The 57,671-nt window shown below is 46.5% G+C and carries 62 protein-coding genes, 1 tRNA gene and 1 riboswitch (2 of these 64 running past the window's edge); of the genes, 59 read left to right on the top strand and 4 right to left on the bottom strand.

The annotated features are described in order from the left end of the window. Positions 1 to 176 carry the final stretch of a glutamate-5-semialdehyde dehydrogenase gene (locus BR02_RS0100575; protein ID WP_031513193.1) on the top strand. 1,078 nt of this gene lie to the left of the window's left edge, so 176 of the gene's 1,254 nt are visible here — the last part of the coding sequence; the start codon falls outside the window, past its left edge; it ends in the stop codon at positions 174 to 176. 69 nt (positions 177 to 245) lie between these two features. Here BR02_RS0100575 and BR02_RS0100580 read toward each other — a convergent pair whose 3' ends face one another. Further along, on the bottom strand, positions 246 to 527 hold the full coding sequence (locus BR02_RS0100580) for a hypothetical protein (RefSeq protein ID WP_031513195.1): 282 nt from the start codon (positions 525 to 527) through the stop codon (positions 246 to 248). A gap of 203 nt (positions 528 to 730) precedes the next feature. Between BR02_RS0100580 and sfsA the strand changes: the two genes are divergently transcribed. The 15 genes from sfsA (at position 731) to BR02_RS0100655 (ending at position 16,058) form a co-directional block, all read left to right on the top strand. Continuing rightward, positions 731 to 1,435 carry a DNA/RNA nuclease SfsA gene (gene sfsA, locus BR02_RS0100585; RefSeq protein WP_031513197.1) on the top strand — a complete coding sequence of 235 codons (705 nt, stop codon included), beginning with the start codon at positions 731 to 733 and terminating at the stop codon, positions 1,433 to 1,435. 1 nt (position 1,436) lies between these two features. Then, positions 1,437 to 2,039, top strand: a complete 603-nt coding sequence (nadD, locus tag BR02_RS0100590; protein ID WP_031513200.1) for a nicotinate-nucleotide adenylyltransferase — start codon at positions 1,437 to 1,439, stop codon at positions 2,037 to 2,039. A gap of 104 nt (positions 2,040 to 2,143) precedes the next feature. After that, the gene (locus BR02_RS0100595; protein ID WP_031513202.1) at positions 2,144 to 2,392 is read left to right on the top strand and encodes an RNA recognition motif domain-containing protein; all 249 of its coding nucleotides are present in this window, start codon (positions 2,144 to 2,146) and stop codon (positions 2,390 to 2,392) included. A gap of 137 nt (positions 2,393 to 2,529) precedes the next feature. Continuing rightward, complete coding sequence (gene yqeK, locus BR02_RS0100600; RefSeq protein ID WP_031513204.1) at positions 2,530 to 3,117, top strand: bis(5'-nucleosyl)-tetraphosphatase (symmetrical) YqeK; 588 nt, start codon at positions 2,530 to 2,532, stop codon at positions 3,115 to 3,117. A gap of 56 nt (positions 3,118 to 3,173) precedes the next feature. Further along, on the top strand, positions 3,174 to 3,536 hold the full coding sequence (gene rsfS / locus BR02_RS0100605) for a ribosome silencing factor (protein WP_031513206.1): 363 nt from the start codon (positions 3,174 to 3,176) through the stop codon (positions 3,534 to 3,536). A 237-nt stretch (positions 3,537 to 3,773) separates the two neighbouring features. Continuing rightward, positions 3,774 to 3,849 (top strand) — tRNA-Ala (locus BR02_RS0100610). A 156-nt stretch (positions 3,850 to 4,005) separates the two neighbouring features. Next, positions 4,006 to 5,670 carry an AMP-binding protein gene (locus tag BR02_RS0100615; protein WP_031513208.1) on the top strand — a complete coding sequence of 555 codons (1,665 nt, stop codon included), beginning with the start codon at positions 4,006 to 4,008 and terminating at the stop codon, positions 5,668 to 5,670. Positions 5,671 to 5,778: 108 nt separating this feature from the next. Next, positions 5,779 to 8,259 (top strand): leucine--tRNA ligase, encoded by a 2,481-nt coding sequence (gene leuS, locus BR02_RS0100620; protein ID WP_031513209.1) that lies wholly within the window; start codon positions 5,779 to 5,781, stop codon positions 8,257 to 8,259. Between the two features lie 101 nt (positions 8,260 to 8,360). Next, positions 8,361 to 8,885: a DUF2179 domain-containing protein gene (locus BR02_RS0100625; RefSeq protein WP_238442365.1), complete on the top strand. Its 525-nt coding sequence runs from the start codon at positions 8,361 to 8,363 to the stop codon at positions 8,883 to 8,885. Positions 8,886 to 8,976: 91 nt separating this feature from the next. After that, positions 8,977 to 9,657: a DUF421 domain-containing protein gene (locus tag BR02_RS0100630; protein ID WP_031513213.1), complete on the top strand. Its 681-nt coding sequence runs from the start codon at positions 8,977 to 8,979 to the stop codon at positions 9,655 to 9,657. Between the two features lie 95 nt (positions 9,658 to 9,752). Next, positions 9,753 to 10,361 carry a ComEA family DNA-binding protein gene (locus BR02_RS0100635; RefSeq protein WP_238442366.1) on the top strand — a complete coding sequence of 203 codons (609 nt, stop codon included), beginning with the start codon at positions 9,753 to 9,755 and terminating at the stop codon, positions 10,359 to 10,361. A 77-nt stretch (positions 10,362 to 10,438) separates the two neighbouring features. Then, the gene (locus tag BR02_RS0100640) at positions 10,439 to 12,817 is read left to right on the top strand and encodes a DNA internalization-related competence protein ComEC/Rec2 (protein WP_031513217.1); all 2,379 of its coding nucleotides are present in this window, start codon (positions 10,439 to 10,441) and stop codon (positions 12,815 to 12,817) included. A gap of 53 nt (positions 12,818 to 12,870) precedes the next feature. Beyond that, positions 12,871 to 13,761: a diacylglycerol/lipid kinase family protein gene (locus tag BR02_RS0100645; RefSeq protein ID WP_031513219.1), complete on the top strand. Its 891-nt coding sequence runs from the start codon at positions 12,871 to 12,873 to the stop codon at positions 13,759 to 13,761. A gap of 82 nt (positions 13,762 to 13,843) precedes the next feature. Continuing rightward, on the top strand, positions 13,844 to 14,887 hold the full coding sequence (gene holA / locus BR02_RS0100650; RefSeq protein WP_031513221.1) for a DNA polymerase III subunit delta: 1,044 nt from the start codon (positions 13,844 to 13,846) through the stop codon (positions 14,885 to 14,887). Positions 14,888 to 14,972: 85 nt separating this feature from the next. Beyond that, the gene (locus BR02_RS0100655) at positions 14,973 to 16,058 is read left to right on the top strand and encodes a TolB family protein (RefSeq protein ID WP_031513223.1); all 1,086 of its coding nucleotides are present in this window, start codon (positions 14,973 to 14,975) and stop codon (positions 16,056 to 16,058) included. A gap of 11 nt (positions 16,059 to 16,069) precedes the next feature. On the opposite strand, the gene BR02_RS0100660 is transcribed toward BR02_RS0100655, so the two are convergent. Together BR02_RS0100660 and rpsT are read right to left on the bottom strand one after the other, a co-directional pair. Continuing rightward, a complete protein-coding gene (locus BR02_RS0100660) occupies positions 16,070 to 16,273 on the bottom strand; it encodes a hypothetical protein (RefSeq protein WP_031513225.1) in 204 nt (67 codons plus the stop codon). Between the two features lie 305 nt (positions 16,274 to 16,578). Continuing rightward, the gene (gene rpsT / locus BR02_RS0100665; RefSeq protein WP_031513227.1) at positions 16,579 to 16,845 is read right to left on the bottom strand and encodes a 30S ribosomal protein S20; all 267 of its coding nucleotides are present in this window, start codon (positions 16,843 to 16,845) and stop codon (positions 16,579 to 16,581) included. 127 nt (positions 16,846 to 16,972) lie between these two features. On the opposite strand from rpsT, the gene BR02_RS0100670 reads away from it, so the two are divergent. From BR02_RS0100670 to BR02_RS15575, 27 genes are all read left to right on the top strand, one after another. Then, positions 16,973 to 17,305, top strand: coding sequence for a phage holin family protein (locus BR02_RS0100670; RefSeq protein WP_031513229.1), 333 nt, complete (start codon positions 16,973 to 16,975; stop codon positions 17,303 to 17,305). Between the two features lie 110 nt (positions 17,306 to 17,415). After that, positions 17,416 to 18,510: a stage II sporulation protein P gene (gene spoIIP / locus BR02_RS0100675; RefSeq protein ID WP_051688043.1), complete on the top strand. Its 1,095-nt coding sequence runs from the start codon at positions 17,416 to 17,418 to the stop codon at positions 18,508 to 18,510. A gap of 16 nt (positions 18,511 to 18,526) precedes the next feature. Continuing rightward, positions 18,527 to 18,862, top strand: coding sequence for a hypothetical protein (locus BR02_RS0100680; RefSeq protein WP_031513233.1), 336 nt, complete (start codon positions 18,527 to 18,529; stop codon positions 18,860 to 18,862). Between the two features lie 154 nt (positions 18,863 to 19,016). Next, positions 19,017 to 20,831, top strand: coding sequence for a translation elongation factor 4 (gene lepA, locus BR02_RS0100685; RefSeq protein WP_031513235.1), 1,815 nt, complete (start codon positions 19,017 to 19,019; stop codon positions 20,829 to 20,831). A gap of 387 nt (positions 20,832 to 21,218) precedes the next feature. Then, on the top strand, positions 21,219 to 22,349 hold the full coding sequence (hemW, locus tag BR02_RS0100695; protein ID WP_031513238.1) for a radical SAM family heme chaperone HemW: 1,131 nt from the start codon (positions 21,219 to 21,221) through the stop codon (positions 22,347 to 22,349). Between the two features lie 135 nt (positions 22,350 to 22,484). Next, positions 22,485 to 23,519, top strand: coding sequence for a heat-inducible transcriptional repressor HrcA (hrcA, locus tag BR02_RS0100700; RefSeq protein WP_031513239.1), 1,035 nt, complete (start codon positions 22,485 to 22,487; stop codon positions 23,517 to 23,519). Positions 23,520 to 23,542: 23 nt separating this feature from the next. Beyond that, positions 23,543 to 25,114, top strand: a complete 1,572-nt coding sequence (locus BR02_RS0100705) for a TCP-1/cpn60 chaperonin family protein (protein WP_031513240.1) — start codon at positions 23,543 to 23,545, stop codon at positions 25,112 to 25,114. Between the two features lie 12 nt (positions 25,115 to 25,126). Next, on the top strand, positions 25,127 to 25,714 hold the full coding sequence (gene grpE / locus BR02_RS0100710) for a nucleotide exchange factor GrpE (RefSeq protein WP_420795370.1): 588 nt from the start codon (positions 25,127 to 25,129) through the stop codon (positions 25,712 to 25,714). A gap of 43 nt (positions 25,715 to 25,757) precedes the next feature. After that, positions 25,758 to 27,620 carry a molecular chaperone DnaK gene (dnaK, locus tag BR02_RS0100715; protein WP_031513243.1) on the top strand — a complete coding sequence of 621 codons (1,863 nt, stop codon included), beginning with the start codon at positions 25,758 to 25,760 and terminating at the stop codon, positions 27,618 to 27,620. Positions 27,621 to 27,740: 120 nt separating this feature from the next. Further along, positions 27,741 to 28,862: a molecular chaperone DnaJ gene (gene dnaJ / locus BR02_RS0100720; RefSeq protein ID WP_031513245.1), complete on the top strand. Its 1,122-nt coding sequence runs from the start codon at positions 27,741 to 27,743 to the stop codon at positions 28,860 to 28,862. 43 nt (positions 28,863 to 28,905) lie between these two features. After that, positions 28,906 to 29,829, top strand: a complete 924-nt coding sequence (gene prmA / locus BR02_RS0100725) for a 50S ribosomal protein L11 methyltransferase (RefSeq protein ID WP_031513247.1) — start codon at positions 28,906 to 28,908, stop codon at positions 29,827 to 29,829. An 11-nt stretch (positions 29,830 to 29,840) separates the two neighbouring features. Then, positions 29,841 to 30,587 (top strand): 16S rRNA (uracil(1498)-N(3))-methyltransferase, encoded by a 747-nt coding sequence (locus BR02_RS0100730; RefSeq protein WP_031513249.1) that lies wholly within the window; start codon positions 29,841 to 29,843, stop codon positions 30,585 to 30,587. Next, a complete protein-coding gene (gene mtaB / locus BR02_RS0100735) occupies positions 30,588 to 31,904 on the top strand; it encodes a tRNA (N(6)-L-threonylcarbamoyladenosine(37)-C(2))-methylthiotransferase MtaB (protein WP_034638598.1) in 1,317 nt (438 codons plus the stop codon). It begins immediately after the preceding gene. A gap of 145 nt (positions 31,905 to 32,049) precedes the next feature. After that, positions 32,050 to 32,394, top strand: a complete 345-nt coding sequence (locus tag BR02_RS0100740; RefSeq protein ID WP_031513253.1) for a histidine triad nucleotide-binding protein — start codon at positions 32,050 to 32,052, stop codon at positions 32,392 to 32,394. Positions 32,395 to 32,523: 129 nt separating this feature from the next. Further along, the gene (gene rpsU / locus BR02_RS0100745; RefSeq protein ID WP_031513255.1) at positions 32,524 to 32,718 is read left to right on the top strand and encodes a 30S ribosomal protein S21; all 195 of its coding nucleotides are present in this window, start codon (positions 32,524 to 32,526) and stop codon (positions 32,716 to 32,718) included. A gap of 175 nt (positions 32,719 to 32,893) precedes the next feature. Then, positions 32,894 to 33,391 carry an NfeD family protein gene (locus BR02_RS0100750; RefSeq protein WP_238442367.1) on the top strand — a complete coding sequence of 166 codons (498 nt, stop codon included), beginning with the start codon at positions 32,894 to 32,896 and terminating at the stop codon, positions 33,389 to 33,391. Positions 33,392 to 33,423: 32 nt separating this feature from the next. Further along, on the top strand, positions 33,424 to 34,452 hold the full coding sequence (gene floA / locus BR02_RS0100755) for a flotillin-like protein FloA (RefSeq protein ID WP_051688044.1): 1,029 nt from the start codon (positions 33,424 to 33,426) through the stop codon (positions 34,450 to 34,452). Positions 34,453 to 34,460: 8 nt separating this feature from the next. Continuing rightward, on the top strand, positions 34,461 to 34,790 hold the full coding sequence (locus BR02_RS0100760) for a hypothetical protein (RefSeq protein ID WP_031513260.1): 330 nt from the start codon (positions 34,461 to 34,463) through the stop codon (positions 34,788 to 34,790). A gap of 52 nt (positions 34,791 to 34,842) precedes the next feature. Further along, a complete protein-coding gene (gene yqfC / locus BR02_RS0100765; protein WP_031513262.1) occupies positions 34,843 to 35,127 on the top strand; it encodes a sporulation protein YqfC in 285 nt (94 codons plus the stop codon). A 25-nt stretch (positions 35,128 to 35,152) separates the two neighbouring features. Next, positions 35,153 to 36,394, top strand: coding sequence for a sporulation protein YqfD (gene yqfD, locus BR02_RS0100770; RefSeq protein ID WP_031513264.1), 1,242 nt, complete (start codon positions 35,153 to 35,155; stop codon positions 36,392 to 36,394). Between the two features lie 29 nt (positions 36,395 to 36,423). Beyond that, positions 36,424 to 37,401, top strand: coding sequence for a PhoH family protein (locus tag BR02_RS0100775; RefSeq protein ID WP_031513266.1), 978 nt, complete (start codon positions 36,424 to 36,426; stop codon positions 37,399 to 37,401). Positions 37,402 to 37,405: 4 nt separating this feature from the next. Further along, positions 37,406 to 39,559: an HD family phosphohydrolase gene (locus BR02_RS0100780; protein WP_031513268.1), complete on the top strand. Its 2,154-nt coding sequence runs from the start codon at positions 37,406 to 37,408 to the stop codon at positions 39,557 to 39,559. Further along, positions 39,540 to 40,013 carry an rRNA maturation RNase YbeY gene (gene ybeY, locus BR02_RS0100785; protein ID WP_031513612.1) on the top strand — a complete coding sequence of 158 codons (474 nt, stop codon included), beginning with the start codon at positions 39,540 to 39,542 and terminating at the stop codon, positions 40,011 to 40,013. The genes BR02_RS0100780 and ybeY overlap by 20 nt, the downstream gene beginning before the upstream one ends. Before the next feature lie 17 nt (positions 40,014 to 40,030). Then, entirely contained in the window at positions 40,031 to 40,384 is a 354-nt protein-coding gene (locus tag BR02_RS0100790; RefSeq protein WP_031513270.1) for a diacylglycerol kinase family protein, read from the top strand. A gap of 53 nt (positions 40,385 to 40,437) precedes the next feature. Next, complete coding sequence (cdd, locus tag BR02_RS0100795; RefSeq protein WP_238442368.1) at positions 40,438 to 40,878, top strand: cytidine deaminase; 441 nt, start codon at positions 40,438 to 40,440, stop codon at positions 40,876 to 40,878. Between the two features lie 10 nt (positions 40,879 to 40,888). Beyond that, positions 40,889 to 41,779, top strand: a complete 891-nt coding sequence (gene era / locus BR02_RS0100800) for a GTPase Era (protein ID WP_238442369.1) — start codon at positions 40,889 to 40,891, stop codon at positions 41,777 to 41,779. 197 nt (positions 41,780 to 41,976) lie between these two features. Continuing rightward, positions 41,977 to 42,159, top strand: coding sequence for a hypothetical protein (locus BR02_RS15575; protein ID WP_238442370.1), 183 nt, complete (start codon positions 41,977 to 41,979; stop codon positions 42,157 to 42,159). Between the two features lie 30 nt (positions 42,160 to 42,189). Here BR02_RS15575 and BR02_RS0100810 read toward each other — a convergent pair whose 3' ends face one another. Next, complete coding sequence (locus BR02_RS0100810) at positions 42,190 to 42,768, bottom strand: UbiX family flavin prenyltransferase (RefSeq protein WP_031513277.1); 579 nt, start codon at positions 42,766 to 42,768, stop codon at positions 42,190 to 42,192. 99 nt (positions 42,769 to 42,867) lie between these two features. Between BR02_RS0100810 and BR02_RS0100815 the strand changes: the two genes are divergently transcribed. The 16 genes from BR02_RS0100815 to BR02_RS0100900 all read left to right on the top strand — a co-directional run. Next, positions 42,868 to 43,077 carry a hypothetical protein gene (locus tag BR02_RS0100815; protein WP_084170872.1) on the top strand — a complete coding sequence of 70 codons (210 nt, stop codon included), beginning with the start codon at positions 42,868 to 42,870 and terminating at the stop codon, positions 43,075 to 43,077. 306 nt (positions 43,078 to 43,383) lie between these two features. Beyond that, positions 43,384 to 43,467: riboswitch (cyclic di-GMP riboswitch) on the top strand. 55 nt (positions 43,468 to 43,522) lie between these two features. Then, positions 43,523 to 45,190: a sensor histidine kinase gene (locus BR02_RS14620; RefSeq protein ID WP_051688045.1), complete on the top strand. Its 1,668-nt coding sequence runs from the start codon at positions 43,523 to 43,525 to the stop codon at positions 45,188 to 45,190. Positions 45,191 to 45,217: 27 nt separating this feature from the next. Beyond that, positions 45,218 to 45,868, top strand: coding sequence for a response regulator (locus BR02_RS0100830; protein WP_031513283.1), 651 nt, complete (start codon positions 45,218 to 45,220; stop codon positions 45,866 to 45,868). A 28-nt stretch (positions 45,869 to 45,896) separates the two neighbouring features. Then, complete coding sequence (locus BR02_RS0100835) at positions 45,897 to 46,394, top strand: hypothetical protein (protein ID WP_031513285.1); 498 nt, start codon at positions 45,897 to 45,899, stop codon at positions 46,392 to 46,394. A 79-nt stretch (positions 46,395 to 46,473) separates the two neighbouring features. Continuing rightward, the gene (locus BR02_RS0100840; RefSeq protein WP_031513287.1) at positions 46,474 to 47,028 is read left to right on the top strand and encodes a hypothetical protein; all 555 of its coding nucleotides are present in this window, start codon (positions 46,474 to 46,476) and stop codon (positions 47,026 to 47,028) included. Positions 47,029 to 47,063: 35 nt separating this feature from the next. Next, entirely contained in the window at positions 47,064 to 48,272 is a 1,209-nt protein-coding gene (locus BR02_RS0100845) for a signal peptidase I (RefSeq protein WP_031513289.1), read from the top strand. A 306-nt stretch (positions 48,273 to 48,578) separates the two neighbouring features. Beyond that, positions 48,579 to 49,349 (top strand): hypothetical protein, encoded by a 771-nt coding sequence (locus BR02_RS0100855; protein WP_031513290.1) that lies wholly within the window; start codon positions 48,579 to 48,581, stop codon positions 49,347 to 49,349. A 325-nt stretch (positions 49,350 to 49,674) separates the two neighbouring features. After that, positions 49,675 to 50,430, top strand: a complete 756-nt coding sequence (locus BR02_RS0100860; protein WP_031513292.1) for a hypothetical protein — start codon at positions 49,675 to 49,677, stop codon at positions 50,428 to 50,430. A 205-nt stretch (positions 50,431 to 50,635) separates the two neighbouring features. Continuing rightward, positions 50,636 to 51,796, top strand: coding sequence for a DUF5305 family protein (locus BR02_RS0100865; RefSeq protein WP_031513294.1), 1,161 nt, complete (start codon positions 50,636 to 50,638; stop codon positions 51,794 to 51,796). 51 nt (positions 51,797 to 51,847) lie between these two features. Further along, positions 51,848 to 52,633 carry a DNA repair protein RecO gene (recO, locus tag BR02_RS0100870; protein WP_034638601.1) on the top strand — a complete coding sequence of 262 codons (786 nt, stop codon included), beginning with the start codon at positions 51,848 to 51,850 and terminating at the stop codon, positions 52,631 to 52,633. 22 nt (positions 52,634 to 52,655) lie between these two features. Further along, complete coding sequence (locus BR02_RS0100875; protein ID WP_031513298.1) at positions 52,656 to 53,084, top strand: DUF4342 domain-containing protein; 429 nt, start codon at positions 52,656 to 52,658, stop codon at positions 53,082 to 53,084. Positions 53,085 to 53,416: 332 nt separating this feature from the next. Continuing rightward, positions 53,417 to 53,755 (top strand): tRNA-binding protein, encoded by a 339-nt coding sequence (locus BR02_RS0100880; protein ID WP_031513299.1) that lies wholly within the window; start codon positions 53,417 to 53,419, stop codon positions 53,753 to 53,755. Between the two features lie 15 nt (positions 53,756 to 53,770). Further along, positions 53,771 to 54,646, top strand: coding sequence for a glycine--tRNA ligase subunit alpha (gene glyQ, locus BR02_RS0100885; RefSeq protein WP_031513301.1), 876 nt, complete (start codon positions 53,771 to 53,773; stop codon positions 54,644 to 54,646). Positions 54,647 to 54,649: 3 nt separating this feature from the next. Further along, positions 54,650 to 56,728: a glycine--tRNA ligase subunit beta gene (gene glyS / locus BR02_RS0100890; RefSeq protein ID WP_031513303.1), complete on the top strand. Its 2,079-nt coding sequence runs from the start codon at positions 54,650 to 54,652 to the stop codon at positions 56,726 to 56,728. A gap of 104 nt (positions 56,729 to 56,832) precedes the next feature. Further along, the gene (gene ccpN / locus BR02_RS0100895; protein WP_031513305.1) at positions 56,833 to 57,468 is read left to right on the top strand and encodes a transcriptional regulator CcpN; all 636 of its coding nucleotides are present in this window, start codon (positions 56,833 to 56,835) and stop codon (positions 57,466 to 57,468) included. Positions 57,469 to 57,525: 57 nt separating this feature from the next. Then, positions 57,526 to 57,671 carry the start of a pyruvate, water dikinase regulatory protein gene (locus tag BR02_RS0100900; RefSeq protein WP_238442371.1) on the top strand. The gene runs 649 nt beyond the window's last position, so the window shows 146 of its 795 coding nt (coding positions 1-146); its start codon is at positions 57,526 to 57,528; its stop codon lies beyond the right edge, outside the window.

A 57,671-nucleotide genomic window follows, 5' to 3' on the forward strand; every position in this document is an offset into this window, starting at 1 on the left:
ATGCCGCCGCCGTTTATGTCAATGCCTCCACTCGGTTTACCGACGGGCACCAATTTGGCTTTGGTGCGGAAATTGGCATCTCTACCCAAAAGCTCCATGCCCGGGGGCCCATGGGCTTAAAGGAGCTGACCACCATAAAATACGTCGTTTATGGTGATGGCCACATTAGAGAATAAAAATACAGATAAAAAAGGGGTGGGCAGTTAAAGAGCCACCCCTTTTTGTTTACTCTAACTATGTAGAGATTAGGATAATTTTTTACCGTTTTGAAATTTTTCTTCTTTGGTGTAAACCAAATGAAAATCAATGTGGTTTTCTAAAACAGAAATCATTTCTTGCTCGTGTTTGTGGGTATAATAAAAACCCCGGTTAATGGCTTGATCCTTAAAAGCGATAACATAATAATCGCCGGTTTTCCAATAACGGCAAGGCATATTTAGTTTTTGGGATAAACCCAGGGCCACCGGTAAGGCCTTTTCAAAGTTTTCATGGTCCACCGCAAAGGTAGGGTATAAATGACTGCGCAAAAAAATAAACTCCTTTCCCTATATATTTTTCACAAGTCTTATTTCAACGCTATGCCTTGATGCCCTCTATGTAATTGCTGGCAGCATTGGGCAATGAGAGCAATATTGTTTAAGTTTATTTAAAAGTGGCCGCATATTTGGTAAAATAGCCCTTGGTGGGAATTAATAAGATTTTTGCTCGCAGAGCCCTTGGAAGGATATTCATGACACAAATAAAGGTTGCTGACAAATTAATTGAAGCTGTTTTTAACGAACGATTAAACCGCTTTGTGGCTATCGTGACAATAGGCGGCCGTTCTTATCGGGCCCATGTGCCCAGCTCCGGCCGTATGGGTGAACTCTTGGTGCCCGGGGTGCCGGTCTTGGTTACCCCCGGCAAGCCCGGGGGACGTACCGACTTCAAACTGCTGATGGTGAGGTATCAATCCCATTGGGTGTCCATAGACTCGCTGCTGCCTAACCGCTTGGTGAAGGAAGCCCTGCTTGAACAACAACTGCCTGCCCTACAGGGTTATAGGTCCATTAGCCCTGAACAAAAATTTGGCGGCAGCCGTTTTGACTTTTTCTTGCAGCAGGGACACCAAAGGGACTGCTACATAGAAGTAAAATCAGTAACCCTGGTGGAGGAGGGCATGGCCAAATTTCCCGATGCCCCCTCTGAACGGGGCACTAAACATCTGTTGGACCTTGTCCGGGCGGTACAGCAAGGGTACCGGGGGGTGGTATTGTTTGTGGTACAGCGGACAGACGCAAGCTCTTTTGCCCCCAATACCCCCCGGGACAGAAAGTTTTCCGATGCCCTTGCCTATGGAATAAGGTGCGGTGTAGAGGTTTATGCCTGGCGGTGTGCCCTTAAACCGCCCTACGTTGCACTGACAGATCAAATACCGTTAAAGGTGGTTAAATAAGATGAGTACGCTGGCAATAATGGGGGGCACCTTTGACCCCATTCATTACGGCCACCTGCTGGTTGCCGACCAGGTGCGCCATAATTTTAATTGTGATAAAGTTTTGTTTATTCCTGCTGCCAGGCCGCCGCACAAAGAAGGGGTGCCCATATCTTCGGCAAGACACCGGCTGGCCATTACCCGATTGGCAGTGGCATCAAATGACGCCTTTATGGTTTCTACCTTAGAAATTGACCGCCCCGGTCCTTCGTACACCGTGGACACTGTCAAGGCGGTGCACCAGCTATACCGCCCTGAAAAACTGTACTTTATCACCGGCGCCGATGGGGTGCTGGAAATAATGACCTGGAAAGATGTGAACCAACTACTGTCCCTGTGCTGCTTTGTGGCTGCCACCAGGCCGGGTTTTGATATTGGCAATTTAAAAGAAAAACTTAAAGATTTACCGGAAGAAAAATTAAAAAATATAATTCCCCTGTCTGTTCCTGCCTTGGACATTTCCAGCACCGATATTCGCCGGCGGGTAAGAAAGGGTGAACCGATAAAATACTTACTGCCGGAGCCTGTGGAAAAATATATTAAAAACCATCGCCTTTACCTGTAAGAGCTGGAAAATCTTTGCCCTGCTAAATTTGAATCACTGCTTTTCCATCTGCAAATAATAGAGACAGGCTAAACTTAGATAGCACTGGAAAGAGGTGAGGAAATTTGGCACGCACGCTGTATGTAGGCAACCTACCATGGACCACCAAGGCCGATGATTTAAAAGAAGCCTTTGAAGCTTACGGTGAAGTGATTTCAAGTCGGGTGATAACTGACCGTGAAACAGGCAGATCAAGGGGCTTTGGTTTTGTGGAAGTAAATGATGAAGATGCTGACAAAATGATTGAAGCATTAAACGGCGCAGAATTAGAGGGCCGGGTAATCACTGTAAATGAAGCCAAGGCCAGAGAGTAATTACTGGAACCTCCGCCCCTTTGGGATAGGAGGTTTTTTTCTCTATAAGACCCTTGTTACCTTTTGTAAAACTTGCCCAAATACACCACACTTGTTATACTTTAGCCTGGAGTGATTTATCAAGAGGTAACAAGCCCATGAAGAGCAAAAACATAGAAGAAAAATTAAAGCATAATATTTCTGCCCACCGCTATGAACATACTTTGGGAGTGGTTAATACAGTTCGGCAGTTGGCGGCACATTTTAATGTGGATCCGGAGAAGGCAGAGTTGGCGGCCCTGCTGCACGACTGTGCCCGGGATTATGCCGACGACAAACTGCTGCAGCTGGCCAAAGAATTTGGCATTGAGCTTGATCTTGTTTATCGCCATTTTCCGGCCATGCTTCACGGTCCTGTGGGGGCCATGATTGCCCGGCAGGAATACGGTGTGCTGCAGCCCGATGTACTGCAGGCAATTAGTATTCATACCCTGGGCTCCGGCAGGATGGATGATTTAGCAAAGGTATTGATGGTGGCCGACTCCATAGAACCGGGCCGCAGCTATAAGGGTGTAAACCGGTTGAGGAAAGAGGTTTATGCCTGCAAGGACAATTTAAACCTTGCGGTCTTGAACTGTCTTGAATTTAAAATGGCAAGTGTGATAAAATCAAGATATTTACTACACCCTACAGCGGTGGAGGCTCGTAACGCCCTGCTAATGGAATTGAACTGTAACAATTGCTAAAAGTTTGAGTATATTTACTAATAAAATAAATGTCAGCTAAACAAGGAGGTATGGAATTGACACTTAGCATCCAACAGATAGTGGATGTAGCCCGGAATGCTGCAGAAGAAAAAAAGGCCCAAGATATCACCGTGCTGAACATTAGTGGCATTTCGGTCATTTGCGACTACTTCGTAATTTGCAGCGGTCAAACCGGCATACAGGTAAAGGCCATAGCTGAAAACATTATTGATAGGCTGATTGAGCGTGGGGTGGCTCCCAAACGTCGGGAAGGATTGCGGGAAGGCAATTGGATATTACTTGATTATGGCGACGTGGTGGTGCATGTGTTCAGGGAAGAAGAGCGCGCATTTTATAACCTGGAAAGACTGTGGGGAGATGCTCAAGTGGTGAATAATTCAGTGGTTAGCCAAAATTAACATGTAAAGTGGTATTGACAACCTTGTCTTGTTGTCTTATAATAAACATCGTTACATTGATACAGCAAAACATCGAAAAATATCGATGATGAGGAGTAGTAAATGGTACCGCTCTGCAGAGAGCCGTCGTAAGGTGTGAGACGGTGAGCCTAACATTGAACTCGCCTCTGAGATTTGTGGGGGATATGTACTCCATGACGTTTAGTACTCGTTACGTACTTGAAGAGGGTGTTATATGGGGCTGTAGCTCAATTGGGAGAGCGCTTGAATGGCATTCAAGAGGCCAGGGGTTCGATTCCCCTCAGCTCCACCATATATAACCAATTAGGGTGGTACCGCGGGAAAACTTCTCGTCCCTTCAGGGATGAGAAGTTTTTTTGTATTCTTAAGGGGGAAGCTTGGAAGAACTTTCAAACATTTATTATAAGTAGATTACAGAATATTCTGATATGATTTAGGAGGGAGAAGTATGCAAAAAATTGACAAGGTGACCATTGGGCAGGTGTTGGAAGATGTGGCGAAAAAATATCCGGATAACGATGCGGTGGTTTATACCGATAGGGACTTGCGCCTTACCTACAGTGAGTTTAACAGCAAGTGCCGCCTGGTGGCACGGGCATTAATGGCCTTGGGAATAAAAAAAGGTGAGCACATTGCGGTATGGGCCACCAACGTTCCCGAATGGGTGCTGATGCAGTTTGCCACCTGTAAAATGGGGGCAGTGTTAGTTACTGTGAACACAAATTACAAGGCCTTTGAGTTAGAGTATCTGTTAAAGCAGTCTGACAGCACCAGCCTGTTTATGATTGGCGGAATTAAAAACTCTAACTACTATGATATCATCTATGAACTATGTCCGGAGCTAAAGGATGCTGAACCCGGCCAACTAAAGAGCCAGCGTTTGCCCCTTTTGAAAAACGTTATTAATCTAACTGACGAGAAAAAACCGGGAATGTTTACCTGGTCGGATTTACTTGCCATGGCTGACCAGGTGTCTGAGGAGGAATTAGATGAACGAATGGCATCCTTGGATCCCGACGATGTTATTAATATGCAGTATACATCAGGAACAACCGGTTTTCCCAAAGGAGTAATGCTTACCCATACCAACTTGGTGGGCAATGCCCGCAGTGTGGCCCAGTGTTTAAACTTTTCCCATAAAGATCGGCTCTGTATACCGGTGCCTTTTTTCCACTGCTTTGGATGCGTGTTGGGAACCTTAACCTGTGTGGTTAGCGGAGCCACCATGGTACCGCTGGAATCCTTTAACCCATACCGGGTGTTAGAAACGGTAGAAAAAGAGCGCTGTACTGCGGTACACGGGGTACCGACCATGTTTATTTTAGAACTGGAGTGTCTAGACAAGGGCAACTACGACCTGAGCTCTTTGCGTACGGGAATTATGGCCGGCTCCCCCTGCCCCATAGAAGTGATGAGAAAGGTCATAGATAAAATGAATATGACCGAGATTGTCATCACTTACGGCCAAACTGAATCGTCGCCGGGTATCACCATGACCCGTACCGATGACCCCATAGAAGTGCGGGTAAATACCGTGGGCAAGGCCCTTCCCAACGTAGAAATGAAGGTGGTGGATCCTAACACCGGGGAAGAATTGCCGCCGGGTGTGCAGGGTGAGGTTTGTGCCCGTGGGTATAATGTAATGAAGGGATACTACAAAAACCCTGAGGCCACTGCCTTGGCCATAGACCAAGACGGTTGGCTGCACACCGGTGACTTGGGTGTTGTTGATGAAAAAGGTTATTTAAAAATAACCGGCAGATTAAAGGATATGATAATAAGGGGCGGTGAAAATATTTACCCCCGGGAAATAGAAGAGTTCTTGTACACCCACCCCAAGGTTAAAGAGGTACAGGTGGTTGGGGTGCCCAGCCAAAAATATGGCGAAGAGGTGCTTGCCTTTATCAAGGTGAAAGAGGGAACGGTATTGACCAAGGAAGAAATCCAAGAGTACTGCGTGGACAAAATTGCTCGCTATAAAATACCGCAATATGTGCTATTTGTTGATAGCTACCCTGTTACAGCCAGCGGTAAGGTGCAAAAGTATAAACTTAGAGAGCAGGCCATTGATATACTGGGATTAAAAGAAATCGCGGACATTGAAACTGCATAAGGTGTTTGGTAGGCTGTATAATATTGTGCACATTGACAAATTATGATAAAATGACCGAGGTAATTAATAATTTTTCTATCCCCAGTGCTTTTTTAGGAGGAACATATAGTGGAAGAACGTTACGATTTTAAAAGTATTGAGCAAAAGTGGCAGCAGACCTGGGAACAAAACCAAACCTACCAAGTGCCGGACTTTTCTGATCGTCCTAAATACTACTGTTTAGAAATGTTTCCTTATCCCTCGGGCAAGCTGCATATGGGTCATGTGCGCAATTACTCCATTGGTGACGTGGTGGCACGTTTTAAAACCATGCAAGGTTATAATGTGCTGCACCCCATGGGTTGGGATGCCTTTGGCCTGCCGGCGGAAAACGCTGCCATTAAACACGGCGTGCACCCGGCCAAGTGGACCTGGGAAAACATTGAAGCCATGAAGTCCCAGCTAAAACAGCTGGGACTTGGTTACGACTGGCAGCGGGAAGTGGCCACCTGCCACCCGGACTACTACCGCTGGACCCAATGGATATTTTTAAAACTATACGAACAGGGCAAGTGTTACAAAAAAACCTCCACCGTAAACTGGTGTTTGTCCTGTCAAACCGTACTGGCCAACGAACAGGTGGTGGAAGGCTCCTGCGAGCGCTGTGGTACCAATGTGGAACAGCGGGAGCTGGAGCAATGGTTTTTCAGAATTACAGATTACGCCCAGCCCTTGCTGGATGACATAAAATCCCTTTCCGGCTGGCCGGAAAAGGTGCGTATTATGCAGGAGAACTGGATTGGCCGCAGTGAAGGTGCTGAAATCATCTTTAAGGTAACCGGTTCTGAGGAGGAAATTCCGGTATTTACAACCAGGCCGGACACCGTTTTTGGTGTGACATATATGGTGCTGGCTCCGGAACATCCCCTGGTAGAAAAACTTACTGCCGGAACAGACTATGAAGAAGAGGTCAGTGCCTTTGTGCGTAAGGTGCGGGCCATGACAGTGCGGGAGCGCACCACCACAGTTGAAAAAGAAGGTGTTTTTACCGGTGCCTACTGCAAAAACCCCCTGAGCGGTGAAAGGGTTCCTATTCTTGTCGGTAACTATGTGCTGCTGGAGTACGGTACCGGAGCTGTAATGGGTGTGCCGGCCCACGACCAGCGGGACTTTGAGTTTGCCACTAAATATAAGTTGCCTATTATTCCGGTAATTAAGCCGGAGGGACAGGACAGCCTTGAGGAACTCACTGAGGCATATACAGGTCAAGGGGTGCTAATTAACTCCGGCCAATTTAACGGTATGCCCAACGAAAAGGCCAAAACTGAAATAACTAAGAAATTAGAAGAAATTAATCAGGGCAAGGCGGCGGTAAATTTCCGCTTGCGGGACTGGTTAATATCCCGCCAGCGCTACTGGGGTACGCCCATACCCATTATCTATTGCAAAAAGTGCGGCGTCTTGCCGGTGCCGGAGGATCAACTGCCGGTATTACTGCCTACCGATTTAGAATTTAAACCTTCGGGAAAATCACCCTTGGTGGATAGCCCGGAATTTGTTAATACCACCTGCCATAAATGTGGCGGTGAGGCCAAGCGGGAAACAGACACCATGGATACCTTTATTGACTCCAGCTGGTATTATTTGCGCTATACCAGCCCGAAGGACAATGATAAACCCTGGGACACTGCCAAAGCCAACAATTGGATGTCTGTGGACCAATATATTGGGGGCGTAGAGCACGCCATTTTGCATTTGCTGTACTCAAGATTTTTAACCAAGTTCTTTAACGATTTGGGCTTGGTAGAGGAGAAAGAGCCCTTTAAAAATTTGCTTACCCAGGGCATGGTGTTAAAGGATGGGGCTAAGATGTCCAAGTCTAAGGGCAACGTGGTCAGCCCCGAAGAAATTGTGGGTAAATACGGTGCCGATACCGCCCGCTTGTTTATCCTCTTTGCAGCCCCGCCCGAGCGGGATTTGGAGTGGAGCGACCGTACAGTGGAAGGTTGCAACCGGTTTTTAAACCGGGTGTGGCGATTATTCCACTCGCTCTTGGAAGAGATTAAGGATGCTCAACCGGTAAGGGGCGGAACTAAACTGGTTGGTGTCCACCAAGAAATGCGCCGCCTTACACACCAAAGTATTAAAAAAGTCACTGAGGATGTGGATACCAGGTTTAACTTTAACACCGCCATCAGTGCCGTAATGGAGCTGGTTAATGCCCTCTATACCTATCGTGATAAGGTGCCCGGTGCCGAAAGAAACAGCGCTGTGCTGAGGGAATCAATTGAAAGTATGGTCTTGCTGTTAGCACCCTTTGCACCCCATATTACAGAGGAGATGTGGCATAGACTGGGGTATAAGGAAAGTGTGCATTTGCAAAGCTGGCCCAAGTATGATGAGTCGGCCATAGTGGAAGAAGAAATAACCATTGTGGTGCAGCTAAACGGCAAAGTAAGGGACAGAATGACAGTACCTGCTAATACAGGCGCAGACCAAATGAAAGAATATGTACTGCAACAAGAACGGATACAACAGCTCATTGCCGATAAACAAATTGTAAAAGTTATTTCGGTACCCGGCAAATTGGTAAATATAGTTGTAAAATAACATATTTACGGCAGATTCTCTGTTTTCTCCTATAGAATTTTGTGTGCTGAATGATATGGGGTGAAGCAGGGAATCTTTTTCTGTTAGGGAGGGTTAGAATTGTGGACAGTGTTATTTTTGGTTACGTATTTATTTTCATAGCCCGGGTAATGGATATGTCGCTGGATGTTATCCGTATTTTGATGCTTACCAGGGATAAAAAATTACTGGCCGCTGCCATTGGCTTTGTAGAAATAATAATTTTTGTTGTGGCACTAAATATGGTGATGGCCAACGGCTTAGATGATCCGTGGAAGATTATTGCTTATGCCGGCGGTTTTGCCACCGGGAACTATGTGGGAGCCATGGTGGAGAACTACCTGGCAGTGGGTTTTGTGTCCCTTCAAATATTTCCCCGTAGGGCCAAAACAGGTGAAGCCATCAACAGGCTTCGGGCCGAAGGTTTTGGTGTCACCAGTGTGGTAGGAACGGGACGAAGCGGTCCCCGCACCATCCTGTACGTTATTGTTAAGCGAAAGGATTTAATAAAGGTACAAAATGTGCTGGACCAAATAGATCCCAAGATTTTCTACAACATTTCAGACGCCCGAAGCATTCGGGGCGGAGTATTTCCCGGTAAGGCCTAGGCAAAATAATTTGAATTTTATTGGCTTTAACTACACAAGCTAATATGGCAACTACACTAAGGCCGGTGAAATTTTATTGTTGTTTGAAATTATGCTCCGCACCTTTGTAATGTATTTTTATGTGCTGTTAATACTGAGACTGACCGGAAAACGTGAAATCGGTCAGCTTTCTCCCTTTGATTTTGTGGTGGCCATCATTGTGGCAGAGTTGGCGGCCCGGCCGCTGGAGGATCCAAACATGCCCTTGTGGTATGGCTTGGTGCCTATTGGCTTGCTGGGCTTACTTGAGGTGGTGCTTTCTTGGTTAACGCTCAAAAGCAGAGGCCTTCGCCTGTTCCTGTATGGGCACCCCCAAACTATTATTAAAAACGGTAAACTGCTGCGCTCAGAAATGAAAAAAAGCCGCTATAATCTGGATGACATTATGTGCCAGTTGCGCGAACACGGAGTGGCCAACATTCAAGATGTAGAAATGGGTGTGCTGGAGTGTTCCGGTAAGATGAGTATAATATTGAAATCTCAAAAACGGCCGATAACTCCGGAAGACTTAGGCTTACGCACCAAATATGAGGGTCTGCCTACCATATTAATAATGGATGGGGAAATAGCCAGGGAGAACTTAAGGCTAATTGATTTAGATGAAGAGTGGTTACTTCAAAGGTTAAGGGAAAAGGGTTTAACTGTGGATGAGGTGCTAATTGCCACCATATCCACCGACGGCCGCCTCTTTATTAATGAAAAGGATGATGGCAAAAACAATCGGGACAAGTAAATTTTGGTAATAAGCTGTATTATTAAAGGAGGAATTCTCGCTTTTACCTAGAATTTTACATTTACATTAGTTAATATGCCATTAAAGTTGGGTAGGTGCTTAGATTGCTTCAAGTTGGTCGCCGGGAGCAACTGGTTATTTTAGTACTGCTGGCGGCACTGCTCTTTGGCGGTGGTTACCAATACGCCCAGCATAAAGCATCTTTAGAAAACCAACCGGTGCTGGTGCCGGTGGAAGAACAAAATGAAAGGGAACCCAGTCAACTGGTGGTACATGTCAGTGGAGCGGTAATAACCCCGGGTGTATATTATTTGGAAGAGGGCGCCCGGGTTATTGATGCGGTTCAGTTGGCGCAGCCGGCCCCGGAGGCTGATTTAGACGGCCTTAATTTGGCGGCACCGTTAACTGACGGACAGCCTGTGCCGGTGCCCTTTAAGTTGGATGCCGGTCCCTTGGCAGAGGATATGGCTGCCAATACGGTGCAAGGTCACCAAAGCAGTGCAGCGGGAACAAAGGTAAATATCAATACCGCCGATGCCGCCCAGTTGGAGACCCTGCCCGGCATTGGCCCGACCCTGGCCCAGCGTATCATTGATTATCGCCAAGCCAACGGTAATTTTAAAGCGATTGATGAAATTCAAAATGTATCCGGCATTGGCGCTAAAAAGTACGAAAGTATTAAGGATTTAATATCCGTTTATTAATTATCAACGGTGAAAATTATAAATTCAGAACTACTAAAAGGCGCAATTTTCATTTGCGCCTTTTTAGGTGATCTGTTATGAACCGTCCCTTGTTTAAATTTTGTACAATATTTATACTGGGCCTGTGGCTGGGAACTTTTTTGTCACTGCCCCTGGGGGTGTTATTCACTGTCTGCGCAGTGCTGCTCATTTGTGCCGGCTTAGTTTATTGGTTAGCGGACCACTACCTCCCTTGGCTTTTGGTGCTGCTTTGTCTGAGCACAGGGCTGCTTATGGTCGGAATATATGATGAGACACACCGGTCTTCGCTGGTGCACTATGCCGGGCAAAGGGTAACTGTCACCGGCGTGATCACCGACTACCCCGACCAAAGGCCGGACAAGGTATTTTACCTTGTGGATGTCCGGGAGCTACAAGTGCAGGGTGAAACTGCCCGGGCCCATGGATTAATGCGGGTGGCTGTCTATAATCCTTCCCAAATATATACCTATGGTGATTTAATTGCCCTAACCGGTTTAATTCAGGTGGTAGAGCCGCCGGGCAATCCCGGTACCTTTGATTATCGAGCATATTTAGAGCGCCGGGGCATTCATGTGGTAATGTCAGTTTGGGATGAGCAGCAGGTAAATAAGTTGGGCACTGCAGCCTATGACGGCCTTAAAGGCCTGTCCCTATCTGCCCGAGAGAGATTGCAGGGGGTTATTGATGACACCCTGGCGCCGGAACACAGTGCACTGGTACAGGGGATGCTCTTTGGCAGTAGGGGAATGATCCCTGACGAAATTAATGCCGATTTTCAAAGGGTTAGTTTAGTACATATTTTATGTGTTTCCGGTTTACATGTGGGCTTGGTTTTAGCCGGCTTTTTGATATTATACCACCTGCTACGCCTTCCGGCAGGGTGGGCAACACCGCTGGCCTCCCTTGTGCTGGTGTTTTATGCTGTTATGACCGGACTGGGGCCACCGGTGATCCGGGCCACCGTAATGGGCCTGTTGGTGCTGTGGGCAAGGCAGCTTGGGCGCCATCGGGACTGGCCCACAACCATGGTGCTGGCGGCGGCAATTATTTTGGCCAGGTGGCCCTACGCACTGTGGGAACCGGGGTTTCAACTCTCCTTTGCGGTGGCCTGGGGTATCCTTTACCTCACCCCCTGGGTAGAGCAGCGCCTAAAAGATTGGCCCCGCCCGGTAAGGTTGGCAGTGGCGGTGCCCCTGACAGCGGAATTAACGGCAGTGCCTCTGATGGCCTATTATTTTAGCATTGTATCGCTGGTGGGTGTGGTTACCAACATTTTAGTGGCCCCGCTGGTGGCGGCGGTGATGCTTTTAAGCGGCCTTTCTATGCTGCTGGGCTTAATACTGTTTCCCCTGGCAAATATCTTGGGCGCAAGCACAGGGGCGCTCTTGGATTTAATGCTATGGGTGGTGAAAACCATGGCGTCACTGCCCATGGCGGCAGTGTATTTGCCTTCCCCGCCCTGGTGGGCGGTTGTGGCGGCATATGGTCTCTTGGCATACCTGCCCAAGGCATCATTAAAGGGGCAGTCATGGGAACGGCACCGCCGGCTGATGGGTATTGTTGCGGTGATTATTGCCCTACTCCTTTTATTGGTGCCCAACGGTACCCAAAACAAGCTGACCGTACATTTCATTGATGTGGGCCAGGGGGATGCGGCATTGATCCAGACCCCGGGGGGAAAGAATATCTTAATAGATACGGGCGGCTTGCCCGGTGAATTTGAAAGCGGAAGCGGTGCCGGCAACAAGGTGGTGCTGCCCTATCTACAATCGCTGGGGGTTAATGGCTTGGACCTGCTGATCTTGAGTCACCCCCACGAAGACCACGCCGGGGGCGCCCTGGGCTTAACCCGCAGAATGCCGGTGAAACTGGTACTTGTGGCGCCGCTGGAGAGTATTAATGATTACCCCGCCGGCTGGGAAAGGCCCGATACCGGCTACTTACAACTGCTGGCACGGCTGCAGCAGCGAGGGATGCCCATACGGGAGGGTATTGCCGGACATAGTTTACAAGTGGATAAGGATGTTGACATAGTGATACTTTCACCCCATCAGCCGCTGCCCGATTTAAACGACAGCTCGCTGGTGGTGAAAATAGACTACCGTGAAAGAAGTTTTTTGTTTACCGGGGATATCGGCGAAAACAAACAAAGGCAGCTGGCCCGGGATGTAAAAGACCTGCAAGCCGACGTGCTAAAGGTTCCCCACCACGGCAGCCGTTTTTTTAATCCTGATTTTTTTGCAGCCGTGGCCCCCCACATGGCCGTCATCAGTGCAGCAAAAAACAACAGGTTTGGGCACCCGGCCCCTGAACTACTGGAGCATTTGGAGGGGCAGGGGGTTAAAATATACCGCACCGACCGGCATGGAGCAGTAATTGTCAGCACCGACGGTTCATCGGTTTGGGTTGATACAGGAAAATCTTATCAAGACTGATCAGGCAGTCCAATAAAAATCATAGGTGAACTTTATGTTAGGAGTTGTCTTACTTGAAAAAAGCACTGATAATTTATAATCCAACCAGTGGTAATCATAAATTTCCCCAGCAAATTGACAGTGTTGTGGAGAGCTGCCACCGGCACGGTTACTTACCCACCCTTTATCGCATTTGTCCCCATTTAGATTACGACCGGGTTTTTGATGCCATTGGCAAATATCAAGTTTTGTTGGTATCCGGCGGCGACGGTTCTGTCAGCCGGGCTGTAAACAGACTGATGCAGTCAGATGCAGACCTGCCGATGGGCATTATACCGGCGGGCACAGCCAATGATTTTGCCACCGCCTTGGGGTTGGAAAAACACCCCGGCATGGCGGTGGATAAGTTGCTGGGCGGAGGGGTGGCCAAGGTGGATATTGGCCGGATCAATGACCGGTATTTTATCAATGTGGCCAGTGCAGGGGTCTTGACTACCATTTCCCAAGAGGTGAACAACGCCATAAAGAGCCGCCTGGGGGTGACCGGCTACTATTTAAAAGGTTTAGAACACCTGTGGCAGGCTAAACCAATGCCTGTAAAAATGGAAGGGGATGGCTTTAGCATTGACCAAGAAGTAATGCTGTTTTTGGTGCTAAACTCATCCACCGCCGGCAGCATCCGAAATGTGTCACCCAAGGCAGCCATTACAGACGGTCTGCTGGATGTGATCATATTAAAAAAATGTACACCGGCCCAGCTTGTTCCCCTGCTGCTGCAGGCCTACGAAGGCAGGGGCGCACATTTAAACAGCCCGCTGGTGGAGTATTATCAAACCAGCCGGCTTAGGGTAAGTTCAGAAGAAGATATAAAGACAGATATTGACGGTGAGCCGGGGCCAAAAATGCCCCTGGATATAGAAGTGCTGCCGGGACGGTTAAAGCTGCTTATACCCACGGTGGGCTAAAGGAGACGGCACACAATTATTTGTACAGGTCAATTCAGGGACAAGCATTTAACAAGAAAGGGAAAGGTGAGGGCTGTTAAAAGTGCTCTATTACGAAAGAATTGTCAATAGTTTAAAACGCGGGGTGGTGGCACCGGTATACTTATTTTACGGCGAGGAAGTTTATCTGCGGGAACAAGCGGTGGAGCGATTTAAAGAAAGCTTGCTCACCCAGACGGCGGATTTTAATTTTGATGTGCTGGATGGGGAAAGGGTGGAGCCGGCGGAGGTTGCAACTGCTGCCAGTACCCCTCCCGTGATGGCTGAGCACAGGTTGGTACTGGTGAAAAACCCGCCCTGGTTTTCCGGCGGTAAAAAAACCGGCGGCAAGCAGGCGGAAGGAAAAGAATCCAGGGAGCCGGCAACACTAAAGCCATTGCTGGATTATTTAGCCAACCCCTTAACCACCACCTGCCTTATCTTCAACGCCGGTATCACCGTTGACCGGCGCAGGAAAATTTACAAGGCTGTTGAAAAGGCCGGTCAGGCAGTGGAATTTACCCGGCTTAGGTCCAAGGAACTGGCCGGGTGGTTGGACAGCCAATGCCGTTTAGAAGGCATAAGGCTGGAACCTGCCGCCCGGGAGCTGCTTATTAGCGGAACCGGCAACGGGCTGACCGGCTTGGAAAAGGAATGGCAAAAACTGATCACCTATCTGGGGGATGGCAAGCAAGTAAGGGTAGAAGACCTCAAGCAAGTAATTCACTATTCGGTGGAGTATAAAATCTTTGATGTAATGAATGCCATTGGGCAATGCCGTTACGGCTTAGCTCTGGAGGGAATTAAAGAACTGCTGATAAACAAAGAGCCGCCGCAAATTATACTGACAATGGTGGCCAGGCAGTTTCGCTTAATGCTTCAAGTAAAAGAATTATCGGCCCAGGGTTTGTCTGCCCCGGATATAGCCAGGCGAATTAACGAAAAACCCTACCCGGTACAAAATGCATTAAAATTACATCGGAACTTTACCCGGCGTCAGCTGATAAGGTCGTTGATTCAGCTGGCCGAACTGGATGCAGACACAAAAACGGGGCGGCAAGAGTTTTACCCGGGTATCGAACGGCTCTTGCTAAATATTGCCCGGTAACAAGGTGCTTTTTAATGAAACGTTTTTGTTAATAATCCGTCTTAATTATAAGTGTATATTAAAACTTAATATGGGGGCGTCTGGATTGAAAAAAGTTCTAGTGGTTTTAATGTTGCTTATGCTGGCGGTGGGGTGTCAAAGCAGCGATGATCTTGATGATCCAACTAAAGCGGAAAAAATCCCCGGTGACTTTAATGTTGACATCACAGGGATTAGCGATCCACCCCGGTGGTTTACACCGGTTAGTTGGTTGAGCGATAACAAAATATTTGGGCAAGCAGGCTATAATTCGATAATTTGGCATACAGATACAAAGGAGCAAAAACTACTGAAGGAACCTACCTGGTCAAGCACCATATCACCGGACGGAAAATACTTGGCCTATACAAACGAGCAGGGTCTGGCAGTTATTAACTTGGAAAGCGGTGAAGAAATATGGCCGCAATCACTGGAGGGGGAAAAAGAACAATTATTAAACCCGGTGCCTAAACTGTGGTCGCCGGATGGCAGCAAGTTAATGTACTCATATGATTTTGAATGGACCAGTGACTTGTATATTTATGATATCGCCGCCGGTACCGTAAAAGAATACAGACTAAAAAAAGAAGACAGTTCTCTTGTTTCGCCGGTGCGTTGGTTAAGTGATGAGGAAATATTGTTCGTTGTTGGTTCAGTAACCTCAAAAACAGGGGAACAAGAGTATACCGAGGCCGGCTATCGCAACAATTTAAAAGTTGCCGATCTTGACGGGAACAGCAAGGCTTACACAGACACCGAAGACTTTACTTATGTATGGCCGGTGGGGGTTTCTGCCGACAATGAAAAGGTGGCATACATTCTCTATCACGTCCACAACGGCATGAAAGAGCTGCATCTTCTAAGTTTAAAAGACGGAAATGACGAGACACTGTTAAAAGATGGGGACTTAATGTTTGCTACCCTAACTGCCGATGGGCAATACCTTGTCTATGTAAGCCAGGAACAACCCGAAGGCACCGGTCAGCTATATGCTATGCAGTCGCACAGTAAAAAAGTTAAACCGGTATTGGATATAAAATATCATTTTGATGTAGTTGAAATGTTAAGTAACAACAGAGGCGATCAGGTGTATGTGACCATTAAAGAAGCGGGAAGGGATTATAACCATAAACTGTTGACCATTACTCATTAATTAATCGCCAATTAACCGCCGGCCTGTTTACACTCCGCAAAGACGCCACCGGGAAAAATGTAAGAGCTCCTTGCCTGCGGGCGCCTGCGTAACTCGCTGAGCTCAAACATACTCGGCGCCATTCCTCCGGCTGCGTCGCTCTTTTTATTAATGGTGGCTAGCCTTTGCTGCGGTAAACAGGCCGGCTGGGTCAGTGCTGTTAGGCGTTTATACAAAATGAAGCATACTTAGCCGCCGGCTATTTACACTCCGCAAAGAGCCAGCAGGTAAAAATGTAAGAGCTCCTTGCCTGCGGGCGCCTGCGTAACTGGATGTGCTCGAACATACTCGGCGCCACACCTCCGGCTGCGTCGCTCTTTTATTAATGGTGGCTAGCCTTTGCTGCGGTAAACAGGCCGGCTGGGTCAGTGCTGTTAGGCGTTTATACAAAATGAAGCATACTTAGCCGCCGGGTATTTACACTCCGCAAGAGGCCAGCAGGGCACAAAAAAACACCCGTTAAATCAGGGTGTTTTTCTTATTAGCTGGCGCTACGATTAAAACGCTTGGTTAAGCGCGACTTTTTGCGTGCCGCAGTGTTTTTATGTATAACGCCTTTGGTTACCGCTTTATCCAGAGCCCTTAAAGCTTTTTGCAGAGCCAATTTTGCTTCTTCGGTATTGGCTTTGGTTAGAGACTCGTCAAACCGGCGAATAATTGTACGCAATGCAGATTTAATGCGAGTGTTGCGCATTGTGCGCTTGCGGGTTACACGCACCCGTTTTTCTGCAGATTTAATGTTAGGCAACCTACCTTCACCTCCCCAACATGCACAATTTTACCACGGGTCAAAAAAAATTGCAAGCATCATCATGGTATATCATTCCCCTAAATGGAGAAATATAAAGTTAAATTTTAATAAGGGGGGTGAAAACTTGATTGGCTTAATTGTCAGGTTTGTGGTATCGGCTTTGGTCTTGTTGGCAGTAAGCTGGCTTGCTCCCGGTTTTGTGGTGTCAGGTGGCTTTACCGGTGCATTGATAGCTGCTGTAGTTATTGCGGTATTGGGTTACATAGCGGAAAGTTTACTGGGTGATAAAATAGATCCCCAGCGTCGAGGAGTGGTGGGCTTTGTAACCGCAGCGGTAGTGATTTACCTGGCCCAATTTATTATACCCAACCTACTCAGCGTAAGCCTGGTAGGTGCATTAATTGCTGCATTCATTATCGGACTTATAGATGCTGTTGTTCCCACGGTAATACGTTAGTATAGGCCCCCTGCTATGATGGGCAGGGGGCTGTTTGTTTATACAAAAGAACATATTGCCTTTTCCTCTGGCATATCAATATAAAACAGACTGTGCTGGGAGGAAAAAGGATGAATTACAGCCGCGCGGTGAGGCATTACCGCATTCAATTAATACTGAAAAGGGTACGCACCTATTTATATTGGTTGTTGGTGTTAGCATTGCTGCTGTTATTATTGATTAACCCACACCGCTCAACCGTGGCCGGTTTACTGGCTAATTTGGCAGGGAAGTGCACCGGGGCGGTGGTTGCTATATTTGCAGACAACCCTCAAAATTTAATGGCCGCTGTGATGCCTGCCATGGCTTGGGCCGATGAATCTGCCGTCCGGTCCGGTCCGGAGATGATAATGTTGGCCTTAGGCACCATTACCCGGGTGGACATGCACAATCCGCAAAATTTAATCCAGTCTCAAATACCTTTTTTTACGGATACCAATACCCAACAGCCGGAAGAGGGGCTGCGACTGATAGTGCCCCCGGATGATGAAAGGGACAAAAATGCAAGGGATCACTTAGAAGGTCCGGCATTGGTGGCAATATACAACACCCATACCGGGGAAACCTATGCCTTAACAGATGGGGTGGAAAGGCTGAACGGCAAACGGGGTGCCGTCGTTCAGGTGGCTGAAGTTTTAGAAGAGCAGCTTAATAAACATGGCATTGGGGTGGTGCGATCTGACACTGTTCATGATGCCGAATATAATCGGTCCTACATAGAATCAGAAAAAACGGTGCAAAAATTTTTAGAAGAACATGAAAATCTTCAACTGCTCTTGGATATCCACCGGGATGCCGCCCGTCCCCGCTCTGACAGTTATATAGAAATAAAGGGGGAAAAGGTGGCCAGAATAATGTTTGTGGTGGGCTCCGATGCCCGCATGCCCTTTCCCAATTGGCAGCAAAACCTGGCCGCCGCCCGTCAGGTGGAAAGCAAAATGGAAGAAATGTATCCCGGTCTTTCCTTGGGAATTAGGGTTAAGGAAGGCCGTTATAATCAGCATTACCACCCCGGGGCCATGCTTATAGAGGTGGGGACGGTGGAAAACACCACCGAGGAAGCCCTGCGGGCGGCAAAACTGCTGGGCGATATCCTGGCCCGGGTGTTGAAGGAAGATAACTTCCAAAATATGCATACTGAAAGCTTCAAAAGCACATCCTATTAATGGGAGGTGCTTTTTTGTGCGCCATAAACTAATGGTCCTTTGTTTGGTGCTGGCGCTGGCGGTCATTTTTACTGCCGTGCAAAAAACAACATGCAGCTTTAACAGTCACCTGGCTGAACACCAGCAGATTGAATTTTTTGCATTTAATTATCAAGATGATGCTCCCTCATGGCAGGTAACCTTTCTTGGCCGATCTTACAAGCTAGGCAAAGAGCAATTAGACCGGGTGAAAAACACCCTGGCCGGATACTGTGAAGAAATACCTATTGGGCAAATTATAAATTTCCAATGGATGGAGTCTGCCAAATGCTGGGCCGACAATTTACTGTTAGATTGGCAGTCAAAGGATTAAAGCCAAGTTGATAGTAGGTAAATATGGTGCTATAATTTAAAAGTATGCCTTGTATAACTAGGCACCATTACCAAGTTTATTGTTAATTTAGAAGGTAATGGACCTAGGCTGACGTAAAATGTTAAGGTAAGTTTTTTCGGAAAGGAGAGTCTTGATGTCAATTAGTCAAGACCGCATTCGCAACTTTTGTATTATTGCCCATATTGACCATGGCAAATCAACCCTGGCAGATCGTCTCTTGGAGTATACCGGTGCTTTAACCAAACGGGAAATGGAAGAACAGGTACTGGACTCCATGGATTTGGAGAGAGAGCGTGGCATTACCATTAAGTTACAGGCTGTCCGCTTGGTTTACAAGGCCAAGGACGGTCAAGAGTACCTAATAAACCTGATAGATACTCCCGGGCACGTGGACTTTACCTATGAAGTATCACGCAGTTTAGCTGCCTGTGAGGGTGCGCTCTTGGTGGTGGATGCCTCCCAAGGAATTGAAGCCCAAACCTTGGCCAACGTTTACCTTGCGCTGGAGCACGACTTGGAGATTATTCCGGTAATTAACAAAATAGACTTGCCCAGTGCCCAACCGGACGAGGTAAAGAGTGAAATTGAAGAGGTAATTGGTCTGGATACATCCGATGCAGTGTTGGCCTCGGCTAAAACCGGTCTGGGTGTGGCAGAAATAATGGAGCAAATTGTACAAAAGATACCGCCTCCCAAGGGGGATGAAACTAAGCCCTTAAAGGCCCTTGTTTTTGACTCCCACTATGATTCATACCGGGGAGTTATAGCTTACATGCGGGTGGTAGAGGGTACCCTTAAAAAAGGTATGAATATTCGCATGATGGCCACCGGGGCCGAGTTTGAAGTGAGCGAGGTGGGCTACTTTCTTCCTACCCCCACCACCTGCGATTATTTAAAACCCGGTGAAGTGGGTTATGTGGCTGCCAGTATTAAAAATGTTAAGGACTGTCAGGTGGGGGATACAATTACCGATGCCGACAGGCCTGCGGAACAACCCCTGCCCGGTTATCGCAAAGCCACCCCCATGGTATTTTGCGGCCTGTACCCGGTGGATACCGTAGATTACACCGACCTGCGGGATGCCCTGGACAAGCTGAGCCTAAACGATGCCTCTCTCATTTATGAGCCGGAAACCTCCGAAGCCCTGGGCTTTGGTTTTCGCTGCGGTTTTTTAGGACTGCTGCACATGGAAATAATTCAAGAGCGGCTGGAACGGGAGTACAAACTGCAGATTATTACCACCGCACCCAGCGTGGTATATCATGTTTACACCACCGACGGCCAAATGTTGGAAATTGAAAACCCGTCAAAAATGCCCGAACAGGGAAAGATAGGTCGGGTAGAGGAGCCCTTTGTCAAGGCAACCATTATGGTGCCAAAGGATTTTGTCGGTGCAGTGATGGAATTGTGCCAGGAGCGCCGGGGTGTATTTAGCAACATGGAGTACATGGGCATCACCCGGGTAATGCTTACCTATTATTTGCCCCTGTCTGAAATTATTTATGACTTCTTTGACCAGTTAAAATCCAGCACCAGGGGCTACGCCTCTTTGGATTACGAAATGAGCGGCTATCGGGAAACAAATCTGGTGAAAATGGATATCATGCTGAACAATGAGCCCTTAGACGCCCTTTCATTTATTGTTCACCGGGACAAGGCCTATCACCGGGGCAGGGCAATGGTGCAAAAATTACGGAAGTTAATACCCAGGCATCAGTTTGAGATACCTGTACAGGCAGCCATTGGCAATAAAGTTATTGCCCGAGAAACGGTAAGGGCCCTGCGTAAAGACGTGCTGGCCAAGTGTTACGGCGGTGACATTACCAGAAAGCGCAAGCTGCTTGAAAAGCAAAAAGAAGGTAAAAAGCGCATGAAACAAGTGGGCAGCGTGGAAGTACCCCAAGAGGCCTTCATGGCGGTGTTGAATATCGGGGAAGAGGATAGGTAATGAATTATAATAGGTTTTTACATAATTAAGGATTCGAGAAATCGAATCCTTAATTATTAAATTTATTAGGGGGGTGCCGTTTAAACTTGCACTTTCTCAATAACAGATTTGTATATGTTAATGTAATAGCTTTTTCCGTTATTATAATTATGAATTTGCCCCGGCCCTTTTCTTTTGAGGACTTTTGCTACGCTCTTTTTGCCGGTGTTTTGCTGGGCACCGTCACCGGAATAATTTTCCACACCATTTTTATTTATTTAAAAAAGTTTATGGACGGGCGTAATTGACTCTTTCTTTGGTTAGCCATGCCCCATGGGCACAGGCGGCTGTCCTGGTCTATTTTCTTACTAACTGGGGAAAACTAGTGCTGTAGAGGGGAAATGTTTTGTGATCCTTGGTTTATATGTACACGTGCCCTTTTGTTTGCAAAAGTGCCACTATTGTGACTTTGTTTCCTATCCATATAGTTATCCTTTGGCAGAGGATTATCTTAAAGCTTTGGAACTGGAGGCGGCATATTATGCCCGGCTTTTTCCTGAATTAAAAATAAACACCCTTTTTATCGGCGGGGGCACCCCCACTGTGCTGGAAGAAAGGCTCTTGTCCATCTTGTTGGACTGTTTACAAAGGCACCTGGGCTGGCAGCAGGATGCTGAAGTGACAGTGGAGGCTAACCCCGATACCTTGGATTTGTCAAAACTTACTGTGCTGCGCCGGGGAGGGGTAAACCGCCTCAGTTTAGGTGTGCAGGCCTGCCAGCGGCATCTGCTGCAGTTATTGGGTCGGACCCATGGGTATCAAGAGGTGGTGCAGGCTGTGGAAGATGCCAGGCAGGTGGGGTTTGATAACATTAATCTGGATTTAATTTTTGGTATTCCCGGTCAAACCCTTGACCATTGGCGGCAATCCCTGCGGCTATTGACAAGGCTTGATCCAAACCACCTGGCCTGCTATGGTTTGCAATGGGAAGAGGGTACACCGCTCACAACTGCCCTTGATAAGGGCCGCTTAAAGGCAGTTTCCCAAGAAGAAGAATTGGACATGTATAATGAAGCAATTATTTTTTTAACGGCCCAGGGGTACCGGCATTACGAAATTTCTAGCTTTGCTAAACCGGGCTATTATTCCCGGCACAACCTCTGTTATTGGCATAACGGCCCTTATTTAGGTTTAGGGCCCGCTGCCCATTCACACCTTAATGCCCGGCGTTGGGCCAATACTGCAGATGTTGAACTCTATGTCAGTCAGTTGGCAAAAGGGGTGGCGCCGGTGGCGGAGAGTCACCCACTGAGCCGGCAGGACTCCATGATAGAAACCGCCTTTATGGGTTTGAGGCTGCTGGAAGGTATAAACTTAAAACAATTTTACAAGCGTTTTGGTTTACATTTAACAGATGTCTGGCAGCAGGAAGTTGCAGAACTTAGGGCCGACGGGCTGGTGGAGCTGAAAGACAGTCACCTTAGGCTGACACCTAAGGGTTTGCCCCTTGCGAACCTGGTTTTTAGTAAGTTTGTATAAAGCCCTGGCTTAAGTTTTATATGGGTGCTTATGGTAAACTACCCGCTTGACAAAAAACGGGTGTGGTGCTATGTTTATTTTGGGAGCACTTTAGCACTCAACAAACTAGAGTGCTAACAGAAGGAGGTGGTTCCTGTGGTAATGGATGACCGGAAGAAAAAAATATTGCTGGCTATCATTCACGATTACATTTCCACTGCTGAACCGGTGGGATCGAGGACCATTTCCAAAAAATACAAACTTGGAGTTAGTCCGGCCACTGTTAGAAACGACATGGCAGATTTAGAAGAACTAGGGTTTATTGAACAGCCCCACACTTCAGCTGGGCGGATACCTTCAGATTTAGGTTACCGTTATTATGTGGATTATTTGATGGAAAAGGAGCAGCTTACTGAAAGACAACAGCAGCTTATTAATGAAAGTTACAGCAGTAAATCCCAGGAAATTGGCAGAATAATTTATCGAACAGGCCAACTTTTAACCAGGCTGACAAACTATCCTTCCATGGTAATGGCACCTCAAGTTGCTGACTATACAATAAAATACGTTCAGCTGGTTTCTATGTCGCCCACCCAGGCCATGGTGATTGTTGTGCTTGATACCGGGGCGGTGCAGCACCAGATGATTGAGGTGGCAGAAAACATTACCCAGGCAGACTTAGAACAAATTTCATCGGTGTTGAATGCAAAGTTGTCAGGGGTTAACCCCGAACACATTAAAATGACCATCATGAAGGAAATATATTTCGAGTTATCTAAGTACAGGTACTTTCTGGATGTTGCTTTAGGTCCCTTGGAAAACCTTAGGGGTGAAACCAAGGATAAGATTTATTTGGGCGGGGTATATAATATACTTAACCAACCGGAATTCCATAATATTGAAAAACTAAAGACCCTTTTATCTCTGTTGGAAAAAGAACAACTGCTGCAGGAAATCCTTACCGACAGCAGCAGTGACAGCGATGTTTCTGTACGTATTGGGGTGGAGAACAGCTATGATCAAATAAAGGACTGTACTATGGTTACCGCCACCTATCATATGGGTGACCGCTTGGTAGGTACCCTGGGGGTGCTGGGGCCAACCAGAATGGAATATGCCAAAGTAATTTCTGTGGTTGAGCATTTGGCAAATATTTTAAATCAGACTATGAGTAAAATTAACCGCGTGTAAGTTGACGGTGAGGAGGAAGATAATTGAGTTTGAAGCAACATGCCAGCCAGGGCTCTGAGGTGGATGAAAGGCTGGCGGCATTAATAACCAACTCCAATGCAGTGCGTGCCATTTCTGCAGCGGTGGAGGGCACCCTTGGTCCCAAAGGGCTTGATACAATGCTGGTGGATCGGTTTGGCGAGGTGGTAATCACAAACGACGGTGTTACCATTCTCAGCATGATGGAGGCCAGCCACCCCGCTGCAAAAATGGTAATTAATATAGCTAAGTCTCAGCAGGAGGAGATTGGGGACGGCACCACCACCGCCACTGTAATGGCCGGCGCCCTGGTTAGCGCCGGTGTTGACCAGGTGGCCAGGGGGGTGCCGGTGGCCCGGGTTATTGAAGGTCTGAGGGCGGGCCTAAGGAGAGCCCAAGGGGAAATTGAGAAACAGGCCAGGGCCGTTACCGGTCTCGATGATCCGGCAATACGGCAGGTGGCCCTGGTGGCCGGCCGGGAACATGAGGATATTGCTGACCTGGTGGTAAGTGCTGCCAAGTTAATTGGCCAAGAAAAGCTAGAGGACACTGCCTTTAAACTGGCTGACGCTGTGCTGGCGGAGGAAGGGGCAGAAAACGGTGTCTTTATGGGCGTTATAATTGGCAAGGAGCGCATGAACAAGCAAATGCCCAAAGACTTACAGCAAGTAAAGGTCTTGGTCATTGATGATGCCCTGGAGCCGGAAGAAATTGAAGAAGAATCCCTCGGTACTGAAAGTGGATTTGCACGCTACCTGGAACTGCAAAATGAATTTCGTACCAATCTACAAAAAATAATTGATCTAGGGGTCGGCCTGGTGCTGGTGGACCGGGGGGTCAATGATCTTGCCGAAGAAATGCTTACCGATGCCGGAATAATGGTGTTACAGCGGGTGCCCAATAAAGAGCTGAGCAAGGCGGCAGAGCACTGCGGTGCCCGCATGGTTAAACGCACCGGCTTAAAAAAGAAGGAGCCCGATTTGGCTAAATATCTGGGTTATGCCCAGAGGGTAAAAAGTGATGAAAAGTTGGAACAGGTTTGGATTTTAGAGGGCAGCGGCAAGCCCATGGCCACTGTGCTGGTGGGGGCTGCCACCTCTGAGGTGGTGGGGGAACGTCAGCGTATTGCCAAGGATGCTGCGGCAGCGGTACAGGCTGCAGTTAAAGGCGGCGTGGTGCCCGGAGGGGGCTCGCTGGAACTGGCAGTGGCCCGGGAAGTGGAAAAACTCCGGGAAGAAACCCGCGGCATGGCCGGTTTTGGGGTGGACTGCGTAGTTGAAGCCTTAAAACGCCCCATGGCCCAAATAGTGTCCAATGCCGGCTTTAATCCCCTGGAAAAGATGGGCGATGTTTATGTTGCACAGATTGAGCAGGGCAAGGCTTCAATTGCCCTTGATTGTGATAGCGGTGAAGTGGCTGATATGCTGGAATTGGGCGTGGTTGACCCTGCCCTGGTAAAAATATACGCACTTAAGGCTGCCGGTGAAATTGCAGAGGCAATTTTAAGAATAGATACCATTATTAAAATGCGTGACGGTAAATCCGGTGATGACGGTGATGTGAACTCAGATGTTTAATAGGTTTGTGGGGTGATAATTTTGACGGAAGAAAACAAGCAAAAGCTGCAGCAGGAGACGGAAAAGGAAGAAGTGCAGGAGACAGAAAAGGAAGGGCTAAATGAAGCTTCTGAAGACCAAAAGGAAGCCGCTGTGGAATTAACATTGGAGCAAATGCAGCAATTGCTAGACAGCAAAACAGCCGAGGCAGAGGAAAATTATAACCGCCTGCTAAGAACCCAAGCGGATTTTGATAACTATCGGCGGCGCACCAAAGAAGAGCGGGAACAACTGATTAAGTATGCAAGTGAGAGTTTAATAATAGAACTGCTCCCGGTGCTGGACAACTTTGACCGGGCCCTGGGTGCTGCAGACACACCCGGAGATGATTTTGCAGCCGGTGTAAAAATGATTCATCGCCAGCTGATGGAAGTGTTAAACAAGGAAGGCTTAGAAGAAATTGCTGCCGAGGGGAAGGAGTTTGACCCCATGGTGCATGAGGCTATGATGCAGGTGGAAAGCGATGAACATAGTGAAAACACAGTGGTAGAAGAATTGCGCAAAGGATACACTCTAAAGGGCAAGGTAATTCGTCCCAGTTTAGTTAAAGTTGCTAAATAAGCTTAAGACAAGATACATAGGAATAATTGGAGGTTGATTGCAAATGGGCAAAGTAATAGGTATTGATCTTGGCACTACTAACTCCTGCGTAGCCGTAATGGAAGGCGGCGAAGCGGTGGTTATTCCTAATGCTGAAGGGGCACGGACCACTCCTTCGGTGGTAGGTTTTTCTAAAACCGGTGAGCGGTTGGTGGGTCAGATTGCCAAAAGGCAGGCTGTGAGTAATCCCGACCGCACCATTAGTTCAATTAAGCGTTATATGGGTACCACCCATAAGGTTAATATTGAGGGTAAAGACTATTCACCCCCTGAAGTTTCAGCAATGATATTGCAAAAAATGAAGGCTGATGCGGAGGCTTATTTGGGCACCAAGGTTACTAAAGCGGTAATTACTGTGCCGGCATATTTTTCCGATGCCCAGCGTCAGGCCACCAAAGATGCCGGTAAAATTGCAGGCTTAGAGGTGCTGCGTATTATTAACGAGCCCACCGCAGCGGCATTGGCTTACGGTTTAGATAAAGGTGAAGACCAAACGATACTGGTTTATGACTTAGGCGGTGGCACCTTTGACGTATCCATTTTAGAGCTGGGCGACGGCGTATTTGAAGTAAAGGCCACCAGCGGTAACAACCGTTTAGGTGGCGACGACTTTGACCAGCGCATTGTGGATTGGATGGTAGCGGAATTTAAAAAAGAATCAGGCATTGATTTGAAAAACGACCGCATGGCAATGCAGCGTTTAAGGGAAGCCGCTGAAAAGGCCAAAATTGAATTATCCGGCGTAATGACTTCAAACATTAACCTGCCCTTTATTACAGCCGGTGAAGACGGACCCAAACACTTAGACTTAAACTTATCCAGGGCTAAGTTTGATGAACTGACCGCAGACCTGGTGGAAAAAACCATGGGGCCAACCAGACAGGCAATGGCGGATTCCGGCCTGGAACCTAAGGATATAGATAAAATATTGTTGGTGGGTGGTTCTACCCGTATTCCGGCGGTACAGGAAGCAATTAAGAAGTATTTAGGTAAAGAGCCTCACAAGGGCATTAACCCCGATGAGTGTGTGGCATTGGGGGCTGCCATTCAGGCAGGGGTGTTGGCCGGTGAAGTGAAGGATGTTTTACTGCTGGATGTGACACCGCTTTCCTTGGGAATTGAAACCTTGGGTGGGGTATTTACCCGTTTAATTGAGCGCAACACCACCATTCCCACATCAAAGAGCCAGGTCTTCTCCACTGCCGCTGACAACCAAACCACAGTGGAAATTCATGTGCTGCAGGGTGAGCGTCCCATGGCGGCAGACAACAAGACACTGGGTCGGTTTTCCTTAACCGGTATTCCGCCGGCACCCCGGGGTGTACCGCAAATTGAAGTTAAGTTTGATATCGATGCTAACGGTATAGTAAATGTATCTGCTAAGGATATGTCTACCAATAAAGAACAAAGTATCACCATTACCAGCAGCGGCGGTTTAAGTGATGAAGAAATTGAAAAAATGGTAAAAGACGCTGAACGCTATGCCGAAGAGGACAAAAAGCGCCAAGAGGCAGTTGAGGTACGCAACAATGCCGATAGCTTGATTTATCAGGCTGAAAAAGCGGTGAAAGATTTTGCTGAAAAGGCCGATAAGGCTATGATTGACAAGGTAAACAAGGCCATTGAAGAATTGCGCACCGCAATGGCCTCGGATAACATTGAAGATATTAAACAAAAGACTGAAGACTTAACTAAACCGCTGTATGAATTGACCACTGCCATGTATCAGCAGCAGGCAGAACAAGAGGGCGGTGAACAAGGCGGCTGCCAGGGCGGCACCTGCGGTGCTCAATCTCAAGCTGAGGATGAAAATGTGGTGGACGCTGAATATAAAGTAAAAGAAGAAGAGGACAAAAAAGACAAATAGCACATAATATAGTATAATGTTGAGTGTTCAAAATATTTATTTTGAACCGAACAGTAAAGTCCCGCAGGGGAGGTTACCTCCCCTGCGCTTTGCGTATTTTTATTTTAAGGTGGTGACCCCATGTCCAAGAGAGATTACTATGAGGTCTTGGGGCTTTCAAGGGATGCCTCGGCCGACGACATAAAGAAGGCATATCGAAAGCTGGCCCGGCAATATCACCCCGATGTAAATCCCGGAGATAAGGAAGCGGAGGCAAAATTTAAAGAGGCTGCTGAAGCCTATGCAGTGCTCAGTGATCCTGAAAAGCGCTCGAAATATGACCGCTTTGGACACGCAGGGGCCAACGGTCAGGGTTTCGATTTTGATGGTTTTGGCGCCGGCGGATTTGGCGGCTTGGACGATATCTTTGACATTTTCTTTGGGGGCGGTCGGCGTCAACGTACCGGTCCCCAAAAGGGCAACGATTTAAGAATTAATATGGAGATATCCTTTAAAGAAGCTGCCTTTGGCGTGGAAAGGGATATCCAGGTGCCCCGCACCGAGCACTGCGAAACCTGCAACGGCAGTGGGGCGGCACCGGGCACTTCGCCCAAAAAATGCGGTGTTTGTCACGGCAGTGGGCAAATTCAGCAGGCGGCTAACACCCCCTTTGGCCGTGTGATACAATCGCGCACCTGTGGCAACTGCAACGGTACCGGCCAGGTAATAGACAGACCATGCCCCACCTGCAGGGGAACAGGTACTGTGCGCCGCACCCGCAGTATTCATGTCAAAATACCTGCGGGGGTAGATAACGGGGTCAGACTGCGGTTAAACGGTGAAGGGGAGCCCGGTTTAAGGGGTGGCCCTCCGGGGGACTTATATGTATTTATTTCAGTCCGTCCGCACAAAATATTTAAACGTGATGGCAATGAGGTCTTCTGTGAAGTACCGATTACTTTTGCCCAGGCTGCGCTGGGGGATGAAATAACTGTACCCACCCTGGACGGGGATGTGGAAATGAAGGTGCCTGAAGGCACCCAAACCGGCGCTGTTTTCCGCCTTAAGGGCAAGGGCATACCCTATGTTAACGGTGCCGGCCGCGGCGATCAGCACGTGCGGGTTAAAGTAACAACCCCAACCAAACTAAGCGACCGCCAGCGTGAACTGCTGAAGGAATTTGCCGCCCTATCCGGTGAAAAGATACCTAAAGGTGCCGAAAAGGGTTTTTTCAGGAAAGTTAAAGATGCATTCATGGGGTAGCTGAGATGGTATTGCCGCAAATAAATTTTTGGAGGTATTTCCCTTGAAATGGCTTGAGGTTTCAGTGCACACCCCTTCAGATGCGGTGGAACTGGTTTCATTAATATTTGAAGAATTGGGTGTAGGCGGGGTAGCCATTGAAGACCCCGCCATTATTTATAGATATATTGAATCGGGAGTTTGGGACCACTGGGATTTTTCTGAGGATGAGCTCAAAAATGCCAAAGCGGTGGTAAAGGCCTATCTACCGCCGCAGAAGGATACCAAAATGATGCTGGAACAATTGCAGCAACGGCTAAAAAACTTAGACATTGTACCCTTCCCCAAAATATATACCAGGGAGATAGATGAAGAAGATTGGGCCAACGCCTGGAAGGCCTTTTACAAACCCTTATACATCGGCCGTCGGTTTTTGGTAAAGCCCAGCTGGGAAGAGGTGGAGGATGGGCACAAGCGCATTGTACTGGATCTGGACCCGGGTATGGCCTTTGGTTGCGGCAGTCATGCCACCACCGCCATGTGCCTGGAATACCTGGAAGATCTTATTGTCGGTGGCGAAGAGGTGTGCGACGTGGGTACCGGCAGCGGTATTTTAGCCATTGCTGCTGCCAAGGCCGGTGCTTCGTCGGTGCTGGCTGTGGATCTGGATGAGGTGGCGGTGGAGGTTGCCAAGAAAAATGTGCAGTTAAATGGCGTGGCTGCCCAGGTGCAGGTTAAAAGGGGCAATTTGTTAGAGGTGTACCGCCAAAGGGCTGATTTAATTATCGCCAATATTGTGGCCGACGTAATTATCCAACTGGCCCCCGATGCCTACCAAGCTTTAAAAGGCGGCGGGCACTTTATCGCTTCGGGAATAATTAAAGACCGGGCAGGGGAAGTACAATCTGTGCTGCAACAAACCGGCTTTAAGGTACAGGCCATTAGCAATAAAGGTGAGTGGGTGGCTTACCTGCTGGGCAAGGAATAGGGGGAAGGGCATTGGCGCGGTTTTTTGTAGAACCGGATAACATTAAAGGCAGACAGGGTGTTATTGTGGGGCCGGATGTCAAACACATTAACAAGGTGTTGAGATTAAAAGAGGGCGACGAAGTTACCCTCCTTGACGGTGTTGGCAACTGTTACCTTTCGCGCATTTCGGTCAATACTAAAGACAAGGTAATTTGTGAAATATTAGAAAAAACCGATGCCGGCGGCGAACCGCCGGTGGCCATAACACTGGTGCAATGTCTACCCAAGGGGGATAAAACCGAACTCATTATTCAAAAGGGTACCGAGCTGGGCATTAAACGCTTTATACCCTTAAAATGTACCCGGTCTGTGGTTAAGCTTGACGATAAAAAGGGGGCAGAGCGCCGGAAAAGATGGCAACGGGTGGCCTTGGAGGCAGCTAAGCAATGCCGGCGTGCACAGGTGCCCCAGGTAGATTTGCCCACCACATGGCAGCAAATGCTTGCCGGTTTACCTAAGGATGCACTGCTATTAATGCCCTATGAAGGTGAACGGACCACATCTTTAAAGGAAGTACTAAGCCGCCGGCAAGGACATGAAAATGTTTACATAATCATTGGCCCTGAAGGGGGCTTTGCACCGGAAGAGGTGGAATTGGCCTGCCGGCATGGTGTCAAAACAGTGTCCCTGGGACCCCGCATACTGCGCACTGAAACGGTGGGCTTAACAATGGCCGGCGTGATTATGTATCTGTACGGTGATCTGGGGGGAATTTAGGTGTCTCAAAAGACAGTGGCAATACATACATTGGGATGCAAGGTAAATCAAACTGAATCAGCGGCCATTGCTCAAATGTTTAAGGACAGCGGCTACACAGTGACGGAAATTGATCAGCCGGCCCATGTGTATATTATCAACACCTGTACCGTTACCCATTTAAGCGACCGCAAAAGCCGCCAAGTAATCCGCCGGGCGGTAAAAGCAAACCCTGACGGACTGGTGGTGGTAACCGGTTGTTATGCCCAAACATCACCGGGGGAAGTGATAGAAATACCCGGTGTAGATTTAGTGGTGGGAACGGCGGATAAAAATAAAATAGTGCAATTGGTGGAAGAGGCGGCAAAAAAATTACCCCAACCGCTCAAGGTGGTAGGTGACATATTTCAACTGAAGAAGTTTCAGGAAATGCCCACAGCCACCGACAGCGGTAAAACCAGGGCCTTTATTAAGGTGCAGGAAGGCTGCGACAACCACTGTGCCTATTGCATTATTCCCTATGCCAGGGGCCCCTTGAGAAGTCGTAAGATTGAAAGCATAGTACAAGAATCAAAAGAACTGGTACAAAGGGGCTTTAAAGAAATAGTGCTCACCGGTATTCACACCGGTGCATATGGTTTGGATTTTAAGGACGGCACTGAGCTATCAACGCTGGTAAAGGAGCTGGTGCAGTTGCCCGGCTTGGCTCGCCTGCGTCTTAGTTCGGTGGAGCCTAACGATATAACTCCGGAATTGATAAGGGTGATGGTCCAGTCAAAGGTTTTTTGTAACCACCTGCATATTCCCCTGCAAAGCGGGGATGATCAGGTGTTAAAATCAATGAGGCGCCGGTATAACACCGGGCAATTTGCACAATTAATAGGGAAAATTAGGGAGAAAATACCTCATATAGCCATTACCACCGATGTAATTGTGGGTTTTCCCGGCGAAACCGATGAAATGTTTGAAAATACCTATCAATACTGCCGGCAGATGGCTTTTTCCGGCATGCACGTCTTTAAGTATTCGCCCCGCAGGGGTACCCCGGCGGCGGATTTTCCCAACCAGGTAGACGCCAAGGATAAGGAAAGGCGCAGTTACAGATTAATTGAATTGGGCTGCCGGCTGGCCGAAAATTATGCGGCCAAAGCCCTGGGCAAAACTGTAGAGGTGTTGGCAGAACAAAGGGTCAAAGACAAACCGGATCAATGGGAAGGGTTGACTGATACCTACTTGCGGGTGGAATTTTCTGCGCCCGGAAATATCAAAGGTCGGCTGGTAAAGGTGCTGGTAACCGGTACAAATGAACAAAGATTGTTTGGCAAAATAAATCAATAGCAGCAGGATTTATCAACATTTCGTTGAATACCTGAATATATCTGTATAATGAAAAACATTTAATAAAAAAATAGTATTAAATAAAATCAAGCTAATTACCCAAACCATCATATAACAATTTTACGGTCGTGGGAGGAGGTGCAATATGTCAGACTGCCTTTTTTGTAAAATAATAAACAAGGAAATCCCTGCTGATGTTGTATACGAGGATGAACTTGTACTGGCATTTAAGGACATCAATCCGGTGGCACCTACCCATATATTAATTATCCCTAAAAAACATATTCCTACCTTGGCCGATTTACAACCCGAAGATGCCGAGGTGATGGGACATATAGTGCTCACTGCTAAGGAATTGGCAGCTAAGCAGGGTTTAGATGAAAATGGCTATCGGCTGGTATCGAACTGCAAAGATGATGGCGGACAAACGGTTTTTCACATCCATTTTCACCTAGTGGGTGGCAGATACTTTGCTTGGCCGCCCGGTTAAGGGCTTATTTGACGTTGACTTGGCCTAGCTAATTATGTATAATGTACGAGTGTTCTTTAATAAAGGATGATTTTATGTTTTATAAATGGTACTCTCTGTTTGATGGATTGTCGGAGGGAGGGAAGAGAAGTGGCTGAAGTTAGAGTGGGTAAAAACGAAACACTGGACAGCGCCCTCCGGCGCTTTAAGCGCACCTGCCAAAAGGCTGGGGTTTTAGCTGAAGCTCGCAAACATGAAGCCTATGAAAAACCCAGTGTCAGGCGCAAGAAAAAATCAGAAGCTGCCCGTAAAAATGCAGCTCGTAGGCGGCGTCGTTCATTTTAATATTTAATATAAAAGCCTAAATGTCTGGCACAATAATAAAAAGGTGCCAGGCATTTTTGTTTATACAGGCTCACCGGTGCACACATCTGCGCTTTTGCGCAGCATAAATACCTTAGATCAGGTATAAAAATATGGAAACCAATTAAAATAATGCTAGTGCAAGGGGGAGATAACTTTGCCCGAGTTATTTGTTTGGTTGGCGGTGTTAGCTTTAATATTGGGTGTGCTTTCGCTGCTGGTAGAGATATTGGTATTTCCCGGTTTCGGTGTGGCGGGCATGACCGGTGTACTGCTGTTAGTTTGGGGTGTGGTACTTCTCTCCACTGATATAGTACAGTCGGTACAGAGCCTGGTCATTGGCTTACTTATCACCATAGCCCTAATAATGTGGATTATCAGGTTCGGCCACAAACGAAAGTTTTGGCATAAACTGGCCCTGGGGGATCGGCAAGACCAGTCATACTCCTCTGCCAGGCAGGGGCTTAAAGATTTGCTGGGCAAGGAAGGTAAAGCCCTTACAAAATTGCGCCCGGCCGGGGCGGCAGAAATTGATGGCCAGCGAATAGACGTGGTTACCGAAGGCAGTTTCGTAGAACAGGGCACCCCATTGGTGGTAACCAAGGTGGAGGGCATGCGGGTGATTGTGAGGCCGGTTAGACCGCCGGCAGAATAATAAGACAAGAGATCCCTAGGAGGTGGAGTTTTTTGGTGGAAATTTTAGCTATCTTGATAGTATTTGGCTTGATATTTACTGTCATCACAATTATATTTAGTTTTATTCCGGTGGGCCTGTGGATATCGGCACTGGCTGCAGGGGTTAGGGTGGGCCTTATTACCTTGGTGGGTATGCGCCTAAGAAGAGTGCCGCCGGCTAAAATAATGAATCCCTTGGTAAAAGCCTATAAGGCCGGCCTTGATGTTACGGTAAACCAGTTAGAGGCCCACTACTTGGCCGGCGGTAATGTTGACCGGGTGGTAAATGCACTAATTGCCGCAGAGCGGGCCAACATAGACCTGCCCTTTGAACGGGCCGCTGCCATTGATTTGGCAGGCCGTGACGTGTTTGAAGCGGTGCAAATGAGTGTTAACCCCAAGGTAATAGAGACCCCCAATGTGTCGGCGGTGGCCAAGGACGGTATTGAAGTAAAGGTGGTGGCCCGGGTTACCGTGCGGGCCAATATTGATCGTTTGGTGGGCGGTGCCGGGGAAGATACCGTGCTGGCCCGTGTGGGTGAAGGTGTGGTATCCACAGTGGGCGGAATGGCAAATCACAAGGAAGTGCTGGAAAACCCCGATGCCATTTCCCATACGGTACTTAATAAAGGGCTGGATGCAGGTACTGCCTTTGAAATATTATCCATTGATATAGCTGATGTGGATGTGGGCCGTAATATCGGTGCCACCTTGCAAACTGACCAGGCTGAAGCCGACAAAAAGATTGCCCAGGCAAAGGCTGAAGAACGCCGGGCCATGGCGGTGGCAAAAGAGCAAGAGATGGTGGCCCTGGTGGAAGAGATGCGTGCTAAGGTTGTGGAAGCTGAGGCCCAGGTACCGCTGGCGCTGTCTGAGGCACTGCGCGAAGGAAAGCTTGGGGTAATGGATTATTATCATATGAAGAACATCATTGCTGACACAGAGATGCGTGACAGTTTTGGCCGCATGACAGAAAGCAGCTCAGAAAAGAGTAACCCCCATGACCCGGCCAAGGGATTAGGACCGGACGTAAGTGAGTAGGTGATAAATTGAGCGTAAGATTTGATTGGGATATTTTATTGGAGAAGGTTGAGCCAAAACCAGGGCAGCCAGAGACTGCCAATGTGCCGCCGCCAACCCAAAGGGAGGCGGTAATAGAGCGACAATCGGCACCGGAGCAAAATGAGACAGAGGAAAAGCCGGAGCATAAACCTATACCAAGGGTATCTGTGGCAGCTCCCAAAAGGCAAATTGATATACTGCGGGGCAAAATTACCCCGGAGTTAATTGTAAACGGCTTTATCATGTCCGAGGTGTTGGGCCCTCCCGGCGGCCTTGGTAAAGGCAGGTATGGGCGCTATTATAAAAGCAAATATTAGTAATTTTTTCCCTTCCTAAAGCATAGTGTTATGCCGAGGAGGGGATTTTTTTATGGCCTGGCAAGACTTTAGGAAGCGCATCAAAAGGCAGGTGTCAGACTTTTTGGAAATTCCCAGCGATGTAATGCTGGACTTGCCCAAGATTGTACTGGTGGGAGACTTGCAAGTTTTTATTGAAAACCACCGCGGTATTGTAGAATACACTTCCGAAGTGGTGAGGGTAATTGTGGGTGAAGGTGAAATTTGTATAAACGGAAAGAATTTGACCATTAGAAACATAATGGCTGACGAAATTATTGTAGAAGGCAAAATAATGAATATAAATTTAAACAACTAGCTATTTGATGGGGGGTGGGTGTAAAATGTTTCTTTTTAGATTGATGTCCTATTTGTTCGGACATGTTTCTTTGGTGGTCAACGGTAAGATGCTGGAAAAATTCATTAATATGGCATCCAGCCGGGGCATTTACCTTTGGGATATAACCAGGATAAGTGCCGACAAGGTGTTGGTTAAAGTAAGGCTTTCTGGGGTTAAGCCCCTGAGGCACATTGCCCGGGAAACCCAGTCTAGGTTTAAAATTACATCCCGGGAAGGCATACCTTTCTTAATAGACCGCATGAAAAAACGTAAAATGCTGGTGCTAGGTGCATTTGTTTTTCTGCTGGTGTTGTACATGCTGTCTTCCTTTGTGTGGTTTATAGAGGTTGACGGCAATGATAAGATAGCTAAAAAGGAAGTGTTGCTGGCTGCCAAGCAGGGGGGCTTGACCCCGGGGGTAATTAAGTGGAATGTGGATACGGCCATGGTAGAGCGGGCCATAAAAGACCAACTGCCCACCGTTGCCTGGACAGGGGTGTATATTAAAGGCACCAAGGCAACAATAGAGGTGGTGGAGAAAAAAATGCCGGAAGGTGCTGATGCCGGCCCTGCCCACCTTGTGGCTAAGAAACCGGGGCTGGTGAAAGATATATTGGTGTTGGAAGGCCAAGCTGCCGTGGAGGAAGGAGATACTGTGGCGGAAGGCCAAATACTTATATCAGGGGAAATTTTACCTGAAGTTAACCCTGATTTGCCATCCCCCCTCGGTTTAGATGAAGCCCCCCTGCCAATGGAAATGCCCCGCTATGTACAGGCTAAAGGTATGGTAAAGGCCAGGGTGTGGTATGAAGGATATGGTGAAGGACAAATGTTAGAGGTTGGGGTAAAGCCCTCCGGCCGTCGAGTGGAACGGGTTTGTATGAAAATTGCAGGGAAGGAAATAATTTTAAAAGGCCCCAAGACTATTCCCTTTACTGAATATGACATGCAAGAAGAAGTTTTAAGTATGCCTTCTTGGAGGAATATTTCGGTGCCCGTCGAAATTAACAAAGTACAATACTTGGAAATGCTGGAGTACCGCCAAGAGCGCACCCGGGCAGAGGCCCACCGGCTGGCTGAGCAAAATGCTTTGGCAGCAATAAAAGAACAGTTGCCGGACCATGCCAGAGTAATGGAACAGCGGGTGGAACGCATTGAAACAGGGCAGCAAGAGAATTTAGTGCGGGTAAGAGTGTTTGTAGAGGCACTGGAGGATATTGGGATAAGTAGGCCCTTTCAGCCTTAACACCCAACACAGGGAGGTAAATATCCATATTGGAACAGAATTCGGAAGCTAGAATTACACTTAATGACCTTAGATCCACTGCTGAGATATTTGGCCGACATGATGAGAATTTGGTACATATAGAAAATTTGTTGGACGTCAAGGTAGTGGCCAGGGGCGGGCAGTTGGTTATTATTGGTTCTCACCATTCAGTTCGTGAAGCCGAGCAGGTAATTAAGCAATTGGAGGCTTACTCTGCCGCCGGCAACCATATTACCTTACATGAAATTAATTATGCTGTGCGGGCGGTGCGTTCGGGCAGCAAAGAGACTTTAAATGACTTGGCCCGGGATGTGGTGGTGGTCACCTCCAGGGGCAAGCAGGTTAAACCTAAAACCCAGGGTCAAAAACGATATATTGATGCCATAAGAAAACATGACATTGTATTTGGCATTGGCCCTGCCGGCACAGGTAAAACTTATCTGGCGGTGGCCCTTGCCATTGCCGCCCTAAGAAATAAAAGTGTTTCACGGTTGATTTTAACCCGGCCCGCTGTGGAAGCCGGCGAAAAACTCGGATTTCTGCCGGGGGATTTGCAAGAAAAGGTAGATCCCTACTTACGCCCTTTATACGACGGGTTATATGATGTGTTGGGCATGGAAGTAACGCAAAAGTACCTGGAAAGGAATATTATTGAAATAGCACCCCTGGCTTACATGCGGGGGCGTACCTTGGACGATTCGTTTATTATTTTAGACGAGGCTCAAAACACCACTCCGGAACAGATGAAAATGTTTCTTACTCGTCTGGGTTTTGGTTCTAAGGCGGTAATTACCGGTGACATTACCCAGGTAGACCTGCCCAGAGGTCAGCGTTCGGGGTTAATTGATGCTGAGAGAAAACTGAGCGATGTAAAAGGTTTGGTATTTCATCATATGGCGGGTGCGGATATTGTAAGGCACCCTATAGTGCAAGAGATTATTAAAGCTTATGACCTGGCCGAGCAGGCGAAAGCTGATAGGGAGTGAAACGATGATTCCCTTGGGCAAGTTTGGTAAGACTGTGATGCAGGGGCTGACTTTAATAGTTAAGCACCACAGGATACGCCGGGGAAGCGCCATTATATTTTTTCTAACCATCTTTACCTTATTGCTTTATGTTGACTTTTTTCCTAACAAAGTCAATCTGCATCCGGGAGATGTGGCCCCATACGAAATTAGGGCTCCCCGCAGTGCTGAATATGTGGATCCTGTTAAAACAGATGAGTTAAAACAACAGGCCATGGAAGCGGTGGATGACGTTTACACCGTTGACCCTCAAGTGGTTATGGCAGTAGAGAGTGACATTGACGACTTGGCAGGTCAAGTAACTCAAATTCAGCTTAATGATGAGTTAACTATAGATGATAAAGTAAACAAATTACAGGCAGCAATACCCTTTGAACTGCACAGTCAGGTCCTGGGTGATTTGGCCACCGGTTCACCCAGTGATGTAAGATTGGTGCATGAAAGCATTACCACACTGATTATTGATAGAATGCGGTCGGGTGTCACTCCGCAGCAGTTGGATGATGTGAAGGCTGAACTTACCGCCCGGGTGCCGGGCTATGGTTTTAGCCGCAGTTATCAACAATATGCGGTGGGTCTGGTGCAGCACTTCACAGAGGCCAATAGGTTTTATAACGCTTTACAAACGGAGGCTATTCGAGCCCAGGCCGCTGAGGCAGTGGAACCTGTTAAGGTGGAGATTAAGGCCCAGCAAAGAATTGTTGCTCCGGGAGATATTGTAACCCAGCAGCAAATCTTGGCACTACAGGCCTTGGGATTATTGCAACCCAGGCACCCGTGGATAACCCTATTGGGTATGGCCTTGTTAGTTGCTGCCATGATGGCCTCAGTCTTATTTTACCTGCGCCAGCAAAACCGCGACATTTACAACAATATAAACCACTTATATCTGCTGGGTTTAGTGGCCGTGATTGTGCTGGCGGTATCTAAAATGCTGGTGGCAATAGAGGTGGCCCGTTGGCCGCAATTTGGCGAGCTTTTCGGCTACCTGGCCCCTGTTGCCGCTGCCGGAATGCTGATAGCGATACTGTTGGAATCCAGGCTGGCGGTACTGATGGTGGCAGTGATGAGTTTGTTTATCGGGATTATGACCGGAGGGCAATTGAACTTTACCCTGGTGGCCTTTTTGGGGGGTATTACCGGAGTTTACAGTGTTTCTAAACTAAGCCAACGGGGAGAACTGGCCACTGCAGGTTTAATTACCGGTGTGGCTGTGATGCTGTCAATATTTATTGTCGGCCTGGTGGATGAGACCCATTGGCAGTTGTTGCTGCTGTCCGGTGTAGTATTGGGCTTGCTGAACGGCTTGCTGTCTTCGGTGTTGACCAACGGGGCACTGCCATATTTAGAGTCCACCTTTGGCATCACCTCTTCGGTTAAACTACTGGAGTTAGCCAACCCCAGCAACCCGCTGCTGCGGCAGCTGCTTACGGAAGCGCCGGGCACCTACCACCACAGTATAATGGTGGGCAACTTGGCAGAGGCGGCCACTGAGGCGGTGGGGGGCGACCATCTGCTGGTGCGGGTGGGGGCCTTGTATCACGATATTGGTAAGATTAAAAGGCCCTACTTTTTTATAGAAAACCAAATGGCAGCAGATAACCCCCACGATAAAATTGCACCGACACTGTCCACCCTGATTTTAACCTCCCATGTGAAGGACGGTGCTGATTTAGCCAGGGAGCATAAGCTTCCCCAGAGGGTAATAGATATCATAGAACAGCACCACGGCAATGGTTTGGTGAAATTCTTTTACCACAAGGCCATGGAAGGGGAACGTCCCGACACGGTCAATGAAGAGGATTTCCGCTACGATGCCCCCAGACCCCGGTCCAGGGAGGCTGCCATTGTAATGTTGGCTGACTCGGTGGAGGCGGCAGTGCGGGCCATGAAGGACCCGTCTTCCGGGCAAGTGGAAGGTTTAGTGAGGAAATTAATTAAAGATAAACTGATGGACGGTCAGCTGGATAAGTGCGATTTGACCTTAAAGGACTTGGATACCATAGCCAATGCTTTCCTGCGGGTCTTGTCCGGCATTTTCCACAGCCGGATAGAATACCCCGATATGCAGAAGGAAATGGAAAGGAGAAAATCAAGCCGTGGCGGTTCTCGTAAGTAAGTATCCTGAAAATGTTCAGGTACAGCAAGATTGGGGAGAGTTAGTGGAAAAGGTTGTAAATAAGGCGCTGGCATTACACCAAAGCAGCGGCAGTGAAGTGAGTGTGGTGTTTGTAAATGACCAATACATTCAACAGTTAAACAGCCGTTACCGGGAGGTGGACAAGCCCACCGATGTATTATCCTTTGCCATGGATGAAGGGGAAGAGATGCCGATGATAGAAGGGGTGGCCCATGTGCTGGGTGACATATTCATTTCGGTGGATACCGCCCTGCGCCAGGCCAAAGAGTACAACCACAGCCCCGAACGGGAAATTGCCTTTTTAGCCATACACGGCACATTGCATTTGCTGGGCTATAGCCACCAAGGCGAAGAAGACACAAAAAAAATGCGTGAGCAAGAAGAAGCGGTACTGGCAGAGCTAGGTCTTTTTCACACCCGCCCGAATTTATAAAGAAGGTAGATTTGTATATGTTGAAGCGGTTTGCCGGCAGCCTGGGCTGGGCTCTGCAGGGTATTGCTTATGCTTTGAAAACTCAGCCGCACATGCGATTTCACCTGCTTGCCACACTGGGGGTGGCTGCGGCGGGAATTTGGTTTAATATTTCCTTAAATCATTGGCTGTACGTCAGCTTTGCGGTGGCCCTGGTGTGGGTGACAGAATTAATTAACACTGCCATTGAATCGGTGGTGGATTTACAGACCACAGAATACCACCCCCTGGCCAAAGCGGCAAAGGATGTGGCCGCAGGCGCGGTGCTGGTGGCAGCAATAAATTCGTTAATAGTGGCGGCGGTGGTGTTTTTACCTTATTTAAGGCAGTAGACAACTGCGGGCTGGGTGTTGTTTTATATATTCCAAAGGTGGGAGTGAGACCGATGGCCGGAACAGGTGAAAAAATGATTGATGTACAGGGATCGGTGTATCCTCTGGAAAAGTTGATTAACGTGGCCAGGGCAGCAATGAACAGGGCCTATGCACCCTATTCAAACTTTCCGGTTGGGGCGGCACTTATTACCAAGGAAGGCAATGTTTACAACGGATGCAATGTGGAGAACGTTTCCTATGGGTTAACCTGCTGTGCCGAACGGGTGGCCATTTTTAAAGCGGTGGCAGACGGTTTTAAAGATTTTAAGGCCTTGGCAGTGATAGCCAACACCGAACAGCCCTGCAGTCCCTGCGGGGCTTGCCGGCAGGTAATGATCGAATTTGCACCGCATATGGAAGTATACATGGTCAATAAGGATGGCCATTATATAAAGACAACAGCCGGTGAATTACTGCCGGCACAGTTTGACAAAGACCTGTTGCAGGGTTAGGGGGGATATTTTGACATTTAAGTCAGGTTTTGTTGCCCTGGTGGGCCGCACCAACGTGGGCAAATCGACCTTGATGAACCAGGTAATTGGGCAAAAAATAGCAATTATGTCCGATAAAGCCCAAACCACCAGACACAAAATTCATTCGGTATTGCACCGGGAAAATGCCCAGGTGGTTTTTCTAGACACGCCTGGCATCCACAAACCTAAACACCGGCTAGGTGAGCACCTGGTAGACCTGGCCTTGGGCACTCTTAAAGAGGTAGACGTGGTGCTGTTTATGACCGAAGCCTCATCTGTACCGGGAAGCGGTGATAAATATATCCTAAAACAAATGGAGGGGTTAAAAACACCGGTATTTTTGGTGTTAAACAAAATAGATTTAATTAGTAAGGCCGAACTGCTGCCGGCAATAGATCAGTATAGGGGACTCTACCCCTTTACTGAAGTCATTCCGGTATCGGCACTAAAGGGAGAAAACACTGACCTGCTGGTTGAGGTCTTGCTGAAGTACCTGCCCGAAGGCCCCCGCTACTATCCCGAAGGAGTAATTACCGACCGGCCGGAGAGTTTTATCATGGCTGAATTAATTAGAGAAAAGGTGCTACACTTAACCAGTGAAGAGATTCCCCACTCGGTGACGGTGGCCATTGACCATCTGGAGGAACGGCCTAATAACCTGGTGGCGGTGCAAGCAACCATATACACCGAACGTGAATCGCAAAAGGGTATTTTAATAGGTAAAGGGGGTAGTATGTTGAAAAAGGTGGGCCAGCAGGCCCGGCAAGAAATAGAAAAACTGCTTGGCTCCCGGGTTTATTTACAACTGTGGGTAAAGGTAAAAAAGGATTGGCGCAATCGCCCCCAACACCTTAAGAACTTTGGTTATTATAACGAGTAAAAGATAAACCCTGCCACATTTAGGCAGGGCTGTTCTGTTTATCGGTTGTTTTGTGGTTATAATACCCTTTACATACATAGCAACAAATTGCAACTTATGCTAGTATAAAGCATATACATAATAAACAGAAATAACCTACAAACACCAATATTAAAAGTGTGGTGATTGGCTTGGATGAATATAACCTCGTTATTGTAATGGAAACCAGACTGTACATTCATTTTAACCTGATAGTCAATAACGTACTCACCAACACCCAGTATCCCATCTGTATGAAAAAAGATGAGTTTGATCAGTTTTATAAAGTTCTATTTAAAGGTTCCAGGGGCAAATGTATTAGAACCTATTCCCAGTTTCCCCCTGCACAATTCTATAAATAGTTGCGGATATGGCCATAGCCAAGCCGCATTCTACCGGTCCTGTCCCCAACGATTTACCAAATCGTTGGGGATATTTAACAGGTCCATTACCCTTCCGGTAAAATGCAGCACCGACTGCTGCAGACTATTGGGCTGCTGGTAAAAGGCCACCAGGGGGGGCATGATGGTTACACCCAGACGAGCCAGTTTGAGCATGTTTTCCAGGTGAATGGCAGACAGGGGCGTTTCCCTGGTTACCAGTATCAAGCGGCGCTGTTCTTTAAGAGTGACGTCAGCGGCCCTGGTTATTAAATTGTCTGCATTACCGTTGGCGATGGATGCAAGGGTTTTCATGCTGCAGGGGCAAATAACCATGCCCCGGTGCAGAAATGAACCGCTGGATATGGCTGCGGCCAGGTCATTTTCCTGATAGTATTTATCGGCCATGGCAGCAACCTGATGGGGACTGATACCCACTTCCAGCTCAATGGTACGTGCGGCCCATTGGCTGATGATCAAGTGAGTTTCTACCTCAAGGCGCTGTAATTGTTCCAGCAATGTAACCCCATATATCACCCCGCTTGCTCCGGTAATGGCTACCACTATGCGGTTAGGTTTAGATACAGTCATTATAATCACCTGCGATAAATAAACATTGCTGTATATTTTACCCTAATTTTATATTTTAGCATAGTATTTATGGTAAAATATACCGGAGGGGGTGTTTGATTGTTGGATGTAAATATTGGCGGTATTTTTATTACTCTAGTAGTTGCCGTTGTGGTCTTACTCATTTTATCCGGTTTGCTCGTGTATTTGTGGAATATTACCATGCCGGATGTGTTTGGCATTAAAGAAATCAACTATTGGCAGGCTTTTAGGCTCATGCTTATTTCGTCCATACTATTGGGCGGTATCGGCGGTAGCATTAATTTTTAAACTAAGTTAATTTGGTTTGTGTTTGACAGACAAGGCCCTGGCAAAATGTCAGGGTCTTTTTGTATTGAAGGCCTAATAAAATATTTTGACATGATTTTTTATTTTTTACCCCAGGTCAATGTTGAAATGCTTAAGTTTATTGAGCCGGATCCCTATGCCCTCAAAAAATCATTGTGTATTTTGTAGCAAAAAATAATTATATTGATAATAAAGTAACAAGATTCCTATGAATTGGTTACAAATTTTTACATATCAATTGGTACTTTTGATGTATAATTTAGCACGTAGTCAGCCATTTAAAATTTTAAAATAATAGGGGACAATGAGACACACCTTATATTTGGGCACCTGAGGTGTGTTGAGTCAGTGGTGCAACCGACCTGATTCTCTTATGGAGTCAGGTTATCTTTTTTTAGAATTGGATTGTATGTAGGTGTATTAGCCAATGAGTACTTTAACCGATATTCAAGAAAGATCTGATGGGCTAAGGTGTACCCCGGAGATTATGGGTGGCTGGAGGGCCATGGTTATTTTTAGGTTTATTTCATGGTTTTTAACCTCTGTTTTTTACCTGTTCAATCCGGGCAATTCATTATTTAGTATTAAACTGCTGGTAATAATCTCTTTACTGGCCTTTGGGTTAATCATTTCTTACCTATATGAATATAACAAAGATACAGACATTGATAAAATGCAGCTGGTTGTTATTGAAACACTGGGTATCGCTTTGTTTTTGATACCAACGGGCGGATTGAGCAGTCCATTTATATGGTATGCTTTAAATCCAATTTTCATGACAGCCTTATTACTGCCCAATGCATACTACTGGATTACCGTGGTGATTTTTTTAGCTTCATCATCGCTGACGAGTATCTACTTTAGTGGCATCGGTATATTTGAGCTGTGGAAAGAAAATCAGTGGTTGCTACTGGTGTTTTTATTACTAATTACAGTTTCATATCTCTTTGCACAATTAATCAAACATTTGGCCGATGCCTATAACCAATTATCCACTGCATACAACCAATCTGAACAGTTACTAAAACACAACTCCAATTTATACCAAGCCTTAGAGTCAGTATCTGCCGGTTCAGAACCCAGTCATTTGGCAGAAGTGTTGGCAGCATATGCACGAAAGCTCAGTGGTGCCCAAGCCACCATGTGCTGTTTGATGAATAACGGTAATCGACCCCAATGGCTAATATCAGACCCTGATAATATTTTAGAGGAACATATTAACAGTAGGCAAATTGACATCATCTGGGATAGGTTGAATTATGGCCAAGAAAAAACATATACCTTTCCTTTAGATGACGGAGATACAAAGGGGCAATTGGTATGTGTTCCTTTACAATCATTGGATGAAAGATTTGGCTTTTTAGCTTATGTGGTTCCAAGGGGTATCAACAAGGGTGACTTAAATAGAGCCATTATCTTTCTTGCGGAGTTAGGGGCCATTGTTATGGAAAGGCAGAAGGCAGATGAATTATCTGCCCGTCTGATGGTGATAGAGGAACAAAACAGAATTGCCAACGAAATACATGATGGGGTATCCCAATACCTATTTAGTATTGTCTATGCATTGCACAGTCTTGCCAAAAAGGAGGGTTCACTGCAAGAAGATGAAATTAAAGAACAGCTTGAGCTAATTGGCAGTACCGCCAGTAAAGCCGCAAGGGAACTGAGGAGTTCAATTTATCGCATCAGTCCCCGCCGCCGGGGTGAGCAGGTATTTGTAGCAAACTTATCTTCTTATTTGGAGGGACTGGCTCAATTAAATAAGGTAAAGGTAGATTTTCAAACAGAGGGATTAGAAGATACAATCAGTCCTGCCTTGCGCAAAGCCCTTTATCGTGTGGTGCGTGAAGCAACATCTAACGCCATCAGACATGGCAAGTGCCGTACAATTAAGGTTAATCTGCAAATGGAACCATCCAAAGTAAAATTAGAGATAGCCGATGACGGCGGTGGTTTTGATGTAGACAAGCTGACAAAGCCGGGACTGGGATTAGCAAATATGAACAGTCTAATTAAATCTTTTAATGGACGTTTTAGTATCAAAAGCAACCTTGGTGAAGGAACCCGGATAAGCTGTGTTATCCCGGATAATTAGAAATTATACCCACGGGAGGTTCAGATAATGAAAGTGCTTGTGGTGGATGATCATCCACTGGTTTGGGAAGGTATTAAGTCTGTACTAAAGGATGAGGATGACATGGAGGCGGTGGGTTGGGCTAACAGTGGGCGGCAGGCTGAGCAAATGCTTAGTAAAATACAACCCGACGTGGCCTTGGTGGATCTTCGCCTGCCCGGGGAATACGGGATTAATATCATTAAAAAACTGCGCCCCTTAGCTCCTAAATGCCGTTTTATCATTTTAACCACCTTTGCGGATCACCAGGATATTAAGCAAGCCATGGAATGCCGTGTGAATGGCTATATTTTAAAAGAAGCCTTACCCCAGGAGATGATTACCGCTCTGCGCCTGGTTCATGGTGGCAGACCTTATTACGACCCCCTAGTTATGGAGCTAATGGTGCAAAAACAAAATAAGCAGGAAAGGCTCTTGTCGGACCTTACAGAAAGGGAAACAGAGGTGCTTAAAGCCATAACTGACGGGCTAAGTAACAAAGAAATTGCTGATAAGCTGTTTGTTTCCGAAAACACAGTTAAAAAGCATGTGAGCAACATTCTTTCCAAGTTAGGCCTAAAGGACCGCACTAAAGCGGCGGTTTTTGCAGCATCTTGCGGGATGGCTAATCATGACCCCCATGCTGTCTTATTAAGTTAATATAAATTGATTTAAGGGTGGGTTGCTAATGAAAACAAGGAAGCGTAAAAAGTCTTCTTTGGGATTGCGGGTAATATTAATTGGTTCCTTAGCTCTTGTAAACTTTACCGGAATAACTTATGCCAGCTGGAATAACGGCTTAAACCATAATTACACAGTTGCCACCGGCTACATTGATCCAAAGTTTAGTCAGCATTATGAACTTAATCATTGCGGAGATTATGAATATTTAAATGTCAATATTAAGGACGAAAAAATTATTATAAGCGGTAAGGTATATCCTAATTATAGTGCAACTATAAATTATGGTATTAAGAATGAAGGCACCCTTCCGGTAATACTTGATGGAGAATCACTGGTTCTTAAAAATGGTGACGCAATTAATTTAGAGATAGACAATAGCCATTCTAAAGTAATTACATCTGAGGAACCGTTAACTATTAATAACCAAATATCCATTGAGGCCAAAGAAGAGGGCGGTTTTCAGTCTGAAATTAAGCTGCCATATACACAGTGGAACAAATAACCCTTTATAAGCTTTTGCCATGGTCTATACTTCGGTGCATTAGTGTTATTGTGTAAATAAGGTTAGGGGAGATTTAATTATGAAGGCAAAAATATCAGTGATTTTAATAAGTATATTAGCTGCTTTTATATTTGCATCGGGGGGCTATGCCTTTTGGGAGAAAAAACTAACCATAGAAACTGATATAAGCGTAATTAGCCCGGAAGTTGAGGAAGAAAACATGGGCGCGGCCTCCGACCTTGATGGAATCATTAGAGCCGTTGAAGGCTCGGCCGGTGCCGGTGGAAGTGGTTCAGAGATAAAGGCTGAAGATGAAAATTCCAATGACAAAGATATGGGCAACAGTGGGGATGCTGCAGGTACAGTACCAAGCAGTGGGCCCAACTCTTCAGGTGAAAACAATTCTTCCGGCTTAGAAAGTACCGGCGGCGCCCAGGGGGATTCTACTGACGGTGGTCCAGCTTCCGGTGGAACAGAATCCGCAAAGGATTCTTCAGGAAGGGATTCCACTGCTAGTAATAGCTCTCCCCCTTCAAGTGAAGGCAGTACTTCCGGCTCAGATAGTTCAGCAGGTGGGCAATCGGGGCCAGATGGCGCTGGCTCCGGTTCTTCCGATTCAAGTGGTGAAAATTGAACCTAAACGGTTAAGGACAAAGTGGGGTCTAAGTGATGCAGTTAAAATATCAACCAACCACACCTTCAAAAAGAAGATGTTTTTTGCTCATTGGCTTGGTGCTCGGTGTGTGCTTTTTAGAAACTCCCCCTGTGGCCCACCTGCTAAGTGGGCCTGTCTTTACTTATGTTATTAAGCCCCTCTTATGGCTGGGTATTGCCTTAACAGTTTGGTGCTTTCCCCGGGTTCGGCCCAAGGCAAAACTTAGACATGGTGAGTTCTTAAACTGGTGGGCATTAAATTTTGCTGTTATATTCATAGCAATTACCTTTTTAGCAGGCTTACTGGACGGGTTCGGTAAAAGTCCTTATAGCCATTCTTTAAGCGGTATTGCCATTAATATCTTGGTTGTGGGCTCCCCCTTAATAGCAATGGAACTGGTAAGAAATTATCTTGTTAACAGTTTTGCACGGTATGAAAGGTACCGTATCTTTATTTTGGTGGCCCTTGTGATGACCTTTGCCGGTATCCCTCTGCCGCATCTCTTTCAATTAAGGGGTTATGAAGATGCTGTTATCTATATTGCCCGTTATTTTGCGCCGGAATTCTGTCATGGGCTGTTTGCAACCTATTTAGCCTTTCTTGGGGGGGCACTGCCGGCAATAATTTATATGGGCACAATCAAGGCCGTTCACTGGCTTTCTCCCATTTTGCCTGATTTACAATGGATTACAAAGGCATTTATCGGGGTTTTAGTCCCCGTTTTTTCATTAAGCATAATGCACAGTATTTATTCCAGTGAAGCAAAACTATTTAATAAAGAGGCTCAAGACGAGGATAGCCCCTTTGGTTGGATAGTTACCATAGTAACTTCAATACTCATTGTATGGTTTGCAGTGGGTGTATTCTCAATCTACCCCTCTGTAATAGCCACCGGCAGCATGGAACCGATGATAAAGCCCGGGGATGTAATTCTAGTGCAAAAGATAAGGGATGAGAGTGATATACATAATTTGAGTGTCGGTGATGTTATACAATTTGAAAGGGGCTCAATACTAATTTCCCATCGTATTATAGATATAGTCGAGGAAGATGGAAACAAAAGTTTTCGCACAATGGGAGACAATAACTCTATTCCGGATTCAGATTTAGTTGAACCGCCACAAATTAAAGGTGAGATTATTAAGGTGGTTCCTAAGGTTGGCTGGCCAACATTGCTTATAAAAAGTGATAAAAGCATAGATTTAACGGATATTCAGTTTTGATAGAAAAGATGCTTGTAAGGATAGAGCGGCATCAAGGGGCATTTAACCCCTTGATGCCGCTTGTTATTTCATAAACAACAATACCCTGCTCTTTATGGTACTTAAGTAGTAGTTAGATAATGCTTGGGAACCATCTAATAATAACCCTATTAATGAACTGATAACTATTCCTTGGAGTGGTTACTGATATTTAAGCAAAAGTTATACTTTGAGTATAAGTATTGATAAGGATTGCAAAGCCGGCTTGCCAATCTTTATCTAAAGAAAGATTAGCAAAAGAAAAATCCGCAAAGGAGAGAAGGGTAAATGAAAAAATTTAAATTCCTAGCACTGGCCATCGCCCTGGCAGTTATGCTAATGGGCGCCGGTTATGCCGCGTGGACTGATAGTTTCAAAACTACCACCACCCTTGAAACCGGCAATTTAAAAATTGAATTAAGTAATGCACAGGAATCCTATGAAGTAACAACAATGAAAAATGATGAGTATGCAGCTCTTGTAGCTGAAGACAATGTTTACAGAACCGCTGACAGAAATGTTAAGGTTGAAAATGGTGTTCTGCATGATGTTGCAATTGATCATGAAACCAATACAGTAAGCTTTGGCTTTGGTAACTTATATCCCGGCACTACTGTTTGGACTACTTTAGAAGCTACAAATACCGGAACAGTGCCGGCTGTTTTGGAAAATGTAGAATTTAATATTACCGATTCAACTGCCAATGATATTGATTTAGCAGAAGTAATAGAGGTAATAGTTGAGCCGCAAATTATCAGAGATGGCGCTATTCAACCCATGAGATTTTGGTGTTTCTGGTGTTGGTTATTCCCCGGACATTGCAATCCCGGCGGTGGAGATAATCCCGGCAACCCCGAGGAACCCGTTGAGCCCGTTCGTACTAAGTTAGCAAACTTGGATAATGAGCTTGATAAGTTTAACGGTCATTTATGTCAAAACGATAAATTACGTTACAACATAGGATTTGTTTTCCCCGAAGGTAACGGAAATATTACTCAAGATGAATCTGTTGCATTTGATCTTCAATTTAACTTTAAACAATACAACTTAGTTGACTAGCAATAATTTAAAGACCTATGTAAGTGGCTGTTGTGTAAATTAACAGCCACTTTTAATTTCCAAATCAAGATTTAATGTCACAAATGCTCTTGGTTTGTGAGGGGGGTTTAATATAAAGGCATCCTTCTTTGACCCTTCCGCCGTAATGGTACGAAGGTAGTAGTTAAATAATGCTTGGGGACTAGCTAATATACTCCATTTATTAAATGATAACTACACCATAGAGTGGTTACTGCTCTAAGGCCAATAACTATAATGACAGATAAGGTAAACATCCTGGCTTGGAGGTTTTACCTTTAATTATGAATAAGAGGAGGCGACTGGGATGAAGAAATTTAAGTATTTAGCTCTTGTAACTGCCTTGGCGGTTATGTTGATGGGTGCCGGTTATGCTGCTTGGACTGACGGTTTCAAGGTAAGTAACACCATTAATACCGGTGAGTTAAGTGTTGCTATACTGGCGGGCGATTGCAACAAACCAGATGAAGCGTATACTGTACAGTTTAGTGAAGGATATAATGGGTATAATCACCCATATAGGGATCTGCGGGCAAATGATAATGTATATAGGGTAAATGATGAGGGTAATAAGGCTGAACATAACAAACGGTACTACCCTACGGTTGAAAACAACACAGTGAGTTTTGGATTTGGCAATTTATATCCGGGCACCACTGTAGAAACCAATTTATCAGCCAGAAATACAGGCAGTGTCCCTGTTGTACTACAATCTATAAAGCTAGACAATAAGGTAGGATTTGATACCGAGTTAGCCGAAATTATACAAGTAGAGTATGGCTTTGGCAAATATGATTCCGGGGAAAAGGCTCCACGTGTAGACCTAATGACTGTTAGCTTAGCACAGTTAGAAGAAAGTCTACAAGAGTATATGACTGGTATAGTCTTACTGCCCAATAATCAGTTTGGCAGTGCCACAGGGGAAAATCTATACACCGAAATGAAATTTATTATTCCCGGTGATTGGGATGTAGAGGGTTTAGATAACAATGCAGGTCAAAATCAAGAAATTAAATTTGATATTGAGTTTGAGTTTATTCAATACAACTTGTTTGAGCGCTAAAAGGCAAGAGAGTTTAACTTAATGAACAGGAGTCAGCACATGCTGGCTCCTGTTTTTTTTCTTCTCTTCTGCCTAAGTGCAAAGGACTTGGCATTAATCGATTTTTTCCGGCAAAAAAGCACATAAACATCCATATGTAAAAAGAAGGGAAAGGAATATTATTACAGAATACTTCTTAAAAAAGAAATGTTTGGATGGGTGATCTATGAAGAAGAAGCTCAATAAAAGTATTAGAATGTCATTGATGTGTCTTTTGTTTGTGTTAACCGTTATTTTCTCTATTTTAATTTTTTATGAAGTTACAAAGCAGGAAACTAAGGAAGAAATAGTAACGCTCTACAGTTATCAAAACAGTGCCACCGCTAACTATAAAGTTAATATGACCCCCTCCTTTGTTTTTCCAGATACAGTATTGGGGGAAGGGAAAGAGTATATTTCTGCCCTTGTAGATAATATCCAAGCTACTTTTAATTATCAGTTTACAGGTGACGGCCCGGCCAAAGTTCAAGGCACTTATGAAGTTGTGGGCATCATTGAGGGCTATGTGGAACGACTGGGGCCGGATGGCACAACGGTAACCAATACTATCTGGACTAAGGATGTAGTATTTATTCCCAAGACAAACTTTGAAGCCACTGATGATAATTTCTCTTTAAGTAAAGATATTACTTTTAAACCCGTAGACTACGATAATTATGCCAATGCTGTTAAGGAGACTACCCGGGTAAGCACTAACAGCAGATTTACAGCAAGTATGAAGGTGGAATTAAATGCGGACACAGACAAAGGTTCCATAGAGGAAAGCATATCTTCTTCTATTACCTTTCCGCTGAACAACAATCTTTTTAGTATCACTAAGGGTGAAATGAAAAAACCCGGCACAATTCAAGATACTAAAGAAATAAGGCTGCCCGTTAACAAAACACTGGTAACTGTTTATGGTATTTTGCTGGCTGCTGCCCTGATTGCATTAATATATCTGTTCTTTGCCACAAGAGGCACTGTTAAGGAACCCTTCCGCAAACAGCTGGACAGGATATTTAAAAGACATGGCAGCCGCTTGGTTGCACTGAGCAGTGAAATTACCCTTTCTGACGAACAACACCGGGTTAGAACCATTGATGATTTGGTTAGAATAGCTGACGATCTCGGTAAACCTATTGTCTACAAGCACAGCATAAACCCGGATGATATTAACCGTTTTTATGTCATGGGAGAGGGATCTACATATTTCTTTAACCTAAGTGATTATATAGCTGCCCTGGAGGAGGAAAAGGCCGGCCGGGGGAATAAAATAAAGGCAGCTACTGAGGTTGGGCAGCATGCAGGATATAGGGAATCAGACAAAGAAGATATTAGCCAATAAAAGAAGTGTACTTAGTACATGAATAATTATAGTACTGTATGAGGTGTTAACTTGAAACTATACCCTGTAGAAGCGGTGGTTTTACATCAAAAACCCATGCGCGGAGCAGATAAGATTATTATTATGTTTACCCGGGAGTATGGTAAATTGCGGGCAGTGGCCCATGGGGCCGGCAAATCTTCCAGCCGCAAGCGGGGAGCGGTGCAGCCCCTTTGTCATTCCCGCCTTTTATTGTACCGGGGGAAAGAAATAGACACCGTTAACCAGTGTGAGGCCATCACCTTTTTTACGCGCTTGCGTGATCATTTAGAAATACTGGCCCTGGCAGTGTATATTTGTGAGCTAGTAGATGCTTTGACCGGTGAAGGGGATCAAAACGAGCCCCTTTTTATATTGCTGTTAACCACACTGGGTTGGCTAAATCAACCACAGGTGGATTTGCCCGGGGCAGAAAGGCTGGTGGCCGGTTTTGAAATTAAGGCTCTGGGGTTAACGGGATATTTGCCGGAGTTAAACGTCTGTGTTAATTGCGGGGGTGACATCACCGGTCACACTCTTTTCAGTGCCCATGAGGGCGGAGTGATTTGCCCAAAGTGTATTGGTGAAGGATACCGGCCCATGGGGACTGTGGTTAAACCACAAACGGTTGAACTGCTAAGGCAGTTGATCGCCACTAACCCCGGCGGGCTGACCAAATTAACCCCCCAAGAGGCGGTGTTTAACCAAGTAAAAAAGCTTAATAAAGCCTTACTCCGGCATAACTTGGAGAAAAAGGCCAAGTCACTGGACTTCCTGGAAAGTTTGCATAAAAATCCCCGGAATTGGGGTAAATATTAGTAGCTTACAGGAGGTGTTTGCTATGACCAGCGAGTTGGAAAAGATAGATTTAATACGGGCCCGCCTGGGGGTAAGCTATAAACAGGCCAAAGATGCCCTTGAGAATGCCGGTGGCGATGTGGTGGAGGCTTTGGTTAAGTTAGAAGAAAAGGATATGCACCTTGGTCAAAAAATACAAGGCCAGGGCATGGAAGTGATGGGTCAACTGCGCAGTATTATTAATAAGGGGCACAAAACCAAAGTCAAGATAAAGAAGGAAGGACGTACGGTGTGCGAGTTTCCTGCCACCATCGGGGCGCTGGGGCTATTGGGTGCCCTGTATAACAATGAATTGGCCTTAATTGGTGTGATGGGAACCGTTACCGCCTTGGCCAATAACTATAGTATTGAAATTGAACGCCCTGCTGAATCGGTAAAGGACTGTGATTATCCTGGTTATGGAATGTATTAACATATTGACAATATGACACCTTATTTGCTAGAATCTTGCTGTATAAAAATAAATATATGGCGATGAGGAAGAGAGTAGCCAAGGAACCGTTTTTTCAGCGAGCCGGGGCCGGTGTAAGCCCGGTAAAACACCTGGGGTGAAGGGAGCTTCTAAGCCGCAAGAGGAAAGCCTGTTTGACATAACCGGTGAGTAAAGCTTGCACTTAATAAAGTGGGCGGTGCATGTGCGCCGTCAACTAGGGTGGAACCGCGGGAGAAACCTCTCGTCCCTGGACCTGTGTCTGGGGCGAGGGGTTTTTTTGGTACAAATTTTGAATTAGGAGGCTATGTATTATGGAAAAAATCAACTTTGATGATTTTTTAAAGGTTGATATGCGGGTGGGCACCGTTATTAAGGTGGAGGATTTTCCTGAAGCTCGTAAACCCGCCTACAAATTATGGATTGATTTTGGCCAAGAGGTGGGCGTAAAAAAGTCCAGCGCTCAAATTACCGATTTGTATAGCAAGGAAGACCTGCTGAACAGGCAGGTGGTGGCGGTGGTAAACTTTCCTCCCCGGCAGGTGGCCCGCTTTATGTCAGATGTGCTGGTCTTAGGTACGGTGGCCGACGATGGCAAAGTGGTGTTGTTGCAGCCCGAGCGCCCGGTTGATAACGGGCTGCGCATAAGTTAAAAGGAGGAATGAAAGATGAACTTTCAGCAGTTAATATTAAAACTAAATGAGTTTTGGTCGGAACAAAAATGCATTATCCAGCAACCCTATGATACAGAAAAGGGTGCCGGCACCATGAACCCGGCTACCTTTTTAAGGGCCTTGGGACCGGAACCTTGGCGGGTGGCCTATGTGGAACCCTCCAGACGGCCCACCGACGGCCGCTATGGTGAAAACCCCAACCGCCTACAACACTATTATCAGTATCAGGTGATCTTAAAACCTTCGCCGGATGATGTAATTGAAATATATTTAGACAGTTTGCGGGCTATTGGTATAGATCCCAATGAGCACGACATTCGTTTTGTGGAAGACAACTGGGAATCCCCCACACTGGGTGCCTGGGGTTTGGGTTGGGAAGTATGGCTGGACGGCATGGAAATAACCCAGTTTACATATTTCCAGCAGTGTGGCGGTATTGACTGCAAGCCTGTTTCTGCAGAGCTTACCTATGGTTTAGAGCGCCTGGCCATGTTTATCCAGGGGGTAGACAGTGTATTTGACATTGAGTGGGTAGATGGCATTACTTACGGTGACGTTCATCACCGGGGGGAGGTAGAACACTCGGTCTACAACTTTGAGGCGGCCGATACAGAAATGCTTTTTGACCTCTTTGACATGTATGAGTCAGAGGCCCGGCGGATAATGGAAAAGGGCCTGGTTCTTCCGGCCTACGACTATGTGTTGAAGTGTTCCCATACCTTTAATTTACTGGATGCCCGGGGTGCCATCAGCGTAACGGAACGGACCGGCTACATTGCCAGGGTGCGCAATTTGGCCCGGCTATGTGCGCAGGGTTACGTGGAACAGAGGGAAAAAATGGGCTACCCGTTGATTAAGAAGGAGGCGTAAATGATGGCAAAGGACTTTCTATTGGAAATTGGCATAGAGGAAATGCCGGCTCGTTTCATGGCCCCGGCACTGAAACAATTAAAAGAGCTAACAGAAAAAACATTTAAAGAACAACGTTTAGAGTATCAAGAGGTAAAAACCTTTGGTACACCCCGCCGTTTGGTGCTGCATGTAAAACAGTTGAACGAACGGCAGCAGTCCCTGACAAAAGAGGTAAAGGGCCCGGCCCAAAAGGCAGCCTTTGACATTGACGGCAACCCCACCAAGGCAGTGTTGGGCTTTGCCCGGAGCCAGGGGGTAAAGGTGGAGGATTTAGTGGTTCGTCCCCTGGGCAAGGTGGACTACATGTATGCTATTAAAAAAGAGGATGGCCTGGCCACAGATGAAGTGCTGGCCCAAATTGCACCTCAATTGATATCGGGGCTACATTTTCCCAAGCCCATGCGCTGGGGCAGCCTGGACTACCGCTTTGCCAGACCCATTCGCTGGCTGTTGGCACTGTACGGCAGTGAACTTGTGCCCTTCACGGTGGCAGAGATAAAATCCGGCCGTCATACCTACGGTCACCGGTTTTTAAGCAGGGGAACCATTGAAGTGGCCGATCCTGACCAATACTTTAAGGCAATGATTGACGGTTACGTAATGGTGGATGGCCATGAGCGCCGCCGGGTTATTTGGCAGCAGGTACAGGAGCTGGCAGCGTCGGTGGGTGGCACAGTTCAACAAGATGATGAGCTGTTGGAGGAAATTGCCAACATTGTGGAATATCCCACTGCACTAATGGGCAGTTTTGCAGAACACTATTTAAACTTGCCCGATGAGGTAATAATTACCCCTATGCGGGAGCATCAACGGTACTTTCCCATTGTTGATCAGCGGGGTAAGTTAATGCCCAAGTTTATAACTGTGAGGAACGGTACTTCAGAACACCTGGATATTGTGACGGCCGGCAACGAAAAGGTGCTGTCTGCCCGGCTGGCAGATGCAGAATTTTTCTTTAAAGAAGACTTGAAAACGCCCTTAGCTGATAAGGTAGACAAGTTAAAGAAAGTGGTATGGCTGGAGGGTTTGGGCTCAGTTTATGAAAAGGTAGAGCGCATTGGTAAGCTGGCACTGTCATTTGCAGAAGAATTAGATGCCGATAAAATACAAATTGAGCATACTGCCAGGGCGGCATTGTTGGCCAAGGCTGACTTGGTAACTAATATGGTGTACGAATTTCCTGAACTGCAGGGTATTATCGGACGCGAGTATGCGCTGCGCAGCGGTGAAGAAGCCGAGGTGGGCCGGGCAATTTTTGAGCATTACCTGCCCTGTTTTGCCGGAGACCAACTGCCATCTGCACTGCCCGGTCAAGTGATTAGCCTGGCGGATAAAATGGACAGCATAGTTGGTTGTTTTGCAGTGGGCATTCAACCCACCGGCTCCCAAGACCCCTATGCCCTTAGAAGACAGGCACTGGGTGTTACCAATATTATATTGGAATATGCACTGCCCTTGTCTCTAAAACAAATGATTGTCCAGGCGTATAATGGCTATCAAGGCGACGTAGAAATAAAATTAAGTATAGACCAAGTAACAAAGGAAGTAACAGAGTTCTTTAAGGTGCGTATTAAGGGGGCCCTTACAGAAGGCGGACTTACTTACGATATCATTGATGCAGTATTAGAGCCGGGCTTTGACAACTTTGCTGATACCTGGCAGCGGGGCCAAGCCTTGGCGGAATTCCGCAAGCAACCGGCCTTTAACGACCTACTCACTGCTTTCAACCGGGCCAACAACCTGGCAAAGAAATCGGCAGGGGGTGCCGTAAAAGAAAACCTGCTGCAAGAAGAGGCAGAAAAGGACCTTTACCAGGCATATATTTCCTTCAGCGATGCCTTGGGTCGTCAAATGAGCAAGAAAAACTATCAAGGGGCTTTACAAGAAATTGCCCTGCTGTTGGACCCCATTAACAAGTTTTTTGATCAAGTGATGGTGATGGTGGAAGATGAACAGGTGAAAAATAACCGTTTAGCTTTATTGTTTAACATTGCTAATAAAATGAAAAAGGTGGCGGATTTTTCTAAAATTGTAGCCTAAATAACAATATGATGTATACACAAAAAATATTTTTGAAAAAGGAGGGATTTTTTTAGCTTTATCAAATATAATTAGTATGTCACATTTATTTTAGGGGTGATGGGATGGAACTGAGCCAACGACAGGAAAAGATATTGGAGATTGTGAAAAAACAAGGCCCCATCACTGGTGAGCAGATCGCTGAACAACTAAACTTAACACGGGCCACCCTCAGACCGGACCTGGCAATTTTAACAATGTCCGGTGTGTTAGAAGCTCGCCCGCGGGTGGGGTATTATTACAGTGGAAAATCACCTGAGCGAATGGTGGCTGAAAAGTTAAAGAAAATAAAAGTAGGCGAAGTAAAATCGGTACCCCACGTGGTAAACGAAAATTGCTCGGTTTATGATGCCGTTGTAACAATGTTTATAGAAGACGTGGGCACCCTAATAGTAGTTAACGATGCCGGCAAACTAGAGGGCATAATATCGCGTAAGGACTTTTTAAAAAGCACCTTAGGTGGGCAAGACATCCATAAACTGCCGGTGGGCGTAATAATGACCCGCATGCCCAATGTTATCTGTGCTCAACCAGAAGACTCGGTGTGGTTGGCTGCGCGTCGTTTGCTTACCCATGAGGTAGATTGCCTTCCGGTGGTTCGCCGCTTGCCCGATCAAGCAGAGGCTGAGGGGTACGAAGTAATTGGTAGATTTACCAAGACTAATATTGCCCGACTGTTTGTGGAACTTGGGGAAGAATAAAATAGGGGGGCGTTTACCATTAATGGCATAGCGGATACTAGACCAAAAGCCTATATATTGTCAGATTCCATTGGCGATACTGCTGAACTGGTGGTAAAAGCTGCGGTAAGCCAATTTAATGACGGTGGGGTTGAAATAAAAAGGATACCCTACGTCAACGATATACGGGACATAATCGACGTGGTGGAGGAAGCTTCGGCCAC

Origin of the sequence: Desulfofalx alkaliphila DSM 12257 (assembly GCF_000711975.1) — a bacterium.
GTDB lineage: Bacteria > Bacillota > Desulfotomaculia > Desulfotomaculales > Desulfohalotomaculaceae > Desulfofalx > Desulfofalx alkaliphila.

Bases quoted from the DNA above. Each gene is read 5' to 3' on its own strand.
- sfsA (WP_031513197.1), top strand. From the start codon at position 731: ATGACACAAATAAAGGTTGCTGACAAATTAATTGAAGCTGTTTTTAAC.
- nadD (WP_031513200.1), top strand. From the start codon at position 1,437: ATGAGTACGCTGGCAATAATGGGGGGCACCTTTGACCCCATTCATTAC.
- yqeK (WP_031513204.1), top strand. From the start codon at position 2,530: ATGAAGAGCAAAAACATAGAAGAAAAATTAAAGCATAATATTTCTGCC.
- BR02_RS0100615 (WP_031513208.1), top strand. From the start codon at position 4,006: ATGCAAAAAATTGACAAGGTGACCATTGGGCAGGTGTTGGAAGATGTG.
- BR02_RS0100630 (WP_031513213.1), top strand. From the start codon at position 8,977: ATGCTCCGCACCTTTGTAATGTATTTTTATGTGCTGTTAATACTGAGA.
- BR02_RS0100640 (WP_031513217.1), top strand. From the start codon at position 10,439: ATGAACCGTCCCTTGTTTAAATTTTGTACAATATTTATACTGGGCCTG.
- spoIIP (WP_051688043.1), top strand. From the start codon at position 17,416: ATGAATTACAGCCGCGCGGTGAGGCATTACCGCATTCAATTAATACTG.
- lepA (WP_031513235.1), top strand. From the start codon at position 19,017: ATGTCAATTAGTCAAGACCGCATTCGCAACTTTTGTATTATTGCCCAT.
- dnaK (WP_031513243.1), top strand. From the start codon at position 25,758: ATGGGCAAAGTAATAGGTATTGATCTTGGCACTACTAACTCCTGCGTA.
- dnaJ (WP_031513245.1), top strand. From the start codon at position 27,741: ATGTCCAAGAGAGATTACTATGAGGTCTTGGGGCTTTCAAGGGATGCC.
- BR02_RS0100740 (WP_031513253.1), top strand. From the start codon at position 32,050: ATGTCAGACTGCCTTTTTTGTAAAATAATAAACAAGGAAATCCCTGCT.
- yqfC (WP_031513262.1), top strand. From the start codon at position 34,843: ATGGCCTGGCAAGACTTTAGGAAGCGCATCAAAAGGCAGGTGTCAGAC.
- yqfD (WP_031513264.1), top strand. From the start codon at position 35,153: ATGTTTCTTTTTAGATTGATGTCCTATTTGTTCGGACATGTTTCTTTG.
- BR02_RS0100780 (WP_031513268.1), top strand. From the start codon at position 37,406: ATGATTCCCTTGGGCAAGTTTGGTAAGACTGTGATGCAGGGGCTGACT.
- BR02_RS0100790 (WP_031513270.1), top strand. From the start codon at position 40,031: ATGTTGAAGCGGTTTGCCGGCAGCCTGGGCTGGGCTCTGCAGGGTATT.
- cdd (WP_238442368.1), top strand. From the start codon at position 40,438: ATGGCCGGAACAGGTGAAAAAATGATTGATGTACAGGGATCGGTGTAT.
- BR02_RS15575 (WP_238442370.1), top strand. From the start codon at position 41,977: ATGGAAACCAGACTGTACATTCATTTTAACCTGATAGTCAATAACGTA.
- BR02_RS0100810 (WP_031513277.1), bottom strand. From the start codon at position 42,768: ATGACTGTATCTAAACCTAACCGCATAGTGGTAGCCATTACCGGAGCA.
- BR02_RS14620 (WP_051688045.1), top strand. From the start codon at position 43,523: ATGAGTACTTTAACCGATATTCAAGAAAGATCTGATGGGCTAAGGTGT.
- BR02_RS0100830 (WP_031513283.1), top strand. From the start codon at position 45,218: ATGAAAGTGCTTGTGGTGGATGATCATCCACTGGTTTGGGAAGGTATT.
- BR02_RS0100835 (WP_031513285.1), top strand. From the start codon at position 45,897: ATGAAAACAAGGAAGCGTAAAAAGTCTTCTTTGGGATTGCGGGTAATA.
- BR02_RS0100840 (WP_031513287.1), top strand. From the start codon at position 46,474: ATGAAGGCAAAAATATCAGTGATTTTAATAAGTATATTAGCTGCTTTT.
- BR02_RS0100845 (WP_031513289.1), top strand. From the start codon at position 47,064: ATGCAGTTAAAATATCAACCAACCACACCTTCAAAAAGAAGATGTTTT.
- BR02_RS0100855 (WP_031513290.1), top strand. From the start codon at position 48,579: ATGAAAAAATTTAAATTCCTAGCACTGGCCATCGCCCTGGCAGTTATG.
- BR02_RS0100860 (WP_031513292.1), top strand. From the start codon at position 49,675: ATGAAGAAATTTAAGTATTTAGCTCTTGTAACTGCCTTGGCGGTTATG.
- BR02_RS0100865 (WP_031513294.1), top strand. From the start codon at position 50,636: ATGAAGAAGAAGCTCAATAAAAGTATTAGAATGTCATTGATGTGTCTT.
- BR02_RS0100875 (WP_031513298.1), top strand. From the start codon at position 52,656: ATGACCAGCGAGTTGGAAAAGATAGATTTAATACGGGCCCGCCTGGGG.
- BR02_RS0100880 (WP_031513299.1), top strand. From the start codon at position 53,417: ATGGAAAAAATCAACTTTGATGATTTTTTAAAGGTTGATATGCGGGTG.
- glyQ (WP_031513301.1), top strand. From the start codon at position 53,771: ATGAACTTTCAGCAGTTAATATTAAAACTAAATGAGTTTTGGTCGGAA.
- glyS (WP_031513303.1), top strand. From the start codon at position 54,650: ATGGCAAAGGACTTTCTATTGGAAATTGGCATAGAGGAAATGCCGGCT.
- ccpN (WP_031513305.1), top strand. From the start codon at position 56,833: ATGGAACTGAGCCAACGACAGGAAAAGATATTGGAGATTGTGAAAAAA.